63 protein-coding genes and 1 riboswitch (2 of these 64 only partly in view) are annotated in these 55773 nt (G+C 28.7%); of the genes, 31 read left to right on the top strand and 32 right to left on the bottom strand.

The genetic code is table 11. The features are described from left to right. A protein-coding gene (purM, locus tag ACTTBN_RS01240) for a phosphoribosylformylglycinamidine cyclo-ligase (RefSeq protein ID WP_440680616.1) crosses the window boundary here: on the bottom strand, positions 1-328 show its start. The gene continues 701 nt to the left of window position 1, outside the view; 328 of the gene's 1029 nt are visible here — the first part of the coding sequence; it begins with the start codon at positions 326-328; its stop codon lies off the left edge, out of view. Positions 329-339: 11 nt separating this feature from the next. Here purM and ACTTBN_RS01235 point away from each other — a divergent pair, with 11 nt between their 5' ends. The 3 genes from ACTTBN_RS01235 to aspS are packed head-to-tail and all read left to right on the top strand — an operon-like array spanning position 340 to position 3863. Further along, the gene (locus tag ACTTBN_RS01235; RefSeq protein WP_440680615.1) at positions 340-1419 is read left to right on the top strand and encodes a hypothetical protein; all 1080 of its coding nucleotides are present in this window, start codon (positions 340-342) and stop codon (positions 1417-1419) included. Further along, a complete protein-coding gene (locus ACTTBN_RS01230) occupies positions 1416-2078 on the top strand; it encodes a DNA replication protein (RefSeq protein ID WP_440680614.1) in 663 nt (220 codons plus the stop codon). The genes ACTTBN_RS01235 and ACTTBN_RS01230 overlap by 4 nt, the downstream gene beginning before the upstream one ends. Beyond that, positions 2079-3863 (top strand): aspartate--tRNA ligase, encoded by a 1785-nt coding sequence (gene aspS, locus ACTTBN_RS01225; RefSeq protein ID WP_440680613.1) that lies wholly within the window; start codon positions 2079-2081, stop codon positions 3861-3863. A gap of 3 nt (positions 3864-3866) precedes the next feature. Here aspS and ACTTBN_RS01220 read toward each other — a convergent pair whose 3' ends face one another. Beyond that, complete coding sequence (locus ACTTBN_RS01220) at positions 3867-4691, bottom strand: TSCPD domain-containing protein (RefSeq protein WP_440680612.1); 825 nt, start codon at positions 4689-4691, stop codon at positions 3867-3869. A 112-nt stretch (positions 4692-4803) separates the two neighbouring features. Here ACTTBN_RS01220 and ACTTBN_RS01215 point away from each other — a divergent pair, with 112 nt between their 5' ends. Both ACTTBN_RS01215 and ACTTBN_RS01210 read left to right on the top strand, forming a co-directional pair. Beyond that, positions 4804-5163, top strand: coding sequence for an NADH-ubiquinone oxidoreductase subunit NDUFA12 family protein (locus ACTTBN_RS01215; RefSeq protein WP_440680611.1), 360 nt, complete (start codon positions 4804-4806; stop codon positions 5161-5163). Beyond that, on the top strand, positions 5126-5533 hold the full coding sequence (locus ACTTBN_RS01210; protein ID WP_440680610.1) for a DUF2155 domain-containing protein: 408 nt from the start codon (positions 5126-5128) through the stop codon (positions 5531-5533). Before ACTTBN_RS01215 ends, ACTTBN_RS01210 begins: the two co-directional genes overlap by 38 nt. Here ACTTBN_RS01210 and accC read toward each other — a convergent pair. From accC to aroQ, 3 genes are read right to left on the bottom strand one after another with little or no spacing between them, the layout of a single operon-like run. Then, positions 5530-6867, bottom strand: coding sequence for an acetyl-CoA carboxylase biotin carboxylase subunit (gene accC / locus ACTTBN_RS01205; protein ID WP_440680609.1), 1338 nt, complete (start codon positions 6865-6867; stop codon positions 5530-5532). The genes ACTTBN_RS01210 and accC overlap by 4 nt on opposite strands. 3 nt (positions 6868-6870) lie before the next feature. Then, complete coding sequence (locus ACTTBN_RS01200) at positions 6871-7308, bottom strand: acetyl-CoA carboxylase biotin carboxyl carrier protein (RefSeq protein WP_440680608.1); 438 nt, start codon at positions 7306-7308, stop codon at positions 6871-6873. Then, positions 7295-7744, bottom strand: a complete 450-nt coding sequence (gene aroQ / locus ACTTBN_RS01195; RefSeq protein ID WP_440680607.1) for a type II 3-dehydroquinate dehydratase — start codon at positions 7742-7744, stop codon at positions 7295-7297. Before aroQ ends, ACTTBN_RS01200 begins: the two co-directional genes overlap by 14 nt. A 16-nt stretch (positions 7745-7760) precedes the next feature. On the opposite strand from aroQ, the gene thiS reads away from it, so the two are divergent. Then, a complete protein-coding gene (gene thiS / locus ACTTBN_RS01190) occupies positions 7761-7979 on the top strand; it encodes a sulfur carrier protein ThiS (RefSeq protein ID WP_440680606.1) in 219 nt (72 codons plus the stop codon). Beyond that, positions 7980-8753, top strand: coding sequence for a thiazole synthase (locus ACTTBN_RS01185; protein ID WP_440680605.1), 774 nt, complete (start codon positions 7980-7982; stop codon positions 8751-8753). It abuts the gene before it with no gap. Here the strand turns inward: ACTTBN_RS01185 and ACTTBN_RS01180 are convergent. Continuing rightward, on the bottom strand, positions 8750-10558 hold the full coding sequence (locus ACTTBN_RS01180; RefSeq protein WP_440680604.1) for an Rne/Rng family ribonuclease: 1809 nt from the start codon (positions 10556-10558) through the stop codon (positions 8750-8752). The genes ACTTBN_RS01185 and ACTTBN_RS01180 overlap by 4 nt on opposite strands. 102 nt (positions 10559-10660) lie before the next feature. Between ACTTBN_RS01180 and ACTTBN_RS01175 the strand changes: the two genes are divergently transcribed. From ACTTBN_RS01175 to ACTTBN_RS01165, 3 genes are all read left to right on the top strand, one after another. Continuing rightward, positions 10661-12997 carry a penicillin-binding protein 1A gene (locus tag ACTTBN_RS01175; protein ID WP_440680603.1) on the top strand — a complete coding sequence of 779 codons (2337 nt, stop codon included), beginning with the start codon at positions 10661-10663 and terminating at the stop codon, positions 12995-12997. 63 nt (positions 12998-13060) lie between these two features. After that, positions 13061-14092 carry a peptide chain release factor 2 gene (prfB, locus tag ACTTBN_RS01170; RefSeq protein ID WP_440680625.1) on the top strand — a complete coding sequence of 344 codons (1032 nt, stop codon included), beginning with the start codon at positions 13061-13063 and terminating at the stop codon, positions 14090-14092. Then, positions 14089-16728, top strand: coding sequence for a hypothetical protein (locus tag ACTTBN_RS01165; RefSeq protein ID WP_440680602.1), 2640 nt, complete (start codon positions 14089-14091; stop codon positions 16726-16728). The genes prfB and ACTTBN_RS01165 overlap by 4 nt, the downstream gene beginning before the upstream one ends. On the opposite strand, the gene tyrS is transcribed toward ACTTBN_RS01165, so the two are convergent. Then, entirely contained in the window at positions 16725-17954 is a 1230-nt protein-coding gene (gene tyrS, locus ACTTBN_RS01160) for a tyrosine--tRNA ligase (protein ID WP_440680601.1), read from the bottom strand. The two genes, ACTTBN_RS01165 and tyrS, sit on opposite strands and share 4 nt — an antisense overlap. A gap of 45 nt (positions 17955-17999) precedes the next feature. Here tyrS and ACTTBN_RS01155 point away from each other — a divergent pair, with 45 nt between their 5' ends. Next, positions 18000-19145 carry an anhydro-N-acetylmuramic acid kinase gene (locus tag ACTTBN_RS01155; RefSeq protein WP_440680600.1) on the top strand — a complete coding sequence of 382 codons (1146 nt, stop codon included), beginning with the start codon at positions 18000-18002 and terminating at the stop codon, positions 19143-19145. On the opposite strand, the gene ACTTBN_RS01150 is transcribed toward ACTTBN_RS01155, so the two are convergent. Further along, positions 19142-19786, bottom strand: coding sequence for an alpha/beta hydrolase (locus ACTTBN_RS01150; RefSeq protein WP_440680624.1), 645 nt, complete (start codon positions 19784-19786; stop codon positions 19142-19144). The two genes, ACTTBN_RS01155 and ACTTBN_RS01150, sit on opposite strands and share 4 nt — an antisense overlap. 148 nt (positions 19787-19934) lie before the next feature. Between ACTTBN_RS01150 and ACTTBN_RS01145 the strand changes: the two genes are divergently transcribed. The 9 genes from ACTTBN_RS01145 to ACTTBN_RS01105 all read left to right on the top strand — a co-directional run bounded on the left by ACTTBN_RS01145 (position 19935) and on the right by ACTTBN_RS01105 (position 26332). Then, entirely contained in the window at positions 19935-20360 is a 426-nt protein-coding gene (locus tag ACTTBN_RS01145) for an Rrf2 family transcriptional regulator (protein WP_440680599.1), read from the top strand. A gap of 1 nt (position 20361) precedes the next feature. Continuing rightward, complete coding sequence (gene sufB, locus ACTTBN_RS01140) at positions 20362-21804, top strand: Fe-S cluster assembly protein SufB (RefSeq protein ID WP_440680598.1); 1443 nt, start codon at positions 20362-20364, stop codon at positions 21802-21804. Continuing rightward, complete coding sequence (gene sufC / locus ACTTBN_RS01135) at positions 21805-22539, top strand: Fe-S cluster assembly ATPase SufC (RefSeq protein WP_440618646.1); 735 nt, start codon at positions 21805-21807, stop codon at positions 22537-22539. It begins immediately after the preceding gene. After that, positions 22539-23777, top strand: a complete 1239-nt coding sequence (sufD, locus tag ACTTBN_RS01130) for a Fe-S cluster assembly protein SufD (protein ID WP_440680597.1) — start codon at positions 22539-22541, stop codon at positions 23775-23777. Before sufC ends, sufD begins: the two co-directional genes overlap by 1 nt. Then, positions 23774-24994, top strand: coding sequence for an aminotransferase class V-fold PLP-dependent enzyme (locus tag ACTTBN_RS01125; RefSeq protein WP_440680596.1), 1221 nt, complete (start codon positions 23774-23776; stop codon positions 24992-24994). Before sufD ends, ACTTBN_RS01125 begins: the two co-directional genes overlap by 4 nt. Continuing rightward, complete coding sequence (gene sufU, locus ACTTBN_RS01120; RefSeq protein WP_440647787.1) at positions 24991-25455, top strand: Fe-S cluster assembly sulfur transfer protein SufU; 465 nt, start codon at positions 24991-24993, stop codon at positions 25453-25455. The genes ACTTBN_RS01125 and sufU overlap by 4 nt, the downstream gene beginning before the upstream one ends. Before the next feature lie 2 nt (positions 25456-25457). Then, positions 25458-25757 carry an SUF system Fe-S cluster assembly protein gene (locus ACTTBN_RS01115; protein WP_075506523.1) on the top strand — a complete coding sequence of 100 codons (300 nt, stop codon included), beginning with the start codon at positions 25458-25460 and terminating at the stop codon, positions 25755-25757. Next, positions 25757-26089: a HesB/IscA family protein gene (locus tag ACTTBN_RS01110; RefSeq protein ID WP_075506524.1), complete on the top strand. Its 333-nt coding sequence runs from the start codon at positions 25757-25759 to the stop codon at positions 26087-26089. The genes ACTTBN_RS01115 and ACTTBN_RS01110 overlap by 1 nt, the downstream gene beginning before the upstream one ends. 72 nt (positions 26090-26161) lie before the next feature. Beyond that, positions 26162-26332 carry a hypothetical protein gene (locus tag ACTTBN_RS01105; protein ID WP_428080472.1) on the top strand — a complete coding sequence of 57 codons (171 nt, stop codon included), beginning with the start codon at positions 26162-26164 and terminating at the stop codon, positions 26330-26332. A gap of 7 nt (positions 26333-26339) precedes the next feature. On the opposite strand, the gene glnA is transcribed toward ACTTBN_RS01105, so the two are convergent. Next, positions 26340-27746: a type I glutamate--ammonia ligase gene (gene glnA, locus ACTTBN_RS01100; protein WP_440680595.1), complete on the bottom strand. Its 1407-nt coding sequence runs from the start codon at positions 27744-27746 to the stop codon at positions 26340-26342. A gap of 140 nt (positions 27747-27886) precedes the next feature. Between glnA and ACTTBN_RS01095 the strand changes: the two genes are divergently transcribed. Both ACTTBN_RS01095 and ACTTBN_RS01090 read left to right on the top strand, forming a co-directional pair. Continuing rightward, a complete protein-coding gene (locus ACTTBN_RS01095; protein WP_440680594.1) occupies positions 27887-28369 on the top strand; it encodes a YbaK/EbsC family protein in 483 nt (160 codons plus the stop codon). Next, positions 28366-29247: a DMT family transporter gene (locus tag ACTTBN_RS01090; RefSeq protein WP_440680593.1), complete on the top strand. Its 882-nt coding sequence runs from the start codon at positions 28366-28368 to the stop codon at positions 29245-29247. Before ACTTBN_RS01095 ends, ACTTBN_RS01090 begins: the two co-directional genes overlap by 4 nt. Here ACTTBN_RS01090 and ACTTBN_RS01085 read toward each other — a convergent pair. From ACTTBN_RS01085 to ACTTBN_RS01075, 3 genes are all read right to left on the bottom strand, one after another. Beyond that, positions 29240-30145: a homocysteine S-methyltransferase family protein gene (locus tag ACTTBN_RS01085; RefSeq protein WP_440680592.1), complete on the bottom strand. Its 906-nt coding sequence runs from the start codon at positions 30143-30145 to the stop codon at positions 29240-29242. The two genes, ACTTBN_RS01090 and ACTTBN_RS01085, sit on opposite strands and share 8 nt — an antisense overlap. A 7-nt stretch (positions 30146-30152) precedes the next feature. Further along, positions 30153-30215, bottom strand: a riboswitch (SAM riboswitch). Positions 30216-30306: 91 nt separating this feature from the next. Then, positions 30307-30897: a putative 2OG-Fe(II) oxygenase gene (locus ACTTBN_RS01080; RefSeq protein ID WP_440680591.1), complete on the bottom strand. Its 591-nt coding sequence runs from the start codon at positions 30895-30897 to the stop codon at positions 30307-30309. A 36-nt stretch (positions 30898-30933) separates the two neighbouring features. Continuing rightward, on the bottom strand, positions 30934-31680 hold the full coding sequence (locus ACTTBN_RS01075) for a sulfite exporter TauE/SafE family protein (RefSeq protein ID WP_440680590.1): 747 nt from the start codon (positions 31678-31680) through the stop codon (positions 30934-30936). Between the two features lie 15 nt (positions 31681-31695). On the opposite strand from ACTTBN_RS01075, the gene ACTTBN_RS01070 reads away from it, so the two are divergent. Beyond that, the gene (locus tag ACTTBN_RS01070) at positions 31696-32196 is read left to right on the top strand and encodes a molybdenum cofactor synthesis domain-containing protein (protein WP_440680589.1); all 501 of its coding nucleotides are present in this window, start codon (positions 31696-31698) and stop codon (positions 32194-32196) included. Here ACTTBN_RS01070 and ACTTBN_RS01065 read toward each other — a convergent pair. Genes ACTTBN_RS01065 through moaA form a run of 8 tightly spaced genes read right to left on the bottom strand, consistent with a single transcriptional unit; the run spans position 32177 to position 36595 of the window. Continuing rightward, complete coding sequence (locus ACTTBN_RS01065; RefSeq protein WP_440618637.1) at positions 32177-32593, bottom strand: YqaA family protein; 417 nt, start codon at positions 32591-32593, stop codon at positions 32177-32179. The genes ACTTBN_RS01070 and ACTTBN_RS01065 overlap by 20 nt on opposite strands. Before the next feature lie 21 nt (positions 32594-32614). Beyond that, on the bottom strand, positions 32615-32860 hold the full coding sequence (locus ACTTBN_RS01060) for a DUF1244 domain-containing protein (RefSeq protein WP_440680588.1): 246 nt from the start codon (positions 32858-32860) through the stop codon (positions 32615-32617). Further along, complete coding sequence (locus tag ACTTBN_RS01055; RefSeq protein WP_440680587.1) at positions 32853-33437, bottom strand: sulfite oxidase heme-binding subunit YedZ; 585 nt, start codon at positions 33435-33437, stop codon at positions 32853-32855. The genes ACTTBN_RS01060 and ACTTBN_RS01055 overlap by 8 nt, the downstream gene beginning before the upstream one ends. Continuing rightward, a complete protein-coding gene (gene msrP / locus ACTTBN_RS01050) occupies positions 33437-34342 on the bottom strand; it encodes a protein-methionine-sulfoxide reductase catalytic subunit MsrP (protein ID WP_440680586.1) in 906 nt (301 codons plus the stop codon). The genes ACTTBN_RS01055 and msrP overlap by 1 nt, the downstream gene beginning before the upstream one ends. Continuing rightward, entirely contained in the window at positions 34329-34781 is a 453-nt protein-coding gene (locus ACTTBN_RS01045; RefSeq protein WP_440618633.1) for a molybdopterin synthase catalytic subunit, read from the bottom strand. The genes msrP and ACTTBN_RS01045 overlap by 14 nt, the downstream gene beginning before the upstream one ends. Beyond that, positions 34781-35050, bottom strand: a complete 270-nt coding sequence (locus ACTTBN_RS01040) for a molybdopterin biosynthesis protein MoeD (RefSeq protein ID WP_440654510.1) — start codon at positions 35048-35050, stop codon at positions 34781-34783. Before ACTTBN_RS01040 ends, ACTTBN_RS01045 begins: the two co-directional genes overlap by 1 nt. Positions 35051-35055: 5 nt before the next feature. Continuing rightward, the gene (gene moaC, locus ACTTBN_RS01035; protein ID WP_440680585.1) at positions 35056-35601 is read right to left on the bottom strand and encodes a cyclic pyranopterin monophosphate synthase MoaC; all 546 of its coding nucleotides are present in this window, start codon (positions 35599-35601) and stop codon (positions 35056-35058) included. A gap of 1 nt (position 35602) precedes the next feature. Then, on the bottom strand, positions 35603-36595 hold the full coding sequence (moaA, locus tag ACTTBN_RS01030; RefSeq protein ID WP_440680584.1) for a GTP 3',8-cyclase MoaA: 993 nt from the start codon (positions 36593-36595) through the stop codon (positions 35603-35605). A 33-nt stretch (positions 36596-36628) separates the two neighbouring features. Here moaA and ACTTBN_RS01025 point away from each other — a divergent pair, with 33 nt between their 5' ends. Continuing rightward, positions 36629-37468 carry a phytanoyl-CoA dioxygenase family protein gene (locus ACTTBN_RS01025; RefSeq protein ID WP_440680583.1) on the top strand — a complete coding sequence of 280 codons (840 nt, stop codon included), beginning with the start codon at positions 36629-36631 and terminating at the stop codon, positions 37466-37468. A gap of 35 nt (positions 37469-37503) precedes the next feature. Here ACTTBN_RS01025 and ACTTBN_RS01020 read toward each other — a convergent pair whose 3' ends face one another. From ACTTBN_RS01020 to ACTTBN_RS01005, 4 genes are all read right to left on the bottom strand, one after another. Then, positions 37504-38466: an aldo/keto reductase gene (locus ACTTBN_RS01020; RefSeq protein WP_440680582.1), complete on the bottom strand. Its 963-nt coding sequence runs from the start codon at positions 38464-38466 to the stop codon at positions 37504-37506. Between the two features lie 3 nt (positions 38467-38469). Beyond that, a complete protein-coding gene (locus tag ACTTBN_RS01015) occupies positions 38470-39312 on the bottom strand; it encodes an amidohydrolase family protein (RefSeq protein ID WP_440680581.1) in 843 nt (280 codons plus the stop codon). 19 nt (positions 39313-39331) lie between these two features. Beyond that, positions 39332-40186: an SDR family oxidoreductase gene (locus ACTTBN_RS01010; RefSeq protein WP_440672262.1), complete on the bottom strand. Its 855-nt coding sequence runs from the start codon at positions 40184-40186 to the stop codon at positions 39332-39334. A gap of 74 nt (positions 40187-40260) precedes the next feature. Beyond that, complete coding sequence (locus tag ACTTBN_RS01005; protein WP_440672261.1) at positions 40261-41265, bottom strand: substrate-binding domain-containing protein; 1005 nt, start codon at positions 41263-41265, stop codon at positions 40261-40263. Between the two features lie 142 nt (positions 41266-41407). Here ACTTBN_RS01005 and ACTTBN_RS01000 point away from each other — a divergent pair, with 142 nt between their 5' ends. Next, positions 41408-42427, top strand: a complete 1020-nt coding sequence (locus ACTTBN_RS01000) for a LacI family DNA-binding transcriptional regulator (RefSeq protein WP_440680580.1) — start codon at positions 41408-41410, stop codon at positions 42425-42427. Here ACTTBN_RS01000 and ACTTBN_RS00995 read toward each other — a convergent pair whose 3' ends face one another. Genes ACTTBN_RS00995 through iolG form a run of 3 tightly spaced genes read right to left on the bottom strand, consistent with a single transcriptional unit; the run spans position 42428 to position 45205 of the window. Next, positions 42428-43465 (bottom strand): ABC transporter permease, encoded by a 1038-nt coding sequence (locus ACTTBN_RS00995; protein WP_440680579.1) that lies wholly within the window; start codon positions 43463-43465, stop codon positions 42428-42430. Then, positions 43462-44202, bottom strand: coding sequence for an ATP-binding cassette domain-containing protein (locus ACTTBN_RS00990; protein WP_440680578.1), 741 nt, complete (start codon positions 44200-44202; stop codon positions 43462-43464). Before ACTTBN_RS00990 ends, ACTTBN_RS00995 begins: the two co-directional genes overlap by 4 nt. Before the next feature lies 1 nt (position 44203). Further along, the gene (gene iolG, locus ACTTBN_RS00985; RefSeq protein WP_440680577.1) at positions 44204-45205 is read right to left on the bottom strand and encodes an inositol 2-dehydrogenase; all 1002 of its coding nucleotides are present in this window, start codon (positions 45203-45205) and stop codon (positions 44204-44206) included. A 137-nt stretch (positions 45206-45342) separates the two neighbouring features. Between iolG and iolE the strand changes: the two genes are divergently transcribed. After that, positions 45343-46245, top strand: coding sequence for a myo-inosose-2 dehydratase (gene iolE / locus ACTTBN_RS00980; protein WP_440680576.1), 903 nt, complete (start codon positions 45343-45345; stop codon positions 46243-46245). A gap of 44 nt (positions 46246-46289) precedes the next feature. Here the strand turns inward: iolE and ACTTBN_RS00975 are convergent, their stop codons facing one another. Next, positions 46290-47255, bottom strand: coding sequence for a hydroxyacid dehydrogenase (locus ACTTBN_RS00975; protein WP_440680575.1), 966 nt, complete (start codon positions 47253-47255; stop codon positions 46290-46292). Positions 47256-47368: 113 nt separating this feature from the next. On the opposite strand from ACTTBN_RS00975, the gene ACTTBN_RS00970 reads away from it, so the two are divergent. From ACTTBN_RS00970 to ACTTBN_RS00960, 3 genes are all read left to right on the top strand, one after another. Beyond that, positions 47369-47965 carry a TRAP transporter small permease gene (locus ACTTBN_RS00970; RefSeq protein WP_440680574.1) on the top strand — a complete coding sequence of 199 codons (597 nt, stop codon included), beginning with the start codon at positions 47369-47371 and terminating at the stop codon, positions 47963-47965. Further along, a complete protein-coding gene (locus ACTTBN_RS00965; RefSeq protein ID WP_440618623.1) occupies positions 47965-49254 on the top strand; it encodes a TRAP transporter large permease in 1290 nt (429 codons plus the stop codon). The genes ACTTBN_RS00970 and ACTTBN_RS00965 overlap by 1 nt, the downstream gene beginning before the upstream one ends. Positions 49255-49340: 86 nt before the next feature. After that, on the top strand, positions 49341-50393 hold the full coding sequence (locus ACTTBN_RS00960; RefSeq protein ID WP_440680573.1) for a TRAP transporter substrate-binding protein: 1053 nt from the start codon (positions 49341-49343) through the stop codon (positions 50391-50393). A 40-nt stretch (positions 50394-50433) separates the two neighbouring features. Here the strand turns inward: ACTTBN_RS00960 and ACTTBN_RS00955 are convergent, their stop codons facing one another. Continuing rightward, entirely contained in the window at positions 50434-50904 is a 471-nt protein-coding gene (locus tag ACTTBN_RS00955) for a tetratricopeptide repeat protein (RefSeq protein WP_440680572.1), read from the bottom strand. 105 nt (positions 50905-51009) lie between these two features. On the opposite strand from ACTTBN_RS00955, the gene ACTTBN_RS00950 reads away from it, so the two are divergent. Continuing rightward, positions 51010-52242, top strand: a complete 1233-nt coding sequence (locus ACTTBN_RS00950; RefSeq protein WP_440680571.1) for a cytochrome-c peroxidase — start codon at positions 51010-51012, stop codon at positions 52240-52242. 31 nt (positions 52243-52273) lie between these two features. Then, positions 52274-53356 carry a Gfo/Idh/MocA family protein gene (locus tag ACTTBN_RS00945; protein ID WP_440680570.1) on the top strand — a complete coding sequence of 361 codons (1083 nt, stop codon included), beginning with the start codon at positions 52274-52276 and terminating at the stop codon, positions 53354-53356. Here the strand turns inward: ACTTBN_RS00945 and ACTTBN_RS00940 are convergent. The 3 genes in view from ACTTBN_RS00940 to ACTTBN_RS00930 are tightly spaced (at most 37 nt apart) and all read right to left on the bottom strand, a layout consistent with a single transcriptional unit that may run on beyond the window. Further along, positions 53349-54272, bottom strand: a complete 924-nt coding sequence (locus ACTTBN_RS00940; protein WP_440680569.1) for a hydroxyacid dehydrogenase — start codon at positions 54270-54272, stop codon at positions 53349-53351. The genes ACTTBN_RS00945 and ACTTBN_RS00940 overlap by 8 nt on opposite strands. A 37-nt stretch (positions 54273-54309) precedes the next feature. Then, positions 54310-55230: a DMT family transporter gene (locus ACTTBN_RS00935; RefSeq protein ID WP_440680568.1), complete on the bottom strand. Its 921-nt coding sequence runs from the start codon at positions 55228-55230 to the stop codon at positions 54310-54312. Between the two features lie 11 nt (positions 55231-55241). Next, positions 55242-55773 carry the 3' portion of a phytanoyl-CoA dioxygenase family protein gene (locus ACTTBN_RS00930; protein ID WP_440680567.1) on the bottom strand. 452 nt of this gene lie beyond the right edge of the window, so 532 of the gene's 984 nt are visible here — the last part of the coding sequence; the start codon falls outside the window, past its right edge — the gene reads right to left on this strand; its stop codon occupies positions 55242-55244.

Here is a 55773-nt window from a genome sequence, read left to right as displayed (position 1 = left end):
TTGAAATATAATCTAAAAAAAATAATGGCTTTGCTCCTTGGACAATTAAATCATTCACACTCATTGCAACCAAATCAATTCCTATGGTATCAAATTTATTTAAAATATTTGCTATTTCTATTTTTGTTCCAACTCCGTCGGTACAAGCTACAATTTTAGGATCTTTAAAATTTTTTGGGATTTCACTAATAGAGCCAAAACCTCCAATATTTGAAAACTTTTTTTTGCCTTTTTTATTTGATGAAACTTTAGCTATGAAATCTACAAAATTGTCAGCTTTATCAATACTAACCCCACTTTTTTTATAGGTAAAATTTTTTTTATTCATTAAAATAATTTATGAAATTTATTTCTCAGTTTTTTAAATCATTTCACTTATATAAGTATTTTTTAGTTCTTGCTTTACTAAATGTTTTTTTTTCCACAGACAAAATTGAAGCTAAAACATTTTTAATTAATGATATTGAGATATCAACACCGTTTGAGATTAATTTTGACAAGAATCAAATAATAGAAGAAGGATTTATTCAAGCATTTAATCAATTAATGTTAAAAATTTCAAAAAGTAATGATTACACTAAATTAAATAAAACTTCTTTAAATAAAATTAAGAGCATGGTTGAAACTTTTTCAATTGATGATGAAAAATTTATAAATGAAATATATTATTTAAAATTAAATGTATCTTTTAATAAAAAAAGTATTTTTAATCATTTAGAAAATCTAAATATATTTCCTTCTATACCACAAAAAAAAGAACTTATTTTTATTCCTATTATAATCGACCAAACAACAAATGAAATTAAAATTTTTTCAGATAATATTTTTTATAATAATTGGAACCTAAACAAAAAAAATTATAATTTGCTGAGTTATATTTTACCTTCAGAAGATCTAGAGGATTATAATTTAATTAGAAATAATATTGGTCAAATAGAAAATTTTAATTTTTATGAAATTATCAATAAATACAATCTTAATGATTATATAATCAGTATTTTTTTTATAGAGGATAAGCAAGTTAAAATATTGAACAAAATTTATTTAGATAATGAAAAAAAAATTAAAAATTTAATGTTAAAAAATATTAATTTAAATAATCAAGATGAAATCAATAAAGCAATTGCAAAATTAAAAGCAATTTACGAAGATCATTGGAAACAGCAAAATGAAATAAATACTTCTATGAAATTAGAATTAACTATATCTATTGATAATAGCAACAATATTAAAATAAAAAAACTCGAAGAAAATTTGTTAGAGACAGATTTAATTTATAATTTTTATATTTATAAATTTGATAACAAAAATAATTATTACAATATTATATTTAATGGTACGCCTGATAAATTTTTAAAAACAATGAAAAATTTTGATTATGAAATAGAAACAAAAAATAAAATTTGGGTTGTTAAATGAGTACGCTTAATCAACAAATATTAAACTTTGATTTTGATCAAAATTTTAAAGATCAAGATTTCTATGTTTCTAAAAGTAATGAACATTCCTTCATTCTTTTGAACAAATGGCCCAAATGGGAAAAAAACTTTATTAATTTAGTGGGTGAAAATTTTTCAGGTAAAACTCATTTATCAAATATTTTTCTTGAAAAATTTAATGGGATAAAAATTAGTTTTAAAAATATTGATAATAATTTTTTAAAAAAAATAAAAATATTTGAAAATATAGTTTTGGAAGATTTAAATGAAGATATAGATGAAAAGTTACTTTACACTTTGATCAATATTATTGACCAAGATAACAAATATTTATTAATCACTTCAACAAAACCCATTGTTGACTATGATTTCAAACTTACAGATTTAAATTCTAGATCTAAAAATTTTCTTATATCTCAAATTGAAAAACCTGGAGATGATCTTCTTTACGCACTTATTTTAAAAAATTTATCTGATCGTCAAATACTAATAGAAAAAAAACTAATTGATTATATCATTAATAGAATTGACAGATCCTATGGTAAAATATCTGATTTCATATATAAGATCGACGAAATTAGTTTAAAAAGAAAAAAATCTATAGACTTTAAAATTATAAAAGAGGCTTTAGGGGATTAGTTGACAAAATACAGAACACATAAATGCAACCAGTTAAGAATTGCAGATGTAGATAAAGAGGTGCTGCTCTCTGGCTGGATTAATAAAAAAAGAGATCATGGTAATTTATTATTTGTTGATCTAAGAGATAATTATGGAATTACACAATGTATTATAGATAAAGATAATCAATTTTTTTCAGACTTGGAAAAAATTCAACTAGAAACTGTTATCAAAATTGAGGGAAAAGTAGTCAATAGATCTAATGAAACAATAAATAAAGAGATAGAAACTGGTGAAATAGAAGTAGCTATAAAAAAATATGAAATTTTGGGAACTTGCAAAGAATTACCTATGCCGGTTTTTAGTGACCAAGAATATTCTGAAGAAATAAGGCTAAAATATAGATTTTTAGATTTAAGAAGAAAAAAAATTCATGAAAATATAATTTTAAGATCAAAAGTTATTTCTCACATTAGAAGTGAAATGACAAAGCTAGGTTTTCTTGAATTTCAAACACCTATATTAACATCTTCAAGTCCAGAAGGGGCAAGGGACTTTTTAGTGCCAAGCCGACTGAACCCAGGAAAATTTTATGCTCTGCCTCAAGCTCCTCAACAATTTAAACAATTAATAATGGTCTCAGGATTTGATAAATATTTTCAAATAGCTCCATGCTTTAGAGACGAAGATGCAAGGGCCGATAGAAGCCCTGGTGAATTTTATCAATTAGATTTAGAAATGTCTTTTGTAGAACAACAAGATATATTTGATGTTGTTGAAACGCTTTTAGTGAATACTTTCAAAAAATTTTCTATGAAAAAACTTATGTTCGATAAGTTTCCTAAAATTTCCTACAAAGAAGCAATGCTTAAATATGGAAGCGATAAACCTGATTTAAGAAACCCACTCATTATAAACGATATTACAGATATATTTATTAGAGAAGATGTATCGTTTGAAATTTTTAAAAAATTAGTAAAATCTGGTTCAAATGTTAGATGTATTGTAACCAAAAATACAAAAGATAAACCTAGAAGTTTTTTTGATAATATTGATAAATGGGCAAAGGGAGAAGGTGCTTCTGGTCTAGCTTATTTCACTTTAGAAAAAGACAAGGAAATTTCAGCAAAGGGTCCTATTGGAAAATTTTTTTCTAATGATGCTTTGGCAGAAATTATGAAAAAAACTAATTGTGAAGTAGGGGATAGTATATTTATGGCCTGTGGAAAGCAGAATGAGTTAGAGAAAATTACTGCTCTTGCACGAGACAAAATTGCAAAAGATTTAGAATTAATTGACCCTAATGTTTTTGCATTTTGCTGGGTTGTAGATTACCCAATGTTCGAAAGAGATGAAGTGACAAATGATATAAAATTTAGTCATAATCCTTTTTCAATGCCGCAAGGAGATCTCACTGAGGAAAATTTTAAAAATCCATTAGATATTTTAGCGTATCAATATGATATTGTATGTAATGGAATTGAGCTTTCTTCTGGGGCTATTAGAAATCACAAGCCAGAATTAATGTATAAACTATTCTCGATAGCTGGTTATGATAAAAAACAAGTGGATGAGGATTTTAGTGGAATGATTAATGCATTAAGTTATGGAGCACCACCACACGGTGGAATTGCTCCGGGAATAGATAGAATAGTAATGTTGTTAGCAAATGAAAAAAATATTAGGGAGGTGACTATGTTTCCTATGAATCAAAATGCACAAGATTTAATGATGAATGCACCTTCTGAAGTAAATCCAAATCAATTAAAAGAACTTAATATTTCTATAAAAAATAAGAATTAATTTTTATTTTTTTCCTTTAAGACTAATTTTAACATCTGAAAGATCTACCAGATTTTTTTTATAGTTGTTTCTCACAAAACCTTTGCTGGTAATATCTTTAACAATTTTCAATAATTGGTTTTGATCATCAGTATTTTGATCTTCAGTTATATTTTCATTACCACCAATTGCTGGAGTATGAGCAAGGTCTTCTCTATTTTGATATGAAATTGCTAGCTCTCTAAAAATATAATCCAAAATAGACGTCGCGCTTAAAATTCTGTCATTTCCATAAACTTTTCCAGACGGTTCAAATTTTGTGCCTACAAATGCACTTATAAATTCATCAAGAGGAACTCCGTACTGTAGTCCAAGAGACACTGCAATTGCAAAGTTATTCATCAATGCTTTTACAAGCTCTCCCTCTTTGCTTGTATCTATAAATATCTCTCCTATTTTACCATCTTCATATTCTCCGGTATGTAAGTAAACTTTATGGTCACCAATAGTTGCTTTTTGAATATAGCCCTTTCTTCTATCGGGCATGCTGAATCTTTTTCCTGATTTTTCAATAGACTTGTTAAGATTCGTTACAACACTATCTTTGGATATTGAATTTGAGTTATTTGTTTCTGAAACAATTTCAACTTTTTTCGTTTCTACAATTTTACTGTTATTATTAGGATCTAAGCTTTTTGTTTTTCTATTGTCTAGCTTTACATCAAGAACTTCAAATTTACCGTCATCTCTTTTTTCTAAATTTTTTAACTCTGTTTCATTTATATCATCTAAATAATGATTTACTTTAAAAGTGCAGGTATAATATGTTTCAACTAGATACTTCGCCATTTGTCCTCTTTATAATTTTAATTTGAATATTGAATCAATTGATTTATATACTTATTCATATTTTAGTCTAATTTAAATTTTACAATTTTTAATTGAATAAATAAAAAAAATAATGTTGACACTTTTTAAAAAAATTTTCATTTGGTGGAATCAAGATACATTTGGAACAAGATTAAAAACTATTTTTTTTGGAAAACTAGTTGGCACAGATGAGTTCGGCAATAAGTACTATGAAAGTAAAAATGGAAAAAGATGGATTGTGTATTTTGATAATGTTGATGCGTCTAAAATTCCTGTAGAATGGTATTCATGGATACATTTTACTCCTAATAAAATTGAAAAAACTCATAATTTAGAAAAATATGATTGGCAAAAACCTCACCAGTCAAACCTAACTGGCACTGATAAGGCTTATTATCCAAACAAGAATAAAAATGCAGTTGAGAAAAAATATTCTAGCTGGAAAGAGTAATTTTAAATTTATTATATTAGTTTGCTTTTTCTATTTTAGTTTTACCATCAATTCATATTCTAAAAGTAATTTAGAGGGTTCATTTGTTAATATAAAAGTTTTAGATAAAATTAGTTCAAAAAATACCTTGCTTACTTTAAAAAATGGAGAGTTAAAACAATTTAATGATTTATCAATTAAAAGTTTAAAATGTAAAAATTCTGAGTTTGATGATAATCCAGAAATAACAGCATATTTACAAGTTAAAGACCTAAATGAAAAAAATAAAAATGAAGTCTTTGTTTTTAATGGATGGATTTTTTCCTCTAGTCCTTCAATAACTCCATTTGATCATCCAGTTTATGATATTTGGTTGGTTAGTTGTTTTTAAACAATACTATCGTTATCAAGCCAACTTACGTTAAAATCTGAATTAATAAATTTTTTGTGATTTAATAATTTTTTATGCAGTGGAATCGTAGTTGTAATTCCCTCAATAACAAATTCATCTAATGATCTATTCATTCTTTGAATTGCCTCTGTTCTATTTCTTCCATGGCAAATTAATTTGCAAACCATACTGTCATAGTAAGGAGTTACTTTGTAACCTTGAAATATAGCTCCATCTACTCTTGTTCTAAAACCTGAAGGTTGATGACACATGGTAATAACACCTGGAGATGGTTGAAAATTTTTACTTGCATCTTCAGCGTTTATTCTACATTCTATAGCGTGTCCTCTGGGGTTGATATCACTTTGGTTTAGTGCTGTTTCACCAGAAAATGCAATCCAAATTTGCTCTTTAATAATATCAATACCTGTAACCATTTCAGTTACTGGGTGTTCTACTTGAACTCTTGTGTTCATTTCTAAAAAATAAAATTTACCATCTTCATAAATGAATTCGACAGTACCAGCACCCATATATCCAATTTTTTCGACCATATTTACTGTTTTTTTAAAAAGATCTTTTCTTATTTCTTCATTTAAAACTGGGCTAGGTGTTTCCTCAATTAATTTTTGATGTCTTCTTTGCACTGAACAATCTCTTTCATGAAGGTGTACTGCTCTATTTTTTCCAGCCAATATTTGAACTTCTATATGTCTTGGATTTTGAAAAAACTTCTCAATATAGACTTCATCATTTCCAAAATATTTTTGAGCTTCTGATTTTGCAGTAGAAAATAAAGTTTCAAAGTCTTCCTCTTTATGAACTATTTTCATTCCTTTTCCACCTCCACCACCTGATGCTTTTATTAAGACAGGAAAACCAATTTTTTTACATAAATCTTTAGCTTCAGATATATCTTTAACACCACCTTCAGATCCCTCAATTACTGGCAAACCATTTTCTTTTGCTATTCTTTTGGCTTGAATTTTATCTCCCATCATTTCGATGTGCTTAGAAGATGCTCCAATAAAGTTAATTTTATTTTCCTCTAGAATTTTTGCAAAGTTTGCATTCTCAGATAAAAATCCATATCCTGGGTGCACAGCATCAGCATTAGTAAGTTCAATTGCAGACATCAAAGCGGGTATATTTAAATAACTATTAGCTGGTTGGTGAGAACCAATGCATACACTTTCGTCAGCCATTCTTACATGCATGCTTTCCCTATCTACATCTGAATGAACAGCTACAGTAGGTATTCCCCATTCCTTACATGCTCGTATAATTCTAACTGCAATTTCCCCACGGTTTGCAATTAATATTTTTTTAAACATTATTTATTCTAAGATAATAATAGTTTGGCCAAATTCGACTGGCTGACCATCTTCTACACAAATTTCTTTGACAATCCCATCTTCTGTTGAAGGAACATGATTCATAGTTTTCATGGCTTCAACAATCATAATTGTGTCACCTTTTTTAATTTTTTTTCCAACCTCAACAAACTTTTTAGCTCCAGGTTCAGGCGCATGATAAGCTGTACCAATAATAGGTGAGGTAATTTCTTTACCTGTCTTCAAACTTGATACGCTAGGAACAGCATCGTTATTTGACGCAACACTGGACGGTGAAATTATTTGTGGTTGAGAATTTATAGAAACATTATTTTTTGAGACTTTTATCTTTGTGTCTTTTTCAGTTATTTCTATTTCTGTTAGATTGAATTCATCTAAATAATCACTTAGTTCTTGGATTATTTTTTTATCTATTTTCATTTTGCAAAGTCTTTTGTAATGAAATTATGGCCAAAATATATCCTTCTACACCCAATCCAAAAATTCCACCTGTTACAACACCACTTATAAGTGATTTATGTCTAAATTCTTCTCTTTTATATATGTTAGAAATATGTAACTCAATTATTGGTTTTTTAAAAATATCAAGTGCATCTCTGATAGCTACTGATGTATGAGTAAAACCTGCAGCATTTATGATTAGACCGTCGTATTTATTTCTCGCATCTTGGATTATATTTACAAGTTCACCTTCAATATTTGATTGAGCAAAATCCACATGAATACCGATTTCATTCCCTTTTTTTGAGCAATTGTCTTTTAATTGCTCAAAAGTTGTCGCGCCATATTGTGATTGTTCTCTTTCACCTAATAGATTAAGATTTGGACCATTAATAATAATTATTTTATTATCCATTCAGCTTTTATATACGATGAAAAAAATAAAAAAAATAAAAATTAAATTAAATGGTAAAACTAAATCACTGCCAGTTTCAACTTATCTATCTAATCTGTTAAAAAAACTAAATATTTCAATAAATAAAGTAGCTATTGAGCTAAATGAGGAAATAATAGATAAAAAAAAAATAAATAAAATTAAATTAAATGAAAATGACAAAATTGAGATAGTGCATTTTATTGGAGGAGGTTAATTGAAAAAAGACAATTTTATAATTGCAAAAAAAAAATTTAATTCAAGACTTATTGTTGGAACTGGAAAGTACAAAAACATGTCTGAATGCGCTAAAGCAATCAAATTATCAGGAGCTGATATTGTAACTGTTGCAGTTAGAAGAGTAAATATTACAGATAAAAATAAACCATTATTAATGGATTATATTGACCCAAAAAAAATTACATATCTTCCAAACACAGCAGGTTGTTTTACTGCAAAAGACGCATTAAGAACTTTGAGACTTGCACGAGAAATTGGTGGATGGAAATTAGTAAAATTAGAAGTTTTAGGAGATAAAAAAAATCTTTTTCCAGATATGATTGAAACATTAAAATCTACCGAGGTGCTTGCAAAAGAAGGATTTAAAGTGATGGTTTATTGTAATGATGATCCTTTAATGGCTAAAAGATTAGAAAATGCAGGAGCTGATGCAATTATGCCTTTAGCTGCTCCTATAGGCTCAGGATTAGGAGTTTTAAACAAAATAAACATACAAATTATCCGTAAGCAAACTAAACTTCCTTTAATTATTGACGCTGGATTAGGACAAGCATCAGATGCAACTATTGCAATGGAACTTGGATGTGATGGAGTATTGGTGAATACTGCCATAGCCAATGCAAAAAAACCTTTTGAAATGGCAATAGCATTCAAACATGCAGTGATTGCAGGAAGACAATCTTTTAAATCAGGAAGGATAAATAAAACATTGATGGGAAATGCATCCTCACCTATCAAAGGTATAATTTAGTTTTTTTTATAAAATTTCTTTTTTTTGAATTTTTTTTTGTATTTTTTATTATTTTCTTTTTTTTCATTAACTTGAGTCTCTAATTTCTGAACTTCTAAATTCTTTAGTTTTTCAAAATTTTCAATTAATTCTAATGTTTTTTTGGATTTATTTTGTACATTAATTACATATTCAGGAATTATCAAAGAGTTGTCACTTATAATATCAATTGTCATTTTATTTTTTTTTTCAAAATAGGTAAGATCATCAACAAAATTTTCTTTTAAAAAATCAGAAATTTTTTCACAAACTCTCAGTTCTACAAACTTTGCTTTATTGATAACTGCTTTTAATTCTACAGTTTTAAGTAATTTTTGTGCGAAAGACTCATCAGTTAATGTTACTTTCCATTTTATTGCACTTTCTCTTAATCTTTGTCTGGACATTTCTAGTAGGCCAAAATTACTTATTCTTCCGATTTGAATTCTAGCTCTGTCAGTTCTACATTTTTCTTTTAGTTTTCTCTCAACCAATCTTCTATTTCCATAGCTAAGCATATCTATAAAATCGATTATAATTAAGCCAGATAAGTCTCTTATCTTTATTTGTCTTGCGATTTCTTCAGCTGCTTCAATATTTGTATCCAAAGCTGTGCTCTCAACATTTTTGCCCTTAATCGAACTGCCTGAGTTAATATCTATAGATACTAATGCCTCTGTTGGATTAATAACTAAATATCCACCAGATTTAAGTTTTATTTCAGATTCAAATATTTGATTTAATTTTTGCTCAATATTTTCTTGAATAAATAATGGAACTTTACCTCTATATTTTTTTACTTTTTTAACATTTGATGGCATCATTGTTTTCATGAATGATTGTGCTTTTTTGTAACCATCATTTCCTTCTACGACAATATTTTGAGTATTTTCATCAAACATATCTCTTAAAGTTCTTTTAATAATTTCACTTTCTTGATGAATTAACGAAGGAGCAATAGAATTAATTGCATTTTCTTTTATTTGATTCCAAGTTTTTATTAAGGATGATAAATCATTATTAATCTCGTTCTTTGTTTTATTGCTACCAGCCGTTCTAACTATTAAACCCATCTCTCTAGGAATTTCAATTTCATTTAAAATAGTTCTAATTTTTTTTCTATCAGTAGGGTTAAAAATTTTTCTAGAAATTCCCCCTCCTTTCGGGGTATTAGGCATTAGAACGATATATTTACCTGCAATAGAAATAAATGTACTAAGAGCCGCACCTTTTTGACCTCGTTCATCTTTAATTACTTGAACTAAAATTACTTGGTTTGGTTTTATTACCTCTTGAATTTTATATCTTTTAAATCTGAATTTATTTTCTTTCTTTTTTTCAGTTTGTTTTTCATTTTCTAAATTGTTTGTGGCTTCATTATTTTCTGTATTTTCAATTTCTTCATTATTTTCTTTTTCAATTGGGTCATCAATTTCTAATTTTCCTTCTGCAATATTTTCTTCCTCTTTAGCTTCAACCTGTTTGGATAATTCTTCTCTAGCTTTTTCTTCTTCTTCTTTAATTTTTTCTAAATCAGCTTTAGGTATTTGATAGTAATCTGATTGTATATCATTAAATGATAAAAAACCGTGTCTTTCTCTACCAAAGTCAACAAACGCTGCTTGTAAAGATGGCTCTATCCTACTTACTTTTCCTAAGTAGATATTGTTTTTAATTAAATTATTTTTTAAACCTTCGTACTCGTAATCTTCAATATTTTCACCGGATTTAAGTACAACTCTAGTTTCGTTAGGATGCGAAGCATCAATATATAAATTTTTTTCCATAATATTTTGATTTTTAATTTCATTAATTTTTAAATTTTAAATAAATTTTGTTAATTCTAATGCCTTATCTTTAACAAATTCCTGCATATAATGGAAACTAAAATGGACAAGTATATAAAGAATATTCTTATTGTTTTTATATCTTTTGTTCTTCTATCTATTGTTTTTGTTGTTGGTATTTTGTGGAATTATTCTAATCAATTACCAGACTATAAATTTCTCAAAAATTATAAACCACCAGTTTCAAGCAAAGTTTATTCAGGTAATGGTGAATTAGTTGCAGATTTTTCTCAGGAAAAAAGAATTTTCGTACCTTACAATACTATTCCTAAAAATGTTATAAATGCATTTTTATCTGCAGAAGATAAAAATTTTTTCTCACACCCAGGTGTAGATGCAAAAGGTGTTTTAAGGGCAATAATAAACAATATTTCTAATGTTATTTCTTCAAGAAGATTGGAAGGTGCTTCTACAATAACACAGCAGGTTGCAAAAAATTTTCTTTTATCTAATGAGGTAAGCATCAACAGAAAAATTAAAGAAGCCATACTGGCTTTTAGGATTGAGAGAGCTTTAACTAAGGAAAGAATTCTAGAACTTTATCTGAACCAAATCTATTTAGGAAGCGGTGCTTATGGAGTTGCTGCTGCAAGTTTGGAATATTTTGATAAATCAATTAGAGATTTAAACCATATAGAGGCTGCATTATTAGCAGCTCTACCCAAAGCTCCAAGTAGATATAATCCTTATAAAGATATTGAAATTGCAAAGTTTAGAAGAAATCTAGTTTTGAAAAACATGCTAGATAATAATTATATAAATTTAGCATCTTACAATAAATTTAAAAATCAGGAAATAAATCTAAACAAAAATAAAAAAATATATTTAGAAGACGCTCAATATTATATCGAAGATGTAAGAAAAAATGTAATTGAAACATTTAGTTATGATCAAATTTACAAGAAAGGTTTTAACATAAATACACCTATAAATATAAAATTTCAAAACAATGCTACAAAATCATTAAGAGATGGTTTGTTAGCTTATGATAAACGAAAAGGTTGGAGAGGACCAATAACAAATAAAAAGTTTGATCAAAATTGGAATAAAAATCTAGAGAAGTATAAATTAGAAAAATCCTTAAATTGGTATCTAGCGATTGTTAAAAAAGTTAATAAATTTTCAGCTGTAATTGAAACAGAAGATAATCTTGAGGGGATAATTGAATACAAAGAAATTTCATGGACAAAAAAAGAATTTAGAGATTTATTAAAACCTGGCGATATCATTTATGCAGAATACATAAAAAAAAATAAATATAGTTTGCAGCAATTACCTAAAATTAACGGTGCAATAGTTGTTATGGATCCTTACACTGGCAGGGTTTTAGCATTAAGTGGTGGTTTTAGTTTCAAAAAAAGTGAATTCAATAGAGCCACACAAGCAATGAGGCAACCTGGATCAGCTTTTAAACCGTTTGTTTATGCATTAGCTTTAGAAAATAATTACACTCCGACTTCTTTAGTTTTAGATGCTCCATTAGTTTTAGATCAAGGAGAAGATCTTAAAATGTGGAAACCTGAAAATTATGGAAAAAAATTTTATGGCCCCTCGACACTTAGAACAGGATTAGAAAAATCAAGAAATTTAATGACCGTAAGAATTGCTCAAGACTTAGGACTCCAAAAAATTATAAGTTTTTCTAAAAATCTAAAAATTTATGAAAATCCAAAAGAACTTTTATCTATATCCTTAGGATCAGAAGAAACCACATTGCTTAAACTTACATCAGCTTACTCTGCTTTTGTGAATGGAGGAAAATTAGTAAATCCTATTTTAATAGATAGGATCCAAGATAGTGAGGGCAATACTTTGTATAAGAATGATAAAAGAGAATGTGTAGATTGTGATCAAATTTCTTATATGAGTAATGACTATCCTAAAATTAAAAATAATTATAAACAAATATTTTCTCCTCAAACTGCTTATCAAATGACCTCAATATTAGAGGGAGTAGTAAAAAGAGGAACAGGAAAAAAACTTAGAGACTTAAATTTAAACATAGCTGGAAAAACAGGAACAACAAATAAAAATACAGATACTTGGTTTATTGGATTTACATCAAATTTATTAGTAGGAGTTTATGTAGGAACAGATAATCCTCAACCTTTAGGTAAATTTGAAACTGGTTCTAAAACAGCACTTCCAATTTTTAAAGATTTTATTAAAAGTGTTGTCACGAAATCTGAGGCAAGACCTTTTAAGGCTGCAAAGGATACATTTATGATGGTAGTTGATGCAAACACAGGTCAAAAAGCAAATTTTTCATCAAAAAATACTATTTTAGAGGTATTTAAAAAAGAGGATAAAAAAAATAAAATAAATTTTAATACAAATTCTAATAGGTTCAGTTCAAATAATATACTAAAGTTTTATTAATGGATAATAATTTTCAAAATTATAAAGAAGAAATAGATAAAATTAATTTAAGAATTAAGGAGTATCTTTGAAACAAATCAAATTTATTCTAAGCTTGATAAACTAAATTCTCTAATGTTAGAAGCCAATTTTTGGCAGGACAAAAAAAAATCTCAAAAAGTAATTAAAGAAAAAAAGTTATTTGAAGAATTAATTAATTCTTACAATAGTTCTATTGAAAATATTAAAGATTTAATTGATTTAAATGAATTAGCTTATGAGGAGCAAAACACAATTGTTCAAAAAGAAATTTTACAAAATATTAAAGATTTAAGAAAAGAAGTAAAAAAAAATGAAATTAAATGTTTTTTATCTAATGAGGCGGACTCATTAGATTGTTATATAGAAATACATGCTGGCGCAGGAGGAACTGAAAGTCAAGATTGGGCAGATATGCTTAGAAGAATGTATTTAAAATGGTCTGATAAAAAAAATTTTAAATCAAATTTAATAAGCGAACACAGGGGAGAAGAGGCAGGAATAAAATCAGCTACTATTAAAATTGAGGGCGATTATGTTTTCGGTTGGTTAAAAAAGGAATCTGGTATTCATCGCTTAGTTAGAATTTCTCCTTTTGATTCAGGTGCTAGGAGACACACTAGTTTTGCGAGTGTTTGGATCTATCCTGTTGTGGATGAAAATATTAATATAGAAATATTAGAAAAAGATTTAAGAATTGACACCTATAGATCCAGTGGAGCAGGTGGTCAGCATGTTAACACTACAGATAGTGCAGTCAGAATAACACATTTGCCATCAAAAATAGTTGTTCAGTGTCAAAATGAAAGATCACAACACAAAAATAAAGAGACGTGCATGAATATGTTAAAAGCCAGATTATATGATTATGAAATTAAAAAAAGAGAAGAAGAAAATCAGAATACAGAAAGTAACAAAGCTGAAATTGGGTGGGGACACCAAATTAGATCTTATGTGTTGCAACCATATCAACTAGTAAAAGACAACAGAACAAATTATGAAAACACAAGCCCTGATAAAGTGCTTGATGGTGAGTTAGATGATTTTTTAGAGCAATCTTTATATAAAATTCAATGAAAGTAAAATTTATAAAATTAATTACAATTGGTTTTAGTATTATCTTTTTAATTTTATTTTATTTAAGTTTTATTGGTATTGAAACAGATAATTTTAATGATCAGATCATCAAAAAAATTAATGAAAAGGATAAAAGGTTAAATTTATCTTTACAAAGAATAAAATTAACTCTGGATCCTTTGAATTTAAAATTGGATGCCAAAACAATTGGAGCAATAATTTATTATGATAATAAACCAATTGAATTAGAATATATTAAAACTAAAGTTTCATTAAATTCTTTAATAACAAATAAATTAGTATCTTCTCAAATTGAAATAGCAACAAAATCTGTATTTTTAAAAAATTTGGTAGAATTTATTAGGGCAACAAGCAATAGACCAGAATTATTTATTTTAGAGACTTTTATTAGAAAAGGTAATGTAATTTTAGATTTAAATTTAAATTTTGATGAAAAAGGAAATATCAAAAATGATTATGAGTTAAGAGGAATATTAAAAGATGGTAAAATTAAATTTTTAAAAAACAACGAAATAGAAAATATAAATTTTATTTTTAATATTAAAAAAAACAATTATCTAATTGAAGATTTAAAATTAACTACTGATGATGTTAATTTTTATTTAAATTTATTGAAGATAAATAAAAAAAATGACAATTATTTATTTGATGGAAAGATAAAGAATAAAGACTCAGTATTATCAAGTAAATTATTAAAAATGTTAAATTATAATTTTAAAGAATTTAACATTAAAGATACAACATTCAGCTCAATTAATGACTTTAAGTTTGAATTAACAAATAAGTTTAAAGTTAAAAATTTATCAATAAAATCCGATATTGAGTTTGATCAAATAGAATATAAAAATAACTTTGGTCTTTCTGATTATTTTAATGATATTCCAGAGACAGTTTCCCTAAAAAATCAGAATTTAAAATTAAAATATCAAAATGATTTATTATCAGTTGAGGGCCAAGGACAAATTCAAATTGGTAAAAATTATGAAAAAATTAACTACGAATTAAATAAAAAAGGCAAAAAATATGATTTTAATACTAATTTTAATGTAAAAAATATAGATTTAAAAAATCAAGATTTTATAAAAAATTATTTTCCACTTTTAAAAGACCAATTTAATTTAAAAAATCACAAAATAAATATCAAATATAAAAATGAAAAATTAGTACTTAATGGCGAAGGTGGTATTAAGATTGATAGAGGTTATGACAAACTTAATTATTCTTTAACTAAAAATAATAATGATTATGAATTTAAATCAGGCTTAAATTTAAAAAGTATTCATTTAAAAAATGAAGCATATTTAAAAAACTTTTTTCCAGAAATTAAAAATTTTTCAAAACTAAAAGATCATAAAATTAATTTAAAATTAAAAAAAAACTTACTATCAATTTCTGGTGGAGGAAAAATTAAAATTCATAAAGTTTTTGAAGATATTGATTATTTTATTTTAAACAAAGATGGGGATACCAATTTTGATTTAAATATTGCCCTTACTAATACTAATTTTAATATTAATGAAATTAAATTCAAAAAAAATAAAAAAAAAATTACTAAATTATTTACTTCAGGAAACTTAAATAAAAAACAAACTTTAAATTTATATAAAATTAGTCTTAAAGAAGAAGATCAAAACATACAAATAAATAATTTAGTTCTTGGAAAAAATTATTTAATTAATAAATTTGACAAGGCAACTTTTGATTACTCAGATATAGAAAATAAAGAAAATCAATTTGTTATTCAAAGAGATGAAAAAAATAATTATAGACTGAATGGATTATTTTTTAATGCTAATTCTTTAATTGAAAGTTTACTAAAAGATAAACAAAGTAATAATAAAATCAAAATTTTTAATAATGATATAACACTAAATATAAATCTAAATGAAGTTAACTTGGATGAAGTTTATATTTTAAAGAATTTACAAGGTTTAGTAATTATTAAAGACAATAAAGTATTCAATGCAAATCTAGATGCTAATTTTGGTAATAATAAAAATATAACATTTTCAATAAATACTAATAATGGTCAAAAAATTACAAAACTTTATTCATCAAAAGCCAAACCTTTTGTAAATAAGTATAAATTTATTAAGGGATTCGAAGAAGGTGATCTTGAGTTAAATTCAATTAAACAGAATAGTAAATCAATTACAAATCTAAAAATAAATAATTTTAAATTAAAAGAAGTTCCAACTCTAACTAAGCTATTAACTTTAGCTTCTTTGCAAGGTATAGCCGATATCCTTACTGGTGAAGGAATTAGATTTGATGAGTTTGAAATGAAATTTAACAGTGAGAAAGATATGATGCTTATAGATGAGATTTATGCCATTGGACCAGCTATATCAATTTTAATGAGTGGATATATAGAGCAAGATAAATTAATTAGTTTAAGAGGTACATTGGTACCCGCTACTACAATTAATAATACAATAAGCAAAATCCCTCTTTTAGGTAAAATTTTAGTTGGAGATAAAACTGGCGAAGGTGTTTTTGGAGTTAGTTTTAAAATAAAAGGTCCTCCAAAGGATCTAAAAACTACAGTAAATCCTATAAAAACTCTTACGCCGAGATTTATTACGAGAACTTTGGATAAATTAAAAAAGAATTAATTTAGCACAATTTTTAAATGTCTTTTTTTTCCAATAGAGAGTTTAATATAATTTTCATTAAATAAACTCTTATTAACAATGTATTTTTCATCCTCAATTATTTTATCATTAATTTTAATAGCTTTTCCTTTAATTAATCTTCTAATTTCACTTCTTGAATTTTCTAATTTTGACAAAACTATCAAATCTAAAACACTTAAATTTTTATCAACTAGATCAGAATTGATTTGAACACTTGGTAAATTTGATCCTAAAGAGTTTCCAGAAAAAGCTTCTTTTGCAGCTTGCTCTGATTTTTTGGCAGAATTTTCTCCATGCAACATCGAAGTAGCTTTATTTGCTAATAATATTTTTAATTCATTAATATCTGTTTCTTTAACTGATTCTATTTCAGCAAGACTTAAATCTGTAAACATCTTTAAAAATTTAATTACATCTCTATCATCAACATTTCTCCAGAATTGCCAGTAATCATAAGCAGATAGAAACTTTTCATCTAACCATATTGCACCATTTTCAGTCTTACCCATCTTAGCACCAGTTGCTAATGTGATTAAGGGAGTTGTTAATCCAAAACTTTGATTATTGGAATATCTTTTTATCAATTCTACTCCATTAACTATATTTCCCCATTGATCTGAACCACCAATTTGCAAAATACATTGTTCTTTTTTATTTAATTCTAGAAAATCATATGCTTGCAATATCATGTAATTAAATTCCATATAACTTAATGACTGCTCTCTATCTAATCTTAGTTTAACACTATCAAAAGTTAACATTCTGTTAATTGTAAAATGTTTTCCAATGTCTCTTAAAAAAGAAATATAATTTAAATCTTTTAACCATGAATAATTGTTAACAAAGATAGGTTTAATTTTTGGATCGTCTACCTCTAGAAATTTTTTTAAGATACTTTGAATATTTTTGATATTTTTTTCAATTTCATCTTCAGCAAGAATTTTTCTTGTCTTATCTTTTCCTGAAGGATCACCAATTCTAGTTGTTCCACCCCCAAGCAAAACAATTGGTTGGTGGCCATTTTTCTGAAGTAATCTTAAGCACATAATTTGCAAAAGACTACCAACATGTAAACTTTCAGCTGTACAATCAAAACCTATGTAAGCTTTTATTTTTTGGTTATCTAATAAATTGGATAACTCTTGTTCATTAGTGCATTGGTAAAAATAACCTCTATCTTTAAATTCTTTTAAAAATTTATTCATATGACTATAGTTATAATATACAAATTTTTTTTAAATATAATATCAATGAAAAATAAAATATTTACTGCTTTGGGGTTAATGAGCGGTACTTCAATGGATGGTGTTGATCTTTCTGTTATAAAAACAGATGGATATAATCAACTTTCATTCTTGTTGGATAAATATTATCCATATGACACTCATTTACATAAGAAATTAATTGATTTGAGAAATTTAGTATTAAACGAGAAAGATTTGTTAATTTATTCTGGTGAAATAGATGAATTAGAGAGAAAAATTACATTATTTCATGCAGAAAAAATTAATGAAATTTTATCAGCTTCAAAAAATGAATTAGATTTAGTTGGTTTTCATGGGCAAACAATTTTTCATAACCCCTTAAAAAAAATCACGAAACAATTGGGGGATGGAAATTTATTATCTCAATTAGTCAACAAACCAGTAGTTTATGATTTTAGACAAGCAGATATGCAAAATAATGGACAGGGAGCTCCTCTATCTCCAATATTTCATGGAGTGTTAACAAGTAAAATTACAGAAAAATATGATCTGGAATTTCCTGTAAGTTTTTTGAATATAGGTGGTATTTCAAATGTCACAAAAGTAGACAACTTTAATAATTTAGAAGGTAGTAATTTGTATGCATGTGATATTGCACCAGGAAATTGTTTGATTGATGAATGGATTAGAAAAAATTCAACAATGGATTATGATAAAAATGGGAATATTGCAAAATCAGGAAAAGTAGATCAACTAATTCTTAATCAAGTTATTGATAATTTTAAAATGGAGTCATATTCAAAATCTTTAGATATTAAAGATTTTGATGTTTCTTTTGCAAGAGGCTTATCTTTTGAAGATGGATGTGCAACTATAACTGAGTTTACAGCTTTTTTAATTTCTGAAGGAATAAAATTTTTAAATAAAGAAAATATTCCAAATAAATATTTATTGTGTGGTGGTGGAAGAAAAAATGATTATTTAATAGAGAGAATAAGTAGAAATTTAAAAAATTACCAAAATATTCACATTGAAAAAATAGATAATTATAATTTAAATGGTGATTTTATTGAGTCACAGGCTTTTGGTTATCTTGCTATAAGAAAGTTTTTAAATTTACCTATTTCCTATCCAAGTACAACTGGTTGTGATAATCCAGTAGTTGGAGGAAAATTAGTAAATAATTTTTAATATAAAGCAGTTTCTTTTTTAATATATTTATCCAAACTTTTAACTAAGACATCACCTGTTTTAGAAAAGAAATGGTTTGCTTCAGAAATTAAATCAAACTCAACTTTAATTCCTTTTTGAGCACTTAGTCTTGTGTCTAATTCTTTTATATATTCAATAGGGACTAATTCATCTTTTTTACCATAAATAACCATACCAGAAGTTGGACATGGGGATAAAAAAGAAAAATCATAAACATTTGGCTGTGGTGAAATTGCAATAAATCTATTTATTTCAGGTCTTCTCATTAAAAGTTGCATTGCAATTAAAGAACCAAATGAAAAACCAGAAACCCAGCATTGTGAGTTATCAAAGTTTTCTCTTTCCAACCAATCTAATGCAGCCGCTGCATCAGCAAGTTCACCTTGACCATTATCAAATTCACCATCACTTTTTCCTACACCCCTAAAGTTTACCCGACAAACAGAAAAGTCATTTTCCATAAATGTATGAAATGTATCTACAACCACCTTATTATTCATTGTTCCACCATATTGAGGATGGGGCTGTAATACTAAAGCTATTGGTGATGTATTCTTTTTACTTTTATAATATTTTGCTTCTAGTCTACCCGCTGGACCAGGTATAAAAATTTCTAAAATTTTGTTATCCATTTATGCAATTGATTATTGTTCTCAAAAAAAATGTACATCTATCACAACTGAGCGACAAAATGGTAGTCTTTTTTTACTTTATAAACTTGACCATTTTAGTCGGGTATGTATAAAAAGCCCCAATTTAAAGGTAAAAATGAAACTTACATCAAAAGGAAGATACGCTGTAATGGCATTAGTTGATCTAGCAAGGTTTGATAATATCAATCCAGTATCTCTAAGAGATATTTCTTTAAGACAAGGAATTTCATTAGATTTTTTAGAGCAAATATTTTCAAAACTTAAAAAAAATCAAATTGTTAAAAGTATAAGAGGTAATCAAGGAGGTTACATTTTATCAAAAGACCCAAGTGAAATTAAACTTACAAATATTTTTAATGCTGTAGATGAGAAAGTTAAAACTGTTCAGTGTAAAAAAGAATCTAGAAAAGGTTGTAATGGCAAAGCTACAAAATGTATTACCCACAATCTATGGGATGAACTTGAGATTCATATTAATACTTTCTTTGAAAATAAAAGTTTAAATGATTTATTAAAAAATAATAAAGAGAACAGAGTATAGAATGGATAGTAGGCAGAAAGAAATAGATAGTTTGAAAGATTATAAATATGGTTTTTCAACGGATATAGAGAATACGAAAGCTCCCAAGGGTTTAAATGAGGATGTAATAAAATTTATCTCTAATATTAAAAAAGAGCCTCAATGGATGTTAGATTTTAGATTAAAAGCTTTTGAAAGATTTAAACTATTAAAAGAACCTGATTGGCAGAAACCAAAATATCCTAAAATAGATTATCAGGATCTTTACTACTACTCAGCTCCTAAAAGCATGAAAGATAAACCAAAAAGTTTAGATGATCTTGATCCTAAATTATTAGAAACATATAAAAAATTAGGAATTCCTCTTCAAGAGCAAGCAAGATTAAATGGTATTGCTGTGGATGCGGTTTTCGACTCTGTTTCTGTTGCAACTACTTTTAAAGAAGAACTTACTAAGCAAGGAATTATATTTTGCTCGATGTCTGAAGCTATTCAAAAACATCCTGAATTAGTTAAAAAGTATCTTGGATCAGTTATTCCTACAACTGATCATTTTTTTGCAACTCTTAATTCTGCAGTTTTTACTGATGGCTCGTTTGTATACATTCCAGAAAATGTCAAATGTCCTATGGAACTATCGACTTACTTTAGGATCAATGCATCAGAAACAGGTCAATTTGAAAGAACATTAATCATAGCTGATAAGGGAAGTTATGTAAGTTACTTAGAAGGTTGTACAGCTCCAATGAGAGATGAAAATCAATTGCATGCAGCTAATGTTGAATTAATTGCTCTTGATGATGCAGAAATAAAATATTCAACAGTTCAAAATTGGTATCCAGGAGATAAGGATGGAAAAGGCGGTATTTATAATTTTGTTACTAAAAGAGGATTGTGCAAAGGTAAAAATTCTAAAATTTCTTGGACTCAAGTAGAAACTGGCTCAGCAATTACTTGGAAATATCCAAGTTGTATTTTGAAAGGTGATAATTCAGTAGGTGAGTTTTATTCTATAGCGATTACAAACAATCATCAAAAAGCTGACACAGGTACTAAAATGATACACTTAGGAAAAAATACAAAAAGCAAAATAATTTCAAAAGGAATTTCAGCAGGTAAATCAGATATGATGTACAGAGGATTGGTAGATATATCATCAAAAGCCGATAATTCTAGAAACTTTACCCAATGTGACTCTTTACTAATGGGTAACAAATGTGGAGCTCATACAATTCCTTATATCAAGAACAAAAATCTTAAATCAAATATAGAACATGAAGCAACAACATCAAAAATTAGCGATGAACAACTATATTACTGTAATCAAAGAGGATTAAATCAAGAAGAAGCAGTTAGTTTAATTGTAAACGGTTTTTGCAAAGAAGTTCTGCAGCAGTTACCAATGGAATTTGCAGTAGAAGCACAAAAACTTGTAGGTATTAGTTTAGAGGGGAGTGTTGGATAGATGTTATCAATAGAAAATCTTAAAGCAAAGATTGATGAAAAAGAAATATTAAAAGGTTTAAATTTAGATATTAAACCAGGAGAAGTTCATGCAATTATGGGTCCAAATGGATCTGGAAAAAGCACATTATCAAATATTTTGTCAGGCAAAAAAGGTTACGAAATAAATGGTAAAGTTACATTTGATGGAGAAAACTTATTAGAATTAGAAACAGAAGAAAGAGCTCATAAAGGAATTTTTTTAGCGTTTCAATATCCAATGGAAATACCAGGTGTTAATACAAATACTTTTTTAAAAACTTCAATAAATGCAATTAAAAAAGCTAGAGGCGAAAAAGAACTAGATGCAATTGAGTTTTTAAAATTAATAAAAGAAAAATCTGCAGAGCTTAAATTTGATGAAAAAATTTTAAACCGACAACTTAATGTTGGATTTTCAGGTGGAGAAAAGAAAAAAAATGAAATTTTACAAATGTCTATCTTAAATCCAAAATTATCAATTCTAGATGAAACAGATTCAGGATTAGATATAGATGCTTTAAGGATAGTTTCAGAAGGAGTTAATTCACTAAGAAATAAAAACAATTCTTTTTTAATAATAACTCACTATCAAAGATTATTAGATTATATCAAACCTGATTTTGTTCATGTTCTTAAAAATGGACAAATTATAAAATCAGGTGATTTTGAGTTAGCAAAAGAATTAGAAAAAGTAGGTTATGAGGATTTTAATTAATGCAAAATGAACTTAAATTAAATTTTGATAAAATTATTAGTCTAAATAATTTTTCTGATAGTCAGAAAAAAATTAAACAAGAAAATTTTAATAATTATTTTGAAAAAGGTTTACCAAATAAAAGAAATGAGGATTGGAAATTTTCAGATATAAATCAAATTATTTCAAAAAATTTTGACAATTTAAACTTTATTGTTGATCAAAAAAAAGTTTTTGAAGAAAAAGATTTTCCACTAGATTTTGAACATAATAAAATAAGTTTTGTTGATGGAAAATTATATGATTTTGATTTTAAACATGAAGACAAAGATAAAATCTTAGTTGATCAAAATTTAGACTTAGATGATACTATTTATCAAAATACTCTTTTAAATTTGAATTCAGCCTTTCTTACTAGTGTTTCGAATATTACTATTAAAAAAGGTTACAATGTTAAAAAACCATTGATTTTATTTAATTATTTGAGTGATGGTTTAAAATCTTCTGCAATTAATTCTAGAGTAGATATTAATTTAGAAGATGACAGTTCATTATGTGTAGTTAATTTTTTAAATGAAAATTCTGAAAAAAATTTCATTAATTTTAGACAAAAAATTAAGATTGGAGTGAATTCAATTTTAAAAAATTATAGTCTAGATTCAAATACTTCGGAAAATATAAAGTATTTCAACAAAGATATTAATTTATCTAAAAATAGTCATTTAGAATATTTTATCTTGTCAGAAGGTTCTAAATTTATAAAACAAGATATCAATTGCACTTTAGATGATGAATATGGTTCTATTGCATTAAATGGAATTATCAATTTAGAAAATGAAAAACATCATGAAATAAAAACTGTAATTAATCATAAAAAAGAAAATTGTAAAAGTTATCAATTAATTAAAAGTGTATTGAATGATAAATCAAAAGGTATTTATCAAGGTAAAATTTTTGTAAGTCCTGAAGCACAAAAAACAGATGGATACCAATTAAGTAGAGCTTTATTGTTAAATGAAAGTGTCGAATTTAATGCGAAACCAGAATTAGAAATATATGCAGACGATGTTAAATGTTCACATGGATCTACATCAGGAAATATTGATGAAAATTCAATTTTTTATTTAATGTCTAGAGGCCTCAGTTATTCAGAATCAAAAAAATTATTAACAAATGGTTTTCTTAACGAAGTAATTGAAAAAATTTCTAATGAAGATGTAAAAAAATTAGTTAAAAAATTATCAGGTATAAATGTATGAACATAGATCAAGTTAAAAAAGAATTTCCAATATTTGATGAGAAAATCCAAAATAATGATTTGGTTTATTTAGATAGTGCAAATTCATCACAAAAACCAAAAGTAGTGGTAGATAGAATTAATGAATTTTATACCAAACAATTTTCTAATGTTGGTAGAAGTGTTCACTATCTTGCGGTTGCTGCAACAAATTTATATGAAAATACTAGAACATCAGTTCAAAAATATATTAATGCTAAAGATAAAAATGAAATAGTATTTACTAAAGGTGCTACCGAAGCATTAAACCTTGTTGCTAATACATTGGGTCAAAATCATTTAAACGAAGGTGATGAAATATTAATTACCGAATTAGAACATCATTCAAATTATGTACCTTGGCATTTTTTAAGAAAATCTAAAAATATAAAAATTAATTTTGCAGAAATAAATGAAGAAGGAGAAATTACACTAGAAGAAATTGAAAAGAAAATTACTCCTAATACAAAAGTTATTTCAATTACTCATTTATCAAATGTGACTGGAGCAATATTACCAGTAAAAGAAATTACTGATTTAGCACATTCAAAAGGAATAATAGTTGTCGTAGATGGTTGCCAAGGAGCTCCTCATTTGAAGTTAGATATGCAAGACTTAGATTGTGATTTTTATGCAATTTCTTGTCATAAAATGTACGGCCCTACAGGATTAGGGGTTCTTTATGGTAAGAAAAAGTGGTTGGATGAACTTCCTCCTTACCAAGGCGGTGGCGGAATGATTAGAGAGGTTAAAAAAGATAGAATTACCTATGGTGATTTACCTAATAAATATGAAGCTGGAACTATGGCTACAGCGCAAGTTATTGCTTTTGATCAATCAATTAAATTTCTGGAGAGCGTAGGTATTGAAAATGTTATGAAACATGAATCAGAATTAGTTGAGTATGGCCAAGAATTATTAAAAAAAAATAATTCGGTAAAATTAATTGGAAATCCAAAAAATAAAGGTGGAGTTTTGTCTTTCACTTTAGAAGGTGTACATCCTCATGACATCGCAACAATTTTAGATGAAGACGGAGTTGCAATAAGAGCAGGTCATCATTGCTGTCAAATTTTACATGACAAACTTAATATACCAGCGAGCGCACGAGCTTCCGTTGGAATATATAATACCAAAGAAGATTTAGATAAACTTAATGATGCAATAAATAACTGTAAGAAGATATTTAACTTAAAATGAATTTAAAAGAATTATACCAAGAAATAATTTTAGAGCATGGAAAAAATCCAAGAAATCTTCGTAAGACAGAAGATTTTAATAAAGATGCCAAAGGCAACAATCCACTGTGTGGTGATAACGTTCATGTCTATTTAAAATTAAATGGTCAAAGAATTGTAGAAGATATTTCATTTGAAGGTAGTGGTTGTGCCATTTCTATGGCTTCTGCATCAATAATGACTGATTTAATTAAAGGCAAAAATGAAAATGAAGCAAAAGAGATTGTTGAAGATTTTTTGGGGATGATTAAAGAAAATCCTGAGCTTAAATCAGAAAATCTTGAAGAAGATGAAAAAACAAAACTAATGTGCTTATCTGGAGTAAAACAATATCCAATGAGAGTAAAGTGTGCCACACTATCTTGGCATACGCTAGTCTCAGCTTTTGATAATAAAACTGATGAGGTTAAAACAGAAAATTAATTATGTCGAAAAAAGATCAAATTATTGAAGAAATTAGAAAAATTTATGATCCTGAGTTACCAGTGAATATTTATGAACTAGGTTTGATTTATGATATTAAAGTTGAGGATGATAAATTTGCAAAAATTAAAATGACTTTGACTACTCCTAATTGTCCAGTTGCTGAAAGTTTACCTAAAGAAGTTAAAGATGGCGCAATGCAAGTTGAGGGTATTGAGGACGTTGATCTTGAATTAGTTTGGGACCCACCTTGGAATAAGGACATGATGTCAGAAGCTGCAAAACTGGAGTTAAATTTATAATGAATCCAATTATTAAATTAAGTGATAATGCTGCGGAAAGAATTAAAGAAATTATGTCTAATGCAGAAAAAGACTCTTTAGGTGTAAGAGTTTCAGTAAAATCAGGAGGTTGTGCTGGCATGTCTTACGTCATGGAGTATACCAAAGAAGTAAATCCAAATGATGAAGTCATTGAGGAAAAAGGTGTGAAAGTATTTGTCGATTCTGCAGCCATTATGTATTTGCTTGGAACAGAAATGGATTACAAAAAAGAAGAGCTATCATCTTCGTTTGTATTCAATAATCCCAACGAAACAGAAAGATGTGGATGCGGGGAATCCTTTAAAATCTAGCAAAAGTTGAATATTCCCATTTAACGCATATCAGTATTGCATCATACGCATACCTAGTATATATATTTAGGTATGAACAAATTTGAATTTAAAAATCTTGTTAAAAACCTAAAAGATACAATTAAAGAAAGAACTTTCTTTAAAGATTTACGTAAAGAAGTTGAGACCGGTGCAAACGGTACTCAAGATTACGTTGTTAAAAAAGGTATTAACAAAGATACAATTGCAACAACCAGACAGTAATTAAATATTAACTACTGTAATACATCTCAAACTCTACAGGATGAGGTGCGTGTTCAAATTTATGAATTTCCTCAAACTTAAGAGCTATATAAGCATCGATTTGGTCGTCAGTAAATACACCACCTTGAGTTAAAAACTCTCTATCCTTATCTAAACTTTCCATTGCTTCTCTTAAAGATCCACAAACGGTTGGTATAGCTTTTACTTCTTCTGGTGGCAATTCATATAAATCTTTATCAAAAGACTCACCTGGGTGTATTTTATTTTTAATTCCATCAATACCAGCCATTAACATTGCTGCAAACGTTAGGTAAGGATTACCTGCTGCATCTGGAAATCTAATTTCACATCTTGCACCTTTTTTACTTAAAGTAATAGGAATTCTACATGATGCTGATCTGTTTCTTGCAGAGTAGGCTAATAATACCGGAGCTTCAAAACCAGGGATTAATCTTTTGTAACTATTTGTTGTAGAGTTAGCAAAAGCATTAATCGCTTTAGCATGTTTTAAAATTCCACCAATATAGTGTAATGCAGTTTCTGAAAGTCCTGCATATGCTTCACCTGAAAATACAGGAGTATCACCTTTCCAAATAGATTGGTGAATATGCATACCTGAACCATTATCACCTGCAACTGGTTTTGGCATGAAGGTTGCAGTTTTCCCAAATGAATGTGTTACCATTTGAACTACATACTTATAAAGTTGAACATTATCTGCTTGGTCAACCAAAGTTCCAAAATACATACCAAGTTCATGTTGACTTGGAGCAACTTCATGGTGGTGTTTTTCAACTTTGATACCAACTTCTTTTAAGTTTTTTAAATATTCACCACGCATATCTTGTTCACTATCTACAGGAGGCACAGGAAAATAACCTCCTTTTACCGGTGGTCTATGTCCCATGTTTCCATTTTCATATTCTTTACCTGAATTGTAAGGACCTTCTTTACTATCTAAAATAAATCCAGTGTTATTTGGATCGTTATTTATTCTCACATCATCGAAAACAAAAAATTCTGGCTCAGGTCCAAAAAATGCTTTATCACCAATTCCAGAGTCTTTTAAATATGCCTCAGCCTTTTTTGCAACTCCTCTTGGATCTCTTTCGTAAGGATCTTTTTTGATTGCATCTAAAATATCACAGAACAAAACTACAGTATTATGAGACGTGAAAGGATCCATGAACATTCTTGCAGTATCAGGTTTTAAAATCATGTCAGATTCGTTGATTGCTTTCCATCCAGCAATAGATGAACCATCAAAAAACACTCCCTCATTAAGCATGTCGGCATCCACTATTGATGCATCCATAGTTAAATGTTGAAGTTTTCCTCTTGGATCAGTAAATCTTAGATCTACGAATTCTGCTTCTTTTTCTTTTATAAATTTTAAAACGTTTTCTGCACTCATTTTGTCTCCTATGTAATTTTGATGGAGCCTAATTAGCAAAAAAAAGTTAAAAAATAATGCTTATTTAATAAATAACACCTATGCATTTTTTACATAAGTAGTGTATCTACTCAATCAAATTAAGGAATTTAATAAATTCAATGGAATCAATACTAAATAAAGAACCGGTAAAAAGGGCAGAAAAAGCTCTAAAAACATTCGATCAAAATTTAAATGTTATCGTCTTAGAAAAAACAGCAAGAACTGCCAATGATGCTGCTACAGCTTTAGGTTGCAACGTTGGTGCTATTGTTAAAAGTTTACTTTTTAGGGCAGGAGACAACTATATATTAAGCTTGGTATCTGGAGACAAGCGTTGCTCATTAAATAAGTTAAAAAAAATTATTAATGAAAAAGACGTGTCCATGGCATCTCCTGAAGCCGTTAAAGAAAATACTGGATATACAATTGGTGGAGTGTCACCAGTAGGTCACTTAAAGCAATGTAAAATCTTTATTGATAAAAGTCTTGAAAGATTCCCAGATATATTTGGTGCAGCTGGACATCCAAATGCTGTATTCAAGATAAATTATAATAAGTTAATTGAAATAACAAACGGAACACCAGAAGATATTATTGAATGAGAGAACCAAAACTAATTGATTATAGTTTATTAACATTGTTAGCATTGATTTGGGCATCTGCTTTTTTTAATATTAAAATAGCAACCTATTCGTTTGGACCTGTTACGATTGCATTTCTAAGAGTTTTTTTTGGTTCAATTCCAGTTTTGTTACTTTGCTTTTATAAGCAGATTAAAATTGAGGCATTTTCAAAAGATTGGCATTGGTTTGCGATGATTGGATTTATAAATTTAGTTGCTCCATTTTTTTTAATAGCATATGGCGTTAAATCTGTTCAAAGTAACTTGGCAGCAATTTTAATGTCAACGACTACATTAAGCTCAACTGTTCTAGGACATTTTTTTACTAAAAATGAAAAATTTAATTTAACTAGGACAATTGGAATTTTAATAGGATTTTCAGGAATAGTTTTTTTATTTTCAGATAATTTATTAATTAATGAAAATAACTTTACTTCAGCATTATTAATTTTGTTAGGATCTACCTGTTATGTGATTGGAGGTCTTTTAACACTAAAAATTAGCAAGAAAAAAAATGAAAATGTTACCAGTTCAATTTTGATTTGGGCTACTATTATATTATTACCTTTAGTATGTTTGATTGAACAACCTTGGAAAACTGTTCCAAGATTAGATTCTACTATTTCAGTTATTTATCTTGGTTTGGTATCTACTGGAATTGCCTGGTTATTGAGATTTAAAATTTTAATTAACAATGGTTTAATTTTTCAATCTCAAGTATCTTATCTAATTCCAATATTTGGTACTATTTTAAGTTATATCTTTTTAAAAGAATTGGTTACTACTAAAGTTATAATTTCGTTGATAGCAGTTGTTATAGGTATCTATTTTGTAAAAAAAGGTACAAAAGTTAAATAGTATTTTTTATTGCCTCTATATGAGAAGGACGAGTTTCACAGCATCCTCCAAGAATAGTGGCTCCATTTTCTTTAAATTTTTTTGCAAAAATTGATATTTTTTCAGGATCTAAATCTTTTCTTTGACCTAAAAAACTATTGGGGTTAGATCCATCATTTTCTTTATACTGAGAAGTATAACCACCTTTTGGTTTAGTTGTGATAAATCCGTTTAATTTGAAACCAAATGGAACTTTAAGTTTTTGAATTTCATCTAAATTATTCTCATAATTTTCAGGCGAAACACATGCTAGAATTACTCCTAGGCAATTTTCAGTAATTATTGAATTAATTTCAGAAATTTTTTCTCCACTTGGTAAAGAGTTTCCTTCAGAAATATGAACCCCAACTAAGTATGGTTTATTAAATTTCTTAATAGCTTCTATTCCACATCTAATTTCTTTGATACTGCTCCAGACATCAAAATAGAAAAAATCTACTGAAGGGTTTAGTATTTCTGCTAATTCCGAATGATCCTTTGTGATTTCTTTTTCACTTCTCTTGTCTTCTTCATATGTCAAATCTTGAGGTGGGAGTCCTCCTGCAATCTTAATATGTGGATTATTTAATTTAGCTTTTTGTGCAATTTCACAGGCTTTCTGATTTAAGAATTTAAATTGATCTTCTATTCCATTTTCTCTCAATCTTTTTCTTCTCGTTGTAAAAGTTGTAGTTACAATTACATCAGCTCCCGATTTAATAAAATCATTATGAATATTAAGTATTAAGTCGTGGTATTTTTCCTCAATTAAAGCATTTGCACTCCACAAAGTTCCTTTAGATTCCATACCTCTGGCCAATAATTCTTGACCCATTCCACCATCTAAAATTTTTGTTGTTTTAAAAAAATCCTTATTCATTTTATCCTCACTTTTTTAGTGCTTAAGCTAAATGCAGGTGCACAATATAGTTCAACTACCTTGCTAATTAGATCTATTGGGAATTTCCTTTTTAGCAGTTTATGCCCGCAATAGGATCAAATCGGCAAATGGATTTATATAATATTATTAAAATTTGTAAATTATTTATTAAAAATTATTTTAGCATTGAAAGAAAATGATCTTCTTTCTTCCTCAATATTAAATGGGTAGGCTGTATGCATTAAATAATTGGGAAATATTATAAGATCACCTGTTTTAGGTATCAAATTAAAAATACTTTTTGAAAGAAAAGCTTTTTGCCCATTAATAAAATCAATTGTGCCATTGGTTTTTATTTTTTTATTTTTAACATTTTTATTTTTTGTCATATGTTTTGGAATTTTTAAATAACCAACACCCGATAAGTCTCCTTCATGATAATGTATAGGATTATACTCATTTTTATATTGGCTAACGACCCACAGGTTTAAAATTCTAATTTCTTTAATTTTTTTAATATGTTCTTTAGTTAGAAAAATTTTAATATTTTTTATTAATTCTTTTTCCAAATTTTTTTTTATAAAACTTTTAGAAATTTGAACTTCTTTTCTAATTTGACTTGCTAATTTTGAACTATAATCATTTGATTTTGAGAAGATTTTTGTATCAACTTCCTTGTTAATTTTTTCTAAAAATTTTTTAGAAATTTTAGATTTTCCTATTGAAGGCCCAAATGGTTTAAAATTTTTCATGAGAGATTAAATATATCAAAAAATAATTAATTCAACTTATGCTATAAGTGTTATGCCCATCCTTATAGCAACAAAAATTACTAAGAATGCAGTCATCAGGGCTAATATTTTGTTAGATAGGAATTTTATATTTAAAAAACTTCCAATTTGACCACCAATTAAGACAGCAATAAATAGTGGCCAGTAATTTAAAAATTCATTAAAAACTATTTCCTTTGTTAATTGTCCACCTATACCAAAAATTGAATTTACTAAAATAAACAAGGATGCAGTACTTGTTATATGTTTTGGAAGCCCTGCTTTCATCAAAAATAATATAGGACTTAAAAATATCCCACCACCAATTCCAACTAAACCAGATATAAAACCAATTATTGATCCTATTAATATTGATAAAACTAGGGGTATTTTTTTAATAACAATTTCTTGTTTGTTAAAAGATTTGCTTTCAATAAGTAAAAAAATTCCAGCTAATATTAAAATGAAGAAAAGTAAAATCTCAAATAAATTTTTGTCAATTGAGATAGATGCTCCGATAAAAGCAAAAGGTATAGAACCAATTAAATAAGGGTAAAGTAAATTAAAATTAATATTCTTAGATTTTAAAAAATTTATAGAATTTCCAGAAACTACAATAATATTACAAATCAAAGCTAAAATTGGAAAAATATAGTAAGGGACATCCCAAATTAAAAGTAATGCAAGATAAGTGGAGCCACCACCAAATCCTATACTTGAATATAATATTGCAGTTATAAAAAAAAATATTGTAAGTATAATCATTAAAAAAATTTATTTATGATTGTAAATATAGCTTTACTAACTGTAACAGATACAAGAACAATTGATAACGATAAATCTGGTGCGATCTTGGTTGAAAAAATTAAAGAGGCCAATCATCAATTAATTGACAGAAAAATTTGTAAAGACAATAAAGGAGATATAGTTAAAATTCTAAAAGACTGGACTAATCATAAAGATATTGATGTTATCATTACAACTGGTGGCACAGGTTTAACTGGAAGAGATATTACACCCGAAGCTATTAATGAAATAGCAGATAAACATATTCCAGGATTTGGCGAAGTTTTTAGGACTATTAGTTTAAAAACAGTTGGTACGTCTTCAATTCAATCTAGAGCTTGTGCAGTTCTATCAAATGGTAAATACATATTTGCCTTACCAGGATCCTCAGGAGGAGTAACAGATGCTTGGGACGGTATCCTTAAACATCAATTAGATATTAATCATAAACCTTGTAATTTTGTCGAATTATTTCCTAGACTAAAAGAGAAATAAAAAAATATCTCATTATTTTTCCAAAACTCACAAGCAATAAAAAAATTAAAAATTTAATTCTCATCGTTCCAGCAATGAAAGTAATTGGATCACCAATAATTGGTACCCACGCAAATAACAAAGACCATTTACCATACTTTTTAAACCACCTGGATGATCTATCAATTTGTGTGTTAGTAAAAGGAAACCATTTTTTATCTTGAAATTTCAAGAAATAAATTCCTAGAAACCAATTGAAGATAGATCCTAAAATATTTCCAAAGCTTGCAAAAAATATTAACAAAAATTTGTTATAAGTTTCTGATAACAGATAAGTTGCTAATATAGCCTCAGATGAAAAAGGAAGTATTGTTGCAGCTAAAAATGAAACAATAAATAGACTTAAATAAGCAAACATTAACTTGAATAGAATAGAAAGTTACTTTTGGTGTTTTTCTTTCCATTCAGAGTAGGGCATTCCATAAATATGTTGCCTTGCATCAGGATCTGATATTTCTACTCCTTTTTTTTCAGCTTCTTCTCTATACCATCTAGACAAACAATTTCTGCAAAATCCAGCTAAATTCATTAAATCAATGTTTTGAACATCTTTTCTTTCATCTAAATGTCTCATTAATCTTTCAAGTGTAGCTGATTGAATTTCTTTTTTTAGATTATCATCCATAATTTACGTTCCTATTTTTAATTTTAATTCTTAAAGCAAGTAAAACAAGTATTATTACCAAATATACTAGTGGTCTAAAAAAAATTGTTTTAGATAACCATATATAATGAAGAGCTCCAAATATCGCTATTACGTAAATTAATCTGTGTAATTTTTTCCAATTGTTTTTAAGCAACTTTATCATAATTTGAGAAGATGTAATTACCAATGGAAGTAGTAATACCCATGCTGCAAATCCAATAAAGATGTATTTTTTTTTCAGAACATCATCAATTATCGGCTGTAAATTAAATCTATAATCTATACCTACGTAAGTAAGGAGATGAAGAGATGCATAAAAAAAAACAAACAATCCCAACATTCTTCTAAAACTTATCCAAATATTTAAATTAGTTAGCCTTTTAAGTGGTGTCATACTTAATGTTAGACAGATAAATATTAGAGTCCACTCTCCAGTAAAATGAGTAATTTCTTTTACAGGTTCTGGTCCGAGTTTGTTGAAGTATATTTTGTAAAAAATTAATAAAAATGGAATTGTACTTAAAATAAATACACCTGGTTTAAAATATTTTCTCATTAAAAATATTTTTTTAGATCCATCCCTGTATATAAATTTGCAACTTCATCTCCGTAACCATTAAACATAAGCGTTTTTACTCTTGGCACCCAAATATCTTTACCAATTATTCTTTCTGTTGCTTGAGACCATCTAGGATGATCTACATTAGGATTAACATTAGAGTAAAATCCATATTCTCGCGGAGATGCCCACATCCATGATGAAGTCGGCATTTTTTCAACAAATTTTATCTTAACAATTGCTTTTGCACTCTTGAAACCATACTTCCAAGGGATAAATATTCTCAATGGTGCACCGTTTTGATTTGGAAGCTTTTTACCATACAAACCTGTCACAACTGTAGTTAAAGGGTGCATTGCTTCATCAATTCTTAATCCTTCTTTATAAGGCCAGTTCAAAACCGGATATCTTTGACCTTTCATTTGTTCAGGATCATAAACACTTTCAAATTCAACATACTTAGCTTTGTTAGTTGGATTTACTTTTGACAATAATTTACTTAGCGAAAAACCCATCCATGGAATAACCATTGACCATCCTTCTACACATCTTAATCTGTATATTCTTTCCTCAGAGACAAATGTCTCAGTTATTTCTTCCATAGAAATTTTGATAGGTTTTTCAACTTCACCTTCAAGACTTATTGTCCATGGGGATGTTTTAAAATTTTGTGAATTAACATAAGGATCACTCTTTGAAGTACCGAACTCATAATAATTATTATAAGTTGTTATATCTTTAAAACTTGTAAGTTCATTCCTATCATCTGCTTGAGCTTTACTTGCAAAAGGAATTGCGGCTACTGCTAAAGAACTTGCACCACACCCAAGAGATTTAATAAATGATCTTCTATTCTTATAAATTTTCTCTGGTGTAATTTCTGAATATTTAATTTTTTTCATGAATAATAGGATTACCTTTTAACCAATCGCTTTGATTATTTGTGTAATGTTCTTTTTTCCATATTGGAGACCTTTTTTTAATTTCTTCGATTATATATCTTGATAATACATAAGCCTCATCTCTATGCTTGCATGCAACTGCTATAATAATACTAATTTCACCTAAATTTAAGTAACCTTTAGCATGTTCAATAAAAACACTCTTATTCTTTATATTTAGTTTTTCTTCAGCCTCACTATAAATTTCCTCAAAACTTTTTATTACCAAAGCATCATGACTGTCATATGTAATACCTAAAACACTTTTATTATTATTTTGATTACGAACTGTCCCACTAAAAATTAATGAAGCTCCAAAATCATTCGATGCTATAAATTTTTCAGCATCAATTAATGATAATTTTTTAACTTTACTATCTACAATGTCAGTATGAAGCATTAACCTCCTCCAATTGGAGGAATAATACCAATTTTTTCGTTATTTGTGATTTTATAATTGTCGCTAACAATATTATTTTTTTCTGAACAAAAAGCTGAAGAGTTAATGATTTTTATATAATTTTCATTTCCATTAAATTTCTGCTCTACATATTGAATTATTTTATTCCTTATATCCTTGATTGTTGTCTTTTGACCTAGATCTAGTTCTAACAAATTTTGGTTGCTAAAATCTCTAGCAGCTCCAAACAACTCAATTTTAACTTTCATAAAGTTTAGAAAAAATCTTTTAAAAAGTTCGGAAGTCCATCTGGATTTTTCCATAATCCAGTTTTTCCTCCTTCTTTAATTAATAATTTTACATTATCTATTTTTAAATGAGGATTTACAATTTTGCTTAAATCGTAAATTGTAATCAGAGCTGCATTTACACCCATTATCGCTTCCATCTCTACACCTGTTTTGGCATTGGTGGAAACCACACAGTATACTTCTAGTGAACTATCTTCTTCATTCATTATGATTTTAGTAGCCGTATGATCTATTGGAAGAGGATGACACAAAGGTATTAATTCACTTGTTTTTTTAACACCTAATACTGCTGAAACTTCTGCTAAAGTGATTGGATCACCCTTAGGCATCTCTTTATTTTTAATAAGTTCAAATACCTCTTTGCCAACATAAATTTTTCCTGATGCCAAAGCTCTACGGAATGTTTCTTTTTTTTCAGAAACATCAATCATTTTAAATGAATTTTTTTCAAAAATTTCTTTCGCCCAGTTTTTTAAATCGTTGTTAGTTACAATCTTTAAATTTTTCATCTTATCCACCTGTTGTTGATAGATTTTTTGTTAATCCTGTTTCTCCTATTTCTAAATAGTGAGATTCTTTTTTATAATTTAATTGTTTCAAAATTAAATCTTTCAGTTCTTCAGTTTGGTCATCTCTTTGCATCAAGTGTCTAATATTTATTCCAGTATTTCCAAATAAACACAATCTTAAATCACCCTTGGCAGTTATTCTTAGTCTATTACAACTCTTACAAAAATCTTTTGAGTAGGGTGCAATAACACCAAATTTTCCTTTGTATTCAGGATTTATATAATTCTTTGAAGGACCAGCATCTTTACCAAATGTTTGAATCACCCAATTATTATTATTTAAATAATCTGTAAATTTATTTGCAGACACATGATACTGATTAAAATAATCTAAATTATCTCCAGTTTGCATTAATTCTATATATCTAAAATCAATTTGATTATTTTTTATAAAATTAGCCCAACTTTTAAAATCTTCTTCTTTATCATTAACGTCTTTAAGAAGGACTGCATTAACTTTAATATTTTTAAAATTTAGTTTTTGTAATTTTTTAATTCCTTCTAAAATTTCATTTAATCTATCATGTCCAGTAATTTTTCTAAAAGTCTTTGGATCAAGACTATCAATACTTATATTTATACCATCAAGACCACTCTTATTTAAATCATCTGCAATTCTATTTAAGTGATATCCATTAGTAGTAATTACAGTTTTTTTAATACCTGAATTTTTTTTAATTATTTTAATTATATCCAAAAAATCTTTTCTAACTGTAGGTTCTCCTCCAGTTAATCTTATTTTAGATACACCTAATTCTGATAAAGCTTTTGCAAGTCTTCCAATTTCTTCTTTAGTGATAAAGGTTCTGTTATCACTTTTATCTATCTTATAACCATCAGGTAAACAGTAGCCACATTTAAAATTACACACATCAGATATTGACAATCTTATGTATGGAAACCTCCGCCCAAAACTATCTTTGAGAATATTCATATGATATATTGAGTATTATTTCTTAAATAATCTATGAGTCAAATTTTAAATGATAATGAGATCAAACTATTTAAAAGAGATGGAGCGGTATTTTTAAGAAATAAATTTGATATCAAATGGATTGAGCTTTTAAGATCTGGAATAAATAAAGCAAAAAATAATCCAAGCCCCAGGTTTACTAATCATACCACAGATCCAAATTTACCTTGTTATTTAGAGGATTTTTGGACATGGAACTTACATAAAGAATTTGAGAATTTTGTTTTTAATTCACCTACAGCTAAAATTGCCTCTGAATTATTAGATGCTAAGCAGATTAATTTAGTAATGGATAATTGGTTTTTTAGAGAAGCTGGCTCTACATCTAAACCACCATTTCATCATGATATTTCTTATTTTGATTTTGAAGGTTCAATGTGTGTTTTGTGGATACCTCTTGAACCAGTAAGAAAAGAAGATTCTATAGCTTGGATAAAAGGCTCTCATTTGTGGGATAAATTATTCCTAAGAACTCGTTTTAAAGACGGTCATAAAGTTGATGGAGCAGAAGGAGTTGTTAATGGTGTTAAGTATGAATTAACCCCAGATATAATTTCTAATAAAGAAAATTATGAATTTTTAGAATGGGATTTAGAACTAGGAGATTGTGTATATTTTGATATTAGGACTTTGCATGGAGCTTTACACGAAACTACTCCAAAATCAGATATAAATAGATTTACACTTAGAATGGCGAAAGAAAATTCAAAAATAATTTATAGAGGTGATTGGGCTAGAGAAGAAAGATCAATTATGGAGGCTAATGGATATAAAAACGGTGATGATTTAAATGGTAAAATGTTTCCAACACTTTATGAAATTAATTCAAATTAATTATAAAATCTATTTGTCTTAAATTTTTTTAAAATTTAGCCTGGAGTATATGTTCTCTCAGCCTCTGGATCTTTTGTTGAGTAAGGTAATTTTAAAACTTCATTCCAAAATTCTTCTGGAATATCTGTTTCAGCCCATGAAATATTTTTCTCAATACTCTGAACGCTAGTAACACCACAAATAGTAGATGTTATTCTTTTATCTTTCATAGAAAATTGTAAAGCTGCAGCACCCATTTCAACATTATATTTTTTACAAACTTTTTCTAATTCTCTAGCTGGCGCAAGTTTTTCTTCAGTAGCATCCTGGTAAGTTATTTTTTTAAAATTACTTGGACCTTTTGCCAAAACACCACCTGCGTAAGGGGCAGCGTTAAAAATAGATATATTTTTACTATGAGCATAACTGTACATTTCATCTGCTTCTCTGTTTAACAAAGTGTATCTGTTGTGATTTATTATGACATCAAAGTCCCACTTTCTTAAGATAGGGAACATAATATCTATTCTTCCCATAGCTAAACCAACAGCTTTTGCCAAACCTTCTTCTTTAATTTTAAACAATTCATCCAATGCACCATCTTTTTTGGTTACATCATTTATATCTTTTACGTATTCTGGATCATGAAGAAACAAAACATCTACAGAATTAACGTTTAAAGCTTCTAAACTTTCTTCAACAGACTCTCTTGTTCTTTTTTTATCAAGAACTAATGTATCCATATTTCTATCGATTTTAGTTGATAAGACAAAGTTTTCTGGCCATCCACCATTTTCTTTTATTGCTATACCAATTCTTTTTTCACTTTCTCCCATTGCATAATTTCTTGAAGTATCAAGCAAATTTACTGGACCTTGAAAAAATCTTTTTAGCGTTTCCTGAGCTCTTTGTTCAGGTACTTCATAACCGTAAGTATCTGGCATACTCCCTAAAGAGGAGGTTCCAAAACTCAATTCAGTGACTTCAACGCCAGTATCTTTGATTTTATTTTTTTTCATAAATTATGTTTTGAGTTTATAAAACTTTTTTGCATTATTATAAAAGATGTTTTGCTTTTCATCTATACTTAATTCTTTAAGTAAATTTGTTGCTGCATTATACCATCCTAAATAATTTGTTCTCAAGTTACAGACAGGCCAATCAGATCCCCATAAAATTTTTTTATCAGTAAATAGATTTAATATTTCATCTACATATGGCCTTAGATCTTGCTCGGTCCAATTTTCGCAGGCTTCTGTGACCATTCCAGAAAATTTACAATATACATTTTCTAGCTTAGATAATTTGTTCATACCTTTTTGCCAATTAATAAATTCTTCTTGTTTATTATTACAGATTTTTGGTTTCATTAGATGATCAATGATAAATCTTAGAGAAGGATATTTTGTAGCAATTTTGTAAAAATTTTCTAGGTGCACTGGAAATCCTAGTGCATCAAAGCTTAATTCTAAATTAATTATATTTTTAAAAAAAATATCAAAATTTTTATTTAAAACCCAATTTTCATCTGGAATATCTTGTATCATAGGTCTTACACCAAGAAATTTAGGATGTTTTGAGAAAATTTTTAATTGTTCTAATTGTTTTTGGTCTTCAAAATTTACCCAACCAATAACTCCACAAACTAAATCAGAACCTTCAGCAATATTTAACATATATTCAGTTTCTGCATTAGTTGCTGCAGCTTGAACTAAAACAGTTTTGTGTAAATCGATTGACTCAGAAACTTGAATTAAATCTTTAACTTCATATTTTCGATTTAAAATTGGATTATCTTTTGGCATCCAATGATAATCACCCCTTGAAGGATCCCAAAAATGTTGATGTGAATCAATAACTTTCATAAGTTATTATAAATTAGGTTTACTCTCCCAAAATGCTTTCATCTAAAATCTTAGTGTCATATGCTGAATAAGAATGCCATCCTGCAACTGTTTGATCAAAATCAACAATGCTCCCAGTCATAATACCCGACTCATCCGAGCACAAGAAAGCTAAGATCTTAGCAACATCTAAAGGTTTGTTTAATCTTTTAAATGGAACCTTGGCTTCAGCTTTTTTTAACCAGTCATCATCTGCATTATGAAATTTTTTTTGAATTACTGTTTCTGCTGGTGTATCTGTCCAACCTAAATTTACACCATTCACTCTTATTTGGTGCCCAGATACTGAATTTGCAACATTTTTAATCATTATAGCTAATGCTGCTTTAGAAGAGCTGTAAGCAGTTAAGAAAGGCATACCACTATATCCGGCCATTGATAAAATATGAGCAATAGTTCCTTTTTTTTTATCTCTAATCATTATTTTTATAACGTCTTGCATCATAAAAAGTGGAGCTTTTACATTTACATTAAAATTTTTGTCATAATTCTCCTCTGTTGTGCTTAAGATCGTTCCTCTTTCTGTAAAAGCAGCAACATTAATAAAACTATCTACAGTATTGAATTTTTTATCAGTCTCAGAAACTATTTTTTTACAATCTTCAAGTTTTTCTAAATCTGCTTGAACGTATAAGCATTCCGCGCCTATACTTTCTATTTCAGATTTTACTTTATTTCCTTTATCACTATTCCTACCACAGATAGTTACTCCTTTGGCACCTCTACTTGCAAGTAATTTTGCTGTCTCAGCTCCACTACCTTGAGTACTTCCTGTTACAATTATTATTTTATTTTTAAACTGGTTAGCTTGATCAGATATATATTTATTAGTCATAAAATTTTAATTTGTACAGATAACTAAGCCCAATATAAAATTGGGCTTAGAAACTTTTAAGAAGAATAATGATTTTATCCTGCAATACAAGATCCAATGTTTGGCTTCATACAAACATCAAGACCTGTATAGATTGCTTTTAGTGATGGGTTGTCAAATTTTAATGCTTTACCATCTACTATGTCTTTAAGAACATACATAGCTTTGTAGCCCATCATATATGGCTGTTGACCTACTTGACCATGAGTTCTTCCAGCATCTAAATCTTCCATTTGCATAGGAAGAGTATCTGCAATTACTACTGCAGTTTTCATAGAACTAATTCTATCTGCATGCTTTTCAGTAACTCTTCTAAAAGCTTTAGATACGAATTGAGGAAAACCTCCAGTTGGTACAAATGCAGTTAGGTTTGGATGTTTCGCAAAGATATCTTCCATCTGCTGTACAGAAAGAGGGAAATCGTCATTCGTGTACAAAGGACATCCGCTAGCTTCAGTCCATCCATTTTCACCTTTAAGAGCCGCACTAGGATAAGTTCCTGAATCTGCTCTTCCAGCAATAGTATCTCTTATACCTGACATTCTTTCATTGTGGTTTGCAGCTGCAGCACCACCAGATTGTATACAAATTTCACCACCGTTAGGTTTTAACATCATAACGATTTGTGCAAGGTATACACCAATGTCATAGTTTTTTGTTCCAACATAAGCTGCTCTTAAACCAGCATCTTTAGTTAAAAGATCTGAGTCCCAAGTAATGATTGGAATATCTGTTCCTTTAACAGCTTTTGCCATTGCAGCTGCGTTAGAAGATGCAACAGCAATTCCATCAACACCTTTAGCTATTAAATCTTGAACAATTTGAACTTGTTCTTGCTCAGTATGCTCTCCAGGTCCAATGTATAAACATTCTATCCCACCAATTTCTTTCTCAGCAACTTTACAACCATCTCTCGCCAAATCAAAAAACGGGTTGTTCATAGCTTTTGGAACTAATGCAAAAACTTTATCAGCTGCATATGAAATTCCAGAAATTGATACAAAAATAAATGCTAACATTGCAATTATTGTTTTTCTCATATTTCTCTCTCTCTTAGTTAGTTAATTTATTTAACAAATACTATTTAGAATGAGTCTACGATTCAAGTAAAATGATGTGATTCAACTAAAAAGTGATACATCAAATGATTGATTTTACATCAGTTTATGATACGATGTTTATATGAAAAATCATTGGAAAAATGTTTCTATAAAGAAAATTTCTGATGAATCAGGATATGGTACAGCTACAGTAGATAGAGTTTTGAATAACAGAAAAGGGGTGAGTAAAAAAACTAAAGATAAAATCTTAAATATTTTAAATAACCTTCAAAACGGAAATAATAAAAATCAAACTAAAAATATTTTAATTTGTTGTCAATCAGGACCTTCGTACAACAAGACTCTTGAGGAGAGTTTAGATAATATTAATAATGAAATTTATAAATTTAATTTGATAAAACATTTTATTCCTGCAAAAGAATTTAAAACTAGTCAATTTGTTAAAATTTTAAGAGAAACTTCAAGTTTTGATGCAGTGATTATAGTTTCACAGGAGGATCAAAATATAAATAACGAGCTAAGTAAAATTGCAAGTGAAGGAAAACCTGTGATTACATTAACCACTGATTTTCCAAATTTGAGCAGAACAGCTTATATAGGTAATAATCAGTCTAATGCTGGATCTACTGCTGCAAATATAATTGGAAAAAATGTTGGGAAACGATCAGGCTCAATATTGATGGTCATGAGTATGCCATACAGGTGCCAACAGGAAAGAGAACTGGGTTTTAGAAAAGTATTGAGATCAGAATTTCCAAATCTTAAAATCAAAGAAAGTGTTTTTAATTTAGATACATCGGAACAAAGTTACAAATATGTTAAAAAATATATTAAAGAAAATGGACCACCGTTAGGAATTTATAATATTGCTGGAGGAAATTTAGGTGTCGCTAAAGCAATTAGTGAAATGAATGTAAAAGATCATATTGTATTTGTAGGTCATGAACTAAATAAAAATTCTAGAAATCTTTTAGAAAATAATAAAATGGATTTTGTTATAGGCCACGATGTTGAATTAGAAATCAAAGTTGCATTTGATAAAATTTTAGATTTTGAAAAAAATCCAGGTAATCAAAATTCTTTTTTTTCAGATATATTAATTTTCAATAAATATAATTGTATGGATAAGAAAGTTTATTAATTAATTCTTTTTATTTTTAACTTTTTCTAACCAAACTGCACCTACGATAAATATTCCTAAAAATGTTCCTTGCCAGTAAGGGTCAATTCCAGCCATTAGAAGACTGTTTCTAATTGTTTCCATTAATGCAGCACCAATAAATGCTCCAAAAGTACCACCAACACCACCCATTAAGTTAGCACCACCTATCACTGTTGCAGCAATTACTCTTAACTCATAAGTGTAACCTAAGGCATTGGTTACTGATCCCATCCATCCAACTATCATTACAGCAGAAATTGCAGCAAATAATCCACTGATCATGTATACTGACATTTCAATCCATCTAGTATTAATTCCAGATAATTCAGCCGCTTTTTTATTACTGCCAACTGCAAAAACATGTTTGCCGTATGAGGTATATTTCAATACTAAACCCATAACTATTGTTAGAAATATTAATAACCAAGTTGCATTAGCAAGACCCAGCATTGAACCTCCTCCAATTTCATAAAACATTTCATCTTTAGGTCCAAACTCATAAAACATTTTATTGTTTGAAACTACTAAAGCTAAACTTCTTGCTGCAGCCATCATTCCTAAAGTAACCACAAATGGAGAAAGTTTAAGATAAGCAATTAAATATCCATTTACTGCACCAATTAAAGTACCTGCAAGTAAAGCTAAAATTATTGATACCCAAACGTACACTCCATCAAAATATGAAGCTTTGGAATACCATTCAGGTAAAAATTGAGCATCCAAAAATAAACCACATATAACTCCTGTGACACCCATAATTGACCCAACCGACAAGTCTATCCCAGCTGTAATAATCACAAATGTCATTCCAATTGCCATTATTCCGATGAAAGAAAAGTTTCGTGTAATATTAAAAAGATTATCTTTGCTAGAAAAAGCATCTTCTACAAAAAACATAATAAAACAAATCCCAAATAAAGCTATTGTTACCCAAAAAGATTGTTCAGAAACAAGTTTTTGAAATAAATTTTTTTCTGTCTTAGAGATTATTTCCTGATTAAATTTTACTGAACTCATACTTTGTCTATTGCCCCTGTAATTAAGCCTGTTGCTTCTTCTGTAGAAGAATCTTTTATATTTTTTTCACAAACTTTTTCACCTCGTCTTAATACTACTAGCTTGTCACATACTTCAAATATATCTGGCATTCTGTGACTAATTAACATTACAGCTATTCCTTGATCTTTTAATCTTTTTATAAGATCTAATACTTCAGCAACCTGTCTAACACTAATTGCTGCAGTTGGTTCATCCATTAAAACTAATTTAGGATTTGTAAGCCTTGTTCTTGCAATAGCCACAGCCTGTCTTTGTCCTCCAGACATCTGCATAACTAAATCCTTTGGTCGAGTTTCAGATTTAAGTTCCTCGAATAACTCTGCAGATTTTTTAAACATGGCCGGATAATCCAAATATTTAAATGGCCAAATACCTTTTTGAATTTCTCTACCTAAAAAAACATTTGAAGCTGCAGTCAAATGATTACAAAGAGCTAAGTCTTGATAAACCACCTCAATACCAGATTTTCTTGCATCAACAGGCTTCTCAAATTCTACTGGAGCATTATTAAACATTATTTCTCCAGATGTGGGTTTAAAATTACCAGCTATAATTTTTAATAGTGTAGATTTACCCGCTCCATTATCACCCATTAACCCGACGGTTTCGGCTTCTTTAATATCAAAACTAACTCCCGTTAAAGCCTGTATAGCTCCAAAATTTTTTTCAATATTATTTAGAGAAAGAATACTCATTTTAGAATTTTACATCTATTACTTTGCCACTTTCAAACGATTCATAGGCAGCATTGGCAATTATTAAAGCATTTCTACCATCCTCAAATCCAACTAATGGTTTTGTTTTATCTTCAACACATTTTACAAACTCGTTAAATTGATCTCTGTAAGCTTGCTCGTATCTTTCAATAAAAAAGAAATGTATGGGCTCTTTTTCATTTGTTGAAGTGCTTGTGTATCTTTCTAAAGAAGTGGGTGTTTGATTGTTTGAAATTACCATACCTTTACTTCCAAATACTTCTACTCTTTGATCGTATCCATAAACTGCTCTTCGGGAGTTATTAATATGTATTAAAACACCTTTTTTTGATTTTAAAATAAACATAGCGGTATCTAGATCTTTTTCCTGCTGTGCATTTTTATCAAACAATGCATCTCCAAATGCAGATATTTGAACCACAGGATCATCCCCTAAAATAAATCTAGTCAAATCGAAATCATGGATAGTAGTATCTCTAAAAAATCCTCCTGCAGCTTTTAAATAGTCAATCCCTGGAGGTTCAGGGTCTCTACTTGTAATTACAACCATTTCCAACTCACCAATTTCTTTTTTTACTCTTGCTTGTTGAGCTTTTGCATGACTTGCATCAAATCTTCTATTAAAGCCGATTTGAATAGGAACGTTTGTTCCCTTTATATTTTCCATGCATTCATTTACTTTATTGATATCTAAATCAATTGGCTTTTCACAGAAAATTGCCTTTCCTGCTTTTGCTGCCATTGTAATAAATTGTGTATGAGTTGGTGTTGCAGAAGCTATAAGAACTGCATCTACATCATCTGAATTTATTGCTTCCTCTGGTGAAGATGCAATTGAGCATCCTGTTGATTTTGCTACTTCTTCAGCAAATTGAGAATTAACGTCATATATGTATTTTAATTTTGCTTTGGGATGAGCTGCTATAAATTTAGCATGCATTTTTCCAATTCTTCCCGCACCCATCAAAGAAAAATTAAGCATAAGAATATAGAACAGAATTAAAAAATAAAATCAAGAAACATTTTTTAATGATGAATTAAACATCAAATTAAAATAAAATTTTCTTGATGCACAAAACATCATAATTTAAAAATGCTTTCAACTTTTAAATAATTAGTATGTCAGTAAAATTAGGAATAGCACCAATTGCATGGAGCAATGATGATATGCCAGAATTGGGTGGTGATACTCCTTTAGAACAATGTTTGTCTGAAGCTAGTCAAGCAGGGTTTATTGGAATTGAGTCTGGTGGTAAATTTCCAAAAAAATCAGAGGAATTAATTCCTAAACTTAACGAATTTAATCTAAATCTTTGCTCAGGATGGTATGGAGCTAATTTAAGAACAAATAGTGTTGACGAAGAAAAAAAAGTTATTCAAGATCAGTTGAAACTTTTTAAAGACTGTAATTCACCTTGTATGGTTTTTGCTGAAGTGTCTGGCTCAATTCAAGGAGATCCAAATCGAAAATTGTCTACAAGACCCCAAATGGATCTTGAAGAATCTAAAAAATATTATGAAAAAATTTCAGAAATGGGAAAATATCTTGAGGATAAAGGTATGCCACTTGCTTATCATCATCATATGGGAACTGTAATAGAGACAGAAGAGGATACAGTAAGATTGCTTGAGAACACTCATGATAGCGTAAAACTTACATTAGATACCGGTCATATGTTATTTGCTCAGGGAAACTCGTTAAAAATATTAAAAGACTTTAGCGAAAGATTAATTCATATACATTGCAAGGATATTAGAAAAAGCGTTTTAGAAAAATCTTTAAAAGAAGACTTAAGTTTTAGAGGAGCGTTTCTAGAGGGTGCATTTACAGTTCCAGGTGATGGATGTATTGATTACAAGCCTTTATTTGATGTGTTGAAAGAAAAAAATTATTCTGGATGGTTAGTAGTAGAGGCTGAACAAGATCCAGCAAAAGCAAATCCATTTGAATATGCAAAAATAGGTTACAAGTATTTAACTGAAACTTTAAATCTTAGTGGTATCGAGATTTATAAAGACTAACTCCCAAAAAAAATAGAAGCTAAATTTTTAGATTAAATCTACTACTACAGTCTTACAATTTTTGATTTTTCTAATGTATCATCAAAATAATCAATTATATTTTGAATTGTTTCCACACCCATTCTTGTCATACATTCATCAGTAAAAGCTGCGGTATGTGGGCTTAAATAAACTTTTTCATTTTTTAAAAGAGGATTATCATTTTCGGGTGGTTCTTGTTTGAATACATCAATTCCTGCTCCAAAAATTAAATCTTCATTTAAAGCCTTATCAAGATCTTCCTCATGAATAATTCCACCTCTAGCTGCATTAATGATTATACAATTTTTCTTCATTGTTTTAAGCAAATCATAATTAATTAGATTTTCTGTTTTTTCTGTTAACGGCATATGTAATGATATTACATCCATTGTTTTTACTGCCTCTTCAAGATTATCAACTTTTTTTCCTCCAAGCTTCTCTATTGTGTCTTTATCTACAAACGGATCGTAGACAAAAACATTCATTTCAAATCCCAAACATCTTTTAATAAGTGCTTTACCTATTCTACCAAACCCCATTATTAGGAAATTTTTTTTCCATACCTCAATAGTCTTGGGTAATTTATTTCTATCCTTAAAATTACCTTCTTTAACCGTTGTATGATAAAGCTCTCTTCTTTTTGCAATATTTAGCAAGACAAACATAACATGCTCTGCAACTGTAACTGCATTTGCATTGGCCGTAATAGCAATTTTGATATCTCTTTCTTTAGCTGTTTTTAAATCAATATTATCGTAGCCTACTCCATGTCTAGATATTATTTTAAGATTTTTTGCTTCGTTAATTACCTCACCTGGTAGTTTTGCTATTCTAATTGAAGCACCATCACAATCTTTTATTTTAGCCTTTAAGTTTTCTACTGAAACATCGTCAGTAACTTCCACATCAAAATCGGGGTGATTATTAATTAACTCCATACCTTTTTCATGAACTTTTTGGATAACTAGAATTTTCTTTTTATTACTCATAATTTTTATTTAAGCTTTTCTGTTGAAGGCTTTTCTAATACGAAAAATATCTAACAATGTAAAATAGTTTTTTAAAAAGTTGTAATTATTTTCTTATTAAAATAAATTTAGTTGTGAATTTAACTATAAAAACTCTACTTTACATTTTTAACTTTCTAGAAAAGATAAATACTTTTTTTCTAAGAATTGGAAGACAATTTGCATGGATCGCAATTTTTTTAATGGTTGTCGTAATTATGATCCAGGTTTTCTTTAGATATGTTCTCAACAACGCATTACCTTGGCCTGATGAAGTTGCAAGATTTTTAATGCTATGGATGACAGGGTTAATTGCTCCCTCAGCGTATAGATGGGGTGGTTTTGTCTCTATTGATATGCTGGAAAGATTTTTACCTAAAATTATATCAACTTTTTTAACCTTATTTTTATTGATCATATCTTTATTTGTTTTGATCATTGGACTTGAATTAGGTTTAAAACATATTAACGCTGGTTGGATATTCAGTTCTGCTTCAATCAAAATTCCATTTAATTTAATTGGTGGCAAAGCAGAGCCAATAAAATTAGCTTGGATGTATATGTCCTTACCAGTTGGAATTGTTTTTTTGATTTCAGTAAACATAGAGTTAATTTTAAGAAACTTTTTAAGTAATTTTGCAAAATTAGAATTACCTGAAGATTTCGATAAACAAAAATTGGAGACACAGTAATGTTAATTTGGTTTCTCCCTTTATTTTTATTATTTTTGCTAATTGGATTACCAGTATTTTTTGGATTGTTGGCTGCTCCTGGAATTTTACTTTGGTTGAATGATCAATCTAGAGATGGAGCAATGCTTTATAGAAATATTTACAATGGTATTGATAGCTTTCCTTTAATGGCAATTCCTTTTTTTATGTTAGCTGGTGAGCTAATGAATAGGGGGGGAATTACTCAAAGATTAGTAGAATTTAGCCAGGCGATGATGGGGCATTTAAAAGGTGGTTTGGCACATGTTAACGTCTTAACTTCAATGCTTTTTGCTGGCCTATCTGGATCTGCAGTTGCAGATACTTCTGCAATTGGTTCAATGTTAATTCCTGCAATGGAGAAGCAAGGTTATACAAAAAAATTTTCAGCAGCAATTACCGCAGCGAGTTCAGTAATTGGTCCAATCATTCCACCTTCAGGAATAATGATTATTTATGCATACGTTATGGGAGAGAGCGTAGCTGCTTTATTCCTAGCAGGTATTATTCCTGGAATTTTAGTTGGTGTTAGTTTGATGGTTACAATCAAGTTTATGGCTAAAAGATATAATTTTCCTGCCGTAACAAAAAAGACAACATGGAGACAAAGAGGAAAAGCTTCTTTGAAAGCTTTTTTCCCATTGATGACTCCAGTTATAATTCTAGGAGGTATACTTGGAGGAATTTTTACTCCAACTGAAGCATCTGCAGTTGCAGCTGCTTATGCAATGTTTATTGGTTTGTTTGTTTTAAAATCTTTAGAGTGGAAAGACGTACCAAAGGTTATGACAAAAGCCGCAATGGTTTCATCTGTAGTATTACTTTTGGTTGGTGCTGCAATGGCTTTTAAAACAGTTGTTAGTTTATCTCATGCACCAGAATATCTTGCTGAGTTTGTTTTGGGATTAACTGATAATCCTTATATTTTATTATTTCTGATTAATATTTTACTATTTATTGTTGGAATGTTTTTAGATGCAGGTCCCGCAATAATTATTTTAGGACCAATACTTGGACCAGTGTTTGTAGAATTAGGTGTACATCCAGTTCATTTTGCAATTATTATGTCAGTTAACTTAACTGTTGGTTTAGCAACACCACCAATGGGTTTAGTTTTATTTGTTGCATCCTCAGTTTCTGGTGAAAGAGTTGAAACTATATCAAAAGCTATATTGCCGTTTTTAGCAGTAGAGGCAATTGTGATATTTTTAATTACTTACTTTCCATCAATCTCAATGACTATTCCTTTACTTACAGGTTTTGCAAAATAATTTTAGTTTTTAGATAATAGACACAGAGGTTCAATTTAGGTATATTTTTTATACTTAAATAAATATTTAAAGAGAGGGAAATAATAATGAGTAAATTAATTAAATCATTCTTTTCATTATTATTCTTAATTAGTTTTACAGCTTCTGTTTCAGCTGCTGATTACAATTTAAGAATGACAATGAATTCTAATGATCAAGATGAGGACTATGATGGTGCAGTAGTATTTAAAAACTACGTAGAAGCAGCATCAAATGGAAAAATATCTGTAGAACTTTTTGTAGGTACTCAGTTATGTTCTAAGGGAGCAGAATGTTTACAAGGTGTTTCCGATGGAAGCATCGACGTTTACATTTCTACTTCTGGAGGAGCAGCTGGTGTATTCCCATATGTTCAAGTTTTAGATTTACCATATCTAATGGCAGACGACAGAATTGCTGAAGATGTTATGCAAGGTGATTTTGTAAGAACTATGAGACAAATGGCTCTTAAAGATTCAGGCGATACAATAAGATTAATGACTATCGGAAACACTGGTGGATGGAGAAATTTTGCTAACACTAAAAGAAGAGTTGCAGAACCATCAGACATGAAAGGTCTAAAAATCAGAACTGTTGTAGCTGACTTACCTCAAGAGCTTGTAAGAGCTTTAGGTGCATCACCAACTCCTATTCCATGGCCAGAATTATTTACATCTTTTCAAACAGGTGTAGTTGAAGGTTCTAAAAATGGAATAACTGACATTATGAATATGAAGTTTCCAGATGCAGGTCTAAAATATGTTACTTTAGACGGTCATGCATACATGGGAGCACTTTGGTGGATGAACAATGCAAAATATCAATCTATGCCAAAAGAACTTAAGAAAGTTATTACGGATGGATTTTATGCATTGCAACAAGCTACATTTGCATCTCCAAAAAGAAAATCAATCAAAGCGTATGAAGACTTTGTAGCAGGCGGTGGAGATTTATATGTTCCAACTCCAGCACAAAAAGCTAGTTTCAAAAAAGCTGCTAGTCCAGTTTATGATTGGTTTAAGTCAAACGTTAAAGGTGGAGGACAAATCTTTGACGCTTTAACAAGTGCAGTTGCTGATGCTGAGAAAAGAGCATCAAGTGCATACGATAAAGACTTATAATCTTAATTAAATAATGGGGCGGATTTAATTATTCGCCTCATTACCTAAACGGATAAATCCAAGCTTTGTAATCTTTAATAAGTATATGCGCTTTTTCAATTTGTTCAGGAGTCATTTTTTTAATTACTTCCTCTTGAGAAATCGCAGCATCGGGATCACCTCCAATAGCGGACAAACCATACCACATGTAAGCTCTAACAAGATCAGGAGCAGGAAGTCCTCTACCGATTTCATAATACCACCCAACACCCGATTGAGCACCGGGATGACCTTTCATCGAAGATCTAAGATACCATTCAAAAGCTCTAACATCGTCTTGCTTAACTCCAAGACCCATTGCATACATTATTCCAATAAGCTCTTCAGCATCAGCGTTCCCAGACCTAGCAGCTGGTATCAGTTCTTCCATAGCCTCTTGAAATTTTCCAGCTTCCATCAAATCTCTAGCATTTTCAATTTCTGCAAAAACTATAGATGGAATAAAAAAAATTATAAAAAAGTATCTCAACATATAAAAATATTAATATTTATAATTCCATTTTTAATTTCAGCAAACAAAACATATTCGATTGAATTACCAAAACCTTTAACAAGTAATGATTTTCATAAAGTTGATATGGAAAAGGTTAAAATAGGAAGACTTTTATTTCATGATAAAATTTTATCAGCTAATCGTAATATTGCTTGTGCAACTTGTCATAGCCAAGATTTAGGAGGATCTGATGGCCTTTCATTAGGAATTGGTGAAGGTGGACACGGTATTGGATTAGAAAGAACAGCTGGATCAGGGGATGATAAAATTAAAAAACGTATTCCAAGAAATGCTTTAGCATTATGGAATTTAGGATTTAAAGATATTACAACATTACTTCATGATGGAAGAGTGACTAAATCTGATATATTTGGAAATGGTTTTAATACCCCAGCACAAGAACTGCTTCCAAAAGGTCTGGATAATATAGTTGCGGTACAAGCTTTATTTCCAATGACAAGACAATTTGAAATGGCTGGAAATCCAGGTGAAAATGAAATTATAGGACTTGTTTCAAAAGTTGGTAAAGACAGTATGAGAATTGATAGAGTTTGGCCGGTAATTGCTCATAGAATAAGAGGAGTTCCTGAATATGTTGAAATGTTTAAACATGCTTTCGATGATGTGGATAATGCTTTAGATATAAATATTACACATATAGTAAATTCAATTGCAGCTTTTGAAATTCATGAATGGACATCTTTTGACTCTCCATTTGATGAATATTTAAACGGAAATAAATCAGCTTTAAATTCAAATCAGATTGCAGGTATGAATTTATTCTATGGCAAAGCTAATTGCAGCTCATGTCATTCTGGGTCTTTATTATCTGATCAAAAATTTCATTCAATAGGTATCCCACAATTCGGACCAGGCAGAACCAGACCTTTTGATCCTTATGCACGTGATGTTGGAAGAATGGTTGAAACAGATGATGTGGATGACATGTATAAATTTAAAACACCCGCTCTAAGAAATGTTTCTTTAACGGCACCTTATGGTCATAATGGTGCTTATCCAACACTTAAGGGCATAATTAAACATCATTTAAATCCAGTAGCTATGAATAAAAATTGGAAACCTCAATATGCAAATTTACCAAAGGCTCCATGGCTAGAACAAATTGATTTTGTAATTTTTTCTGACAAAAGAGAACAGGATAGAATTATTTCAAGTATAGACATCAAACCAATAGATTTAAGTGAAAAAGAAATTGATCAATTAGTTTCTTTTTTACAATCTCTAACTGGAAAAAGTGGAAATCAAAGACCACTCGGTAAACCAGAAAAAGTACCAAGTGGATTAACAATTGATTAAACTTATTTAATTAAACTGATAGATAATAAATATGGAAAAAATTAAATATGGAATAATTGGAGCTGGCACAATGGCTCGAGAACATATTTTAAATTTATCTTTAATCGATGAAGCTGAAGTAGTTGCTCTTTCAGACCCTCACGAAGAATCTTTGAAACAGTGTCAAGAACTACTAAATAAGGAAGTTGTTTGCTTTGATAATCATCAAGATCTGATCAAAGAAAATTTAGTTGATGTTTATATAATCTCATCTCCTAATTTTACCCATGTAGAAATTTTAAAAGATGTAATTAAAACTAATAAACATATATTGGTTGAAAAACCTTTGTGCACTAATACAAAAGATTGTTTAGAAATTGAAAAACTTACTAAAGATTACCCATCAGTATTTTGGACTGCAATGGAATATAGGTACATGCCTCCTGTTTCAAAATTTATCAAAGAAATTCACAACAAAACAATTGGTGACCTAAAAACATTAACAATAAGAGAACACAGATTTCCTTTTTTAAAAAAAGTAAATGACTGGAACAGATTTGAAAAAAATACCGGAGGAACTTTAGTTGAAAAGTGTTGTCATTTTTTTGATTTGATGCGGTTTATTGTTAAGAGTGAGCCCGTAAGTGTTTATGCGAGTGGAGGACAAGATGTAAATCATTTAGATGAGGAATATGATGGGAAAAAACCAGATATTATTGATAATGCTTACGTAATTGTTAATTTTGAGAATGGTTCGAGAAGTATGCTTGAGCTTTGTATGTTTGCTGAAAATTCTGAAATGCAAGAAGAGTTAACCGCGACAGGAAATATTGGTAAAATTGAAACTTCAGTTCCTTCAAACGAGTCTGGGAAAACTACTTCAGATGTAAGAATTGGTATGAGAGATGGAAAAACAAAACAAGAAAGTGTTAGTGTAGATCCAAAAATACTTGAAGCAGGACATCATCATGGGTCAACTTATTATGAACATTTAGCCTTTATAAATGCAGTAAAAAATAAATTAAAGCCAGAGGTATCTTTGATTGATGGATTAATTGCAGTTGCTGTTGGAGAGGCTGCTGAGACATCAATTAAACTTGGAAGAGTAGTAAAGCTAAACGAGATAATTACTTAAAAAAATCTATCGCCTTTTTAACTATAAAATTACTAACTCTAATATTTGACTCTGTTGTGACACCTGAAATATGAGGAGTTAAAATACAATTCATTTCAGATGTTATTCTTTCGTATAAATTTTTCTTAATAGGTTCATTTTCAAACACATCTAATGCAAATCCTGAAATTATATTTTGATTATAAGCGTCTATAAGATCATTCTCATTTACAACACCACCTCTAGAAGTATTAATTATTATTGGCTGTTTTTGCATTTTAGAGAATGAAGACTTGTTGATTAAATTTTTAGTCTCTTCTGTCAGAGGTAAGTGCAAAGAAACAATATCTGCATTTTTAAATAAATCTTCTAATGAAGATAATTTATAATTTTTTTCATTATCATCTAATTTTTTAATGTAAGGATCATAAGCCAAAACATTTAGGCCATTTTTCAAACTATAGTCAGCAACCTTTCTGCCAATAGTACCAAAACCTACTATTCCAATACACTTTCCATTTATTTCAGCAGATTTAATAGTTGTTCTAGGCCAATCACCTTTGATCGTTCCATGATGAAACATAGGAATTTTTTTTATTAAAGACATAGAAGATGAAATTACATATTCAGCTACAGAGTCTGCATTCATACCAGTTGCAGGTTGGACATGAATACTTTTGGTTCTACAAAATTCAGTATCAATATTATCTAAACCAACACCCAGTCTTCCTATAAATTTTAATTTACTAGCGTTAGATAAAATATCTTTATTTACTTGAGTTTTATTTCTGACAATTAAACCATCATAATCTTTAATAATTTCTTTAAGTTCTTCTTTTTTTTCCCAAAGCTTTTCATCAAATTTGATTTCAAAAGTATTATTTAGATCATCTAAACTGTCTTGATTAATAAACTCTGCTATTAATATTTTAGCCATACTTACTTATATATATTTTTAACTTAAATTGAATAACTTACTTTTTTATTGAAATCGTTGTTGGCCTTATTGAATTTGAAACAATATTTCTAGAAAGTTTTATCTCTCTTAAAACAATATAAATTCCAGCACCAATTATAAAAACATTTCCTAAATAAATATTCCAACTAGGGATTTCATTAAAAATATAAAAACCGATCAATGCACCAATTAATAATTGAACATATTGTGTATTTGCAAATATTGAAGTTGGAAGATGACGAGCCGAGTTTATAATAAAAATCATTCCCATTCCTCTTAATAAACCTGCATTAAAATTTAAAAAAAAATCTGTTTTAGTCATTGGAATATAAAGCTCAAAGGTAATCACACCTGAAATAACAATTAAAATTAACTTTCCAATTATTAAAAATGAATACACACTCTCTGATTGACCATATTTTTTAACCAACAAATGACCTACTGAAGAAAAAACAGGTATTAATAAAGCCAATAACACATAGTTATTTATTTCTTTCCCAAAAGGATCAATTGCAATTATTGTTCCAATAAAACCTACTAATATTGCCGTATATCTTCTCCAGCTTACTTTTTCTTTTAGAAAGATTACTGAACCAATTGTTAATACAAAGGGTGTAAAGAAGACAATACTATACATAGTTGTAAGTGGAAGTTTATTTATACAAAGAAAAAATAATCCCATTGAAATTATTAAAGTTATTGCTCTAACTAAATGTACAAAAAAGTTTTTTGTTTTAATTTTTTTCCAGGAATTTCTAACTTGCGTGTAAAGTAAAATTGGCAGTAAGGCCGATAAAGAATTAATAAATATTATTTGTGTTACATGATAATAATTTGTCAATTCTTTTGCTATAGAGTCCATGATAACAAATAAGGAATAGCCAAGAATTGCTAAAAAAAAGTCTACCGAGTAGACACGGGTAGTTACTGAATTCATTTATTAATTTTTTATAATAATTTTGAAAGATCTCTTTTACTATTCTTAAACGTTGGTAAAGGATATTTAAAGGCATATTTACGTGGAATGCATTTTTCTTTTGCTTTTTCCCAAAGAGCTAACCATTGTTTAAAATTCTGAATTTTAAGATTTTTTTTGTTTTTACTTCTTACATAGAAATTTGGAAGTGGATCTCTTCCAGAAGGTTGGCCGGCTACGTTATATCTAAGGTCTGCACTTATTCTAAAATCATTTGATCTGTTAGGCAGAGAACAATGAATTGAATGTTTGTGTAAAAGAATTACATCTCCAACATCTGCCTCTAAGTGAATATGTTCCATTTTATCTAGTAATTTGCTGTCTTTAATTTCTACTTGGCCCCTATAACCAGCAATATGATTTAATAATCCCATTTTATTAATTTTCTTAACAGTAATCATGCACCCATTTTTTTTTGTAGTTTTTGTAAAAGGTATCCATACAGTAACCATATCTGTTAATTTTTGTCCTTTAGTATTAAGAACAGCAGCATCCTGATGCCAA

This window comes from Candidatus Pelagibacter sp. HIMB1623 (assembly GCF_052047695.1).
In the GTDB taxonomy this organism is placed as follows: Bacteria; Pseudomonadota; Alphaproteobacteria; order Pelagibacterales; family Pelagibacteraceae; genus Pelagibacter.
This window is presented reverse-complemented; position numbering and strand designations above follow the sequence as displayed.

Excerpts from the sequence above, each read along its gene's own strand:
- ACTTBN_RS01020 (WP_440680582.1), bottom strand. The coding sequence starts at position 38,466 with ATGAAAAAAAATAAAATCAAAGATACTGGCGTTGAAGTCACTGAATTG.
- iolG (WP_440680577.1), bottom strand. The coding sequence starts at position 45,205 with ATGCTTAATTTTTCTTTGATGGGTGCGGGAAGAATTGGAAAAATGCAT.
- ACTTBN_RS01165 (WP_440680602.1), top strand. The coding sequence starts at position 14,089 with ATGAAAGTAAAATTTATAAAATTAATTACAATTGGTTTTAGTATTATC.
- ACTTBN_RS01110 (WP_075506524.1), top strand. The coding sequence starts at position 25,757 with ATGAATCCAATTATTAAATTAAGTGATAATGCTGCGGAAAGAATTAAA.
- ACTTBN_RS01075 (WP_440680590.1), bottom strand. The coding sequence starts at position 31,680 with ATGATTATACTTACAATATTTTTTTTTATAACTGCAATATTATATTCA.
- sufU (WP_440647787.1), top strand. The coding sequence starts at position 24,991 with ATGAATTTAAAAGAATTATACCAAGAAATAATTTTAGAGCATGGAAAA.
- moaA (WP_440680584.1), bottom strand. The coding sequence starts at position 36,595 with ATGAATATTCTCAAAGATAGTTTTGGGCGGAGGTTTCCATACATAAGA.
- ACTTBN_RS01000 (WP_440680580.1), top strand. The coding sequence starts at position 41,408 with ATGAAAAATCATTGGAAAAATGTTTCTATAAAGAAAATTTCTGATGAA.
- ACTTBN_RS01085 (WP_440680592.1), bottom strand. The coding sequence starts at position 30,145 with ATGAATAAGGATTTTTTTAAAACAACAAAAATTTTAGATGGTGGAATG.
- ACTTBN_RS01115 (WP_075506523.1), top strand. The coding sequence starts at position 25,458 with ATGTCGAAAAAAGATCAAATTATTGAAGAAATTAGAAAAATTTATGAT.
- ACTTBN_RS01080 (WP_440680591.1), bottom strand. The coding sequence starts at position 30,897 with ATGAAAAATTTTAAACCATTTGGGCCTTCAATAGGAAAATCTAAAATT.
- ACTTBN_RS01010 (WP_440672262.1), bottom strand. The coding sequence starts at position 40,186 with ATGACTAATAAATATATATCTGATCAAGCTAACCAGTTTAAAAATAAA.
- ACTTBN_RS01055 (WP_440680587.1), bottom strand. The coding sequence starts at position 33,437 with ATGAGAAAATATTTTAAACCAGGTGTATTTATTTTAAGTACAATTCCA.
- ACTTBN_RS01065 (WP_440618637.1), bottom strand. The coding sequence starts at position 32,593 with ATGTTTGCTTATTTAAGTCTATTTATTGTTTCATTTTTAGCTGCAACA.
- ACTTBN_RS01015 (WP_440680581.1), bottom strand. The coding sequence starts at position 39,312 with ATGAAAGTTATTGATTCACATCAACATTTTTGGGATCCTTCAAGGGGT.
- tyrS (WP_440680601.1), bottom strand. The coding sequence starts at position 17,954 with ATGAATAAATTTTTAAAAGAATTTAAAGATAGAGGTTATTTTTACCAA.
- ACTTBN_RS01025 (WP_440680583.1), top strand. The coding sequence starts at position 36,629 with ATGAGTCAAATTTTAAATGATAATGAGATCAAACTATTTAAAAGAGAT.
- moaC (WP_440680585.1), bottom strand. The coding sequence starts at position 35,601 with ATGAAAAATTTAAAGATTGTAACTAACAACGATTTAAAAAACTGGGCG.
- ACTTBN_RS01040 (WP_440654510.1), bottom strand. The coding sequence starts at position 35,050 with ATGAAAGTTAAAATTGAGTTGTTTGGAGCTGCTAGAGATTTTAGCAAC.
- msrP (WP_440680586.1), bottom strand. The coding sequence starts at position 34,342 with ATGAAAAAAATTAAATATTCAGAAATTACACCAGAGAAAATTTATAAG.
- ACTTBN_RS01125 (WP_440680596.1), top strand. The coding sequence starts at position 23,774 with ATGAACATAGATCAAGTTAAAAAAGAATTTCCAATATTTGATGAGAAA.
- ACTTBN_RS00975 (WP_440680575.1), bottom strand. The coding sequence starts at position 47,255 with ATGAGTAATAAAAAGAAAATTCTAGTTATCCAAAAAGTTCATGAAAAA.
- ACTTBN_RS01215 (WP_440680611.1), top strand. The coding sequence starts at position 4,804 with ATGTTGACACTTTTTAAAAAAATTTTCATTTGGTGGAATCAAGATACA.
- ACTTBN_RS00965 (WP_440618623.1), top strand. The coding sequence starts at position 47,965 with ATGTTAATTTGGTTTCTCCCTTTATTTTTATTATTTTTGCTAATTGGA.
- ACTTBN_RS00955 (WP_440680572.1), bottom strand. The coding sequence starts at position 50,904 with ATGTTGAGATACTTTTTTATAATTTTTTTTATTCCATCTATAGTTTTT.
- sufC (WP_440618646.1), top strand. The coding sequence starts at position 21,805 with ATGTTATCAATAGAAAATCTTAAAGCAAAGATTGATGAAAAAGAAATA.
- ACTTBN_RS00945 (WP_440680570.1), top strand. The coding sequence starts at position 52,274 with ATGGAAAAAATTAAATATGGAATAATTGGAGCTGGCACAATGGCTCGA.
- ACTTBN_RS01175 (WP_440680603.1), top strand. The coding sequence starts at position 10,661 with ATGGACAAGTATATAAAGAATATTCTTATTGTTTTTATATCTTTTGTT.
- ACTTBN_RS01105 (WP_428080472.1), top strand. The coding sequence starts at position 26,162 with ATGAACAAATTTGAATTTAAAAATCTTGTTAAAAACCTAAAAGATACA.
- ACTTBN_RS01155 (WP_440680600.1), top strand. The coding sequence starts at position 18,000 with ATGAAAAATAAAATATTTACTGCTTTGGGGTTAATGAGCGGTACTTCA.
- ACTTBN_RS01005 (WP_440672261.1), bottom strand. The coding sequence starts at position 41,265 with ATGAGAAAAACAATAATTGCAATGTTAGCATTTATTTTTGTATCAATT.
- sufD (WP_440680597.1), top strand. The coding sequence starts at position 22,539 with ATGCAAAATGAACTTAAATTAAATTTTGATAAAATTATTAGTCTAAAT.
- ACTTBN_RS01095 (WP_440680594.1), top strand. The coding sequence starts at position 27,887 with ATGGAATCAATACTAAATAAAGAACCGGTAAAAAGGGCAGAAAAAGCT.
- thiS (WP_440680606.1), top strand. The coding sequence starts at position 7,761 with ATGAAAAAAATAAAAAAAATAAAAATTAAATTAAATGGTAAAACTAAA.
- ACTTBN_RS01230 (WP_440680614.1), top strand. The coding sequence starts at position 1,416 with ATGAGTACGCTTAATCAACAAATATTAAACTTTGATTTTGATCAAAAT.
- ACTTBN_RS01200 (WP_440680608.1), bottom strand. The coding sequence starts at position 7,308 with ATGAAAATAGATAAAAAAATAATCCAAGAACTAAGTGATTATTTAGAT.
- ACTTBN_RS01090 (WP_440680593.1), top strand. The coding sequence starts at position 28,366 with ATGAGAGAACCAAAACTAATTGATTATAGTTTATTAACATTGTTAGCA.
- ACTTBN_RS01070 (WP_440680589.1), top strand. The coding sequence starts at position 31,696 with ATGATTGTAAATATAGCTTTACTAACTGTAACAGATACAAGAACAATT.
- ACTTBN_RS00960 (WP_440680573.1), top strand. The coding sequence starts at position 49,341 with ATGAGTAAATTAATTAAATCATTCTTTTCATTATTATTCTTAATTAGT.
- ACTTBN_RS00950 (WP_440680571.1), top strand. The coding sequence starts at position 51,010 with ATGGAAAAGGTTAAAATAGGAAGACTTTTATTTCATGATAAAATTTTA.
- ACTTBN_RS01045 (WP_440618633.1), bottom strand. The coding sequence starts at position 34,781 with ATGCTTCATACTGACATTGTAGATAGTAAAGTTAAAAAATTATCATTA.
- ACTTBN_RS01210 (WP_440680610.1), top strand. The coding sequence starts at position 5,126 with ATGCAGTTGAGAAAAAATATTCTAGCTGGAAAGAGTAATTTTAAATTT.
- accC (WP_440680609.1), bottom strand. The coding sequence starts at position 6,867 with ATGTTTAAAAAAATATTAATTGCAAACCGTGGGGAAATTGCAGTTAGA.
- ACTTBN_RS00935 (WP_440680568.1), bottom strand. The coding sequence starts at position 55,230 with ATGAATTCAGTAACTACCCGTGTCTACTCGGTAGACTTTTTTTTAGCA.
- ACTTBN_RS01235 (WP_440680615.1), top strand. The coding sequence starts at position 340 with ATGAAATTTATTTCTCAGTTTTTTAAATCATTTCACTTATATAAGTAT.
- ACTTBN_RS00995 (WP_440680579.1), bottom strand. The coding sequence starts at position 43,465 with ATGAGTTCAGTAAAATTTAATCAGGAAATAATCTCTAAGACAGAAAAA.
- ACTTBN_RS01220 (WP_440680612.1), bottom strand. The coding sequence starts at position 4,691 with ATGGCGAAGTATCTAGTTGAAACATATTATACCTGCACTTTTAAAGTA.
- aroQ (WP_440680607.1), bottom strand. The coding sequence starts at position 7,744 with ATGGATAATAAAATAATTATTATTAATGGTCCAAATCTTAATCTATTA.
- ACTTBN_RS00990 (WP_440680578.1), bottom strand. The coding sequence starts at position 44,202 with ATGAGTATTCTTTCTCTAAATAATATTGAAAAAAATTTTGGAGCTATA.
- ACTTBN_RS01145 (WP_440680599.1), top strand. The coding sequence starts at position 19,935 with ATGAAACTTACATCAAAAGGAAGATACGCTGTAATGGCATTAGTTGAT.
- ACTTBN_RS00940 (WP_440680569.1), bottom strand. The coding sequence starts at position 54,272 with ATGGCTAAAATATTAATAGCAGAGTTTATTAATCAAGACAGTTTAGAT.
- glnA (WP_440680595.1), bottom strand. The coding sequence starts at position 27,746 with ATGAGTGCAGAAAACGTTTTAAAATTTATAAAAGAAAAAGAAGCAGAA.
- sufB (WP_440680598.1), top strand. The coding sequence starts at position 20,362 with ATGGATAGTAGGCAGAAAGAAATAGATAGTTTGAAAGATTATAAATAT.
- iolE (WP_440680576.1), top strand. The coding sequence starts at position 45,343 with ATGTCAGTAAAATTAGGAATAGCACCAATTGCATGGAGCAATGATGAT.
- ACTTBN_RS01060 (WP_440680588.1), bottom strand. The coding sequence starts at position 32,860 with ATGGATGATAATCTAAAAAAAGAAATTCAATCAGCTACACTTGAAAGA.
- ACTTBN_RS01180 (WP_440680604.1), bottom strand. The coding sequence starts at position 10,558 with ATGGAAAAAAATTTATATATTGATGCTTCGCATCCTAACGAAACTAGA.